52 protein-coding genes, 1 pseudogene and 1 CRISPR repeat array are annotated in these 42,567 nt (G+C 28.4%); of the genes and pseudogenes, 8 read left to right on the top strand and 45 right to left on the bottom strand.

Annotated features, from left to right (window positions below):
* Positions 1-9 precede the first annotated feature (9 nt).
* Positions 10-411, top strand: a complete 402-nt coding sequence (locus T514_RS26325) for a group II intron maturase-specific domain-containing protein (RefSeq protein ID WP_278246539.1) — start codon at positions 10-12, stop codon at positions 409-411.
* 94 nt (positions 412-505) lie between these two features.
* Positions 506-769 (top strand): annotated as a pseudogene (locus T514_RS25155) (transposase); the annotation flags it as partial.
* 137 nt (positions 770-906) lie between these two features.
* On the opposite strand, the gene T514_RS27070 reads toward T514_RS25155, so the two are convergent.
* The 6 genes from T514_RS27070 to T514_RS0119990 all read right to left on the bottom strand — a co-directional run bounded on the left by T514_RS27070 (position 907) and on the right by T514_RS0119990 (position 3,412).
* On the bottom strand, positions 907-1,083 hold the full coding sequence (locus tag T514_RS27070) for a hypothetical protein (protein ID WP_169735837.1): 177 nt from the start codon (positions 1,081-1,083) through the stop codon (positions 907-909).
* A 287-nt stretch (positions 1,084-1,370) separates the two neighbouring features.
* Complete coding sequence (locus T514_RS25150; RefSeq protein ID WP_051542204.1) at positions 1,371-1,727, bottom strand: hypothetical protein; 357 nt, start codon at positions 1,725-1,727, stop codon at positions 1,371-1,373.
* Positions 1,728-2,042: 315 nt separating this feature from the next.
* Positions 2,043-2,369, bottom strand: coding sequence for a hypothetical protein (locus T514_RS25145; protein WP_156940027.1), 327 nt, complete (start codon positions 2,367-2,369; stop codon positions 2,043-2,045).
* An 87-nt stretch (positions 2,370-2,456) separates the two neighbouring features.
* Positions 2,457-2,615 (bottom strand): hypothetical protein, encoded by a 159-nt coding sequence (locus T514_RS26805; RefSeq protein WP_156940026.1) that lies wholly within the window; start codon positions 2,613-2,615, stop codon positions 2,457-2,459.
* A 69-nt stretch (positions 2,616-2,684) separates the two neighbouring features.
* Positions 2,685-2,999, bottom strand: coding sequence for a CPBP family intramembrane glutamic endopeptidase (locus T514_RS0119995; RefSeq protein WP_027626352.1), 315 nt, complete (start codon positions 2,997-2,999; stop codon positions 2,685-2,687).
* 14 nt (positions 3,000-3,013) lie between these two features.
* Complete coding sequence (locus T514_RS0119990) at positions 3,014-3,412, bottom strand: hypothetical protein (RefSeq protein WP_027626351.1); 399 nt, start codon at positions 3,410-3,412, stop codon at positions 3,014-3,016.
* Between the two features lie 163 nt (positions 3,413-3,575).
* Here T514_RS0119990 and T514_RS0119985 point away from each other — a divergent pair, with 163 nt between their 5' ends.
* Positions 3,576-4,001, top strand: a complete 426-nt coding sequence (locus T514_RS0119985) for a hypothetical protein (protein WP_027626350.1) — start codon at positions 3,576-3,578, stop codon at positions 3,999-4,001.
* 398 nt (positions 4,002-4,399) lie between these two features.
* Here T514_RS0119985 and T514_RS0119980 read toward each other — a convergent pair whose 3' ends face one another.
* The 27 genes from T514_RS0119980 to T514_RS0119845 all read right to left on the bottom strand — a co-directional run bounded on the left by T514_RS0119980 (position 4,400) and on the right by T514_RS0119845 (position 28,251).
* On the bottom strand, positions 4,400-4,639 hold the full coding sequence (locus T514_RS0119980; RefSeq protein ID WP_027626349.1) for a hypothetical protein: 240 nt from the start codon (positions 4,637-4,639) through the stop codon (positions 4,400-4,402).
* Between the two features lie 76 nt (positions 4,640-4,715).
* Positions 4,716-5,057 (bottom strand): LUD domain-containing protein, encoded by a 342-nt coding sequence (locus tag T514_RS27720; RefSeq protein ID WP_084284770.1) that lies wholly within the window; start codon positions 5,055-5,057, stop codon positions 4,716-4,718.
* Between the two features lie 120 nt (positions 5,058-5,177).
* The gene (locus tag T514_RS26800) at positions 5,178-5,333 is read right to left on the bottom strand and encodes a hypothetical protein (RefSeq protein WP_156940024.1); all 156 of its coding nucleotides are present in this window, start codon (positions 5,331-5,333) and stop codon (positions 5,178-5,180) included.
* 939 nt (positions 5,334-6,272) lie between these two features.
* Positions 6,273-7,388 carry a class I SAM-dependent methyltransferase gene (locus T514_RS0119970; protein WP_027626348.1) on the bottom strand — a complete coding sequence of 372 codons (1,116 nt, stop codon included), beginning with the start codon at positions 7,386-7,388 and terminating at the stop codon, positions 6,273-6,275.
* A gap of 81 nt (positions 7,389-7,469) precedes the next feature.
* Complete coding sequence (locus T514_RS26795) at positions 7,470-7,616, bottom strand: hypothetical protein (RefSeq protein WP_156940022.1); 147 nt, start codon at positions 7,614-7,616, stop codon at positions 7,470-7,472.
* Between the two features lie 63 nt (positions 7,617-7,679).
* Positions 7,680-8,234 (bottom strand): GNAT family N-acetyltransferase, encoded by a 555-nt coding sequence (locus T514_RS0119960; RefSeq protein ID WP_027626347.1) that lies wholly within the window; start codon positions 8,232-8,234, stop codon positions 7,680-7,682.
* Between the two features lie 77 nt (positions 8,235-8,311).
* Positions 8,312-9,025, bottom strand: coding sequence for a hypothetical protein (locus T514_RS0119955; RefSeq protein ID WP_027626346.1), 714 nt, complete (start codon positions 9,023-9,025; stop codon positions 8,312-8,314).
* Positions 9,026-9,215: 190 nt separating this feature from the next.
* Positions 9,216-9,707, bottom strand: coding sequence for a GNAT family N-acetyltransferase (locus T514_RS0119950; protein WP_027626345.1), 492 nt, complete (start codon positions 9,705-9,707; stop codon positions 9,216-9,218).
* A gap of 191 nt (positions 9,708-9,898) precedes the next feature.
* Positions 9,899-10,462: a hypothetical protein gene (locus T514_RS0119945; protein WP_027626344.1), complete on the bottom strand. Its 564-nt coding sequence runs from the start codon at positions 10,460-10,462 to the stop codon at positions 9,899-9,901.
* 91 nt (positions 10,463-10,553) lie between these two features.
* Positions 10,554-11,120, bottom strand: coding sequence for a hypothetical protein (locus T514_RS0119940; RefSeq protein WP_027626343.1), 567 nt, complete (start codon positions 11,118-11,120; stop codon positions 10,554-10,556).
* Positions 11,121-11,371: 251 nt separating this feature from the next.
* Positions 11,372-11,779, bottom strand: coding sequence for a GNAT family N-acetyltransferase (locus T514_RS0119935; RefSeq protein WP_027626342.1), 408 nt, complete (start codon positions 11,777-11,779; stop codon positions 11,372-11,374).
* A 195-nt stretch (positions 11,780-11,974) separates the two neighbouring features.
* Positions 11,975-12,565: a hypothetical protein gene (locus T514_RS0119930; RefSeq protein WP_027626341.1), complete on the bottom strand. Its 591-nt coding sequence runs from the start codon at positions 12,563-12,565 to the stop codon at positions 11,975-11,977.
* 606 nt (positions 12,566-13,171) lie between these two features.
* On the bottom strand, positions 13,172-13,696 hold the full coding sequence (locus tag T514_RS0119925) for a 2'-5' RNA ligase family protein (protein ID WP_027626340.1): 525 nt from the start codon (positions 13,694-13,696) through the stop codon (positions 13,172-13,174).
* A gap of 169 nt (positions 13,697-13,865) precedes the next feature.
* Positions 13,866-14,822 carry a permease prefix domain 1-containing protein gene (locus tag T514_RS0119920; RefSeq protein ID WP_027626339.1) on the bottom strand — a complete coding sequence of 319 codons (957 nt, stop codon included), beginning with the start codon at positions 14,820-14,822 and terminating at the stop codon, positions 13,866-13,868.
* Positions 14,815-15,156 (bottom strand): PadR family transcriptional regulator, encoded by a 342-nt coding sequence (locus tag T514_RS0119915; protein WP_027626338.1) that lies wholly within the window; start codon positions 15,154-15,156, stop codon positions 14,815-14,817. Before T514_RS0119915 ends, T514_RS0119920 begins: the two co-directional genes overlap by 8 nt.
* A 186-nt stretch (positions 15,157-15,342) precedes the next feature.
* A complete protein-coding gene (locus T514_RS25140) occupies positions 15,343-15,891 on the bottom strand; it encodes an L-2-amino-thiazoline-4-carboxylic acid hydrolase (protein ID WP_051542202.1) in 549 nt (182 codons plus the stop codon).
* Positions 15,892-16,741: 850 nt separating this feature from the next.
* Complete coding sequence (locus T514_RS25915; protein WP_051542200.1) at positions 16,742-18,685, bottom strand: DUF5050 domain-containing protein; 1,944 nt, start codon at positions 18,683-18,685, stop codon at positions 16,742-16,744.
* A 296-nt stretch (positions 18,686-18,981) separates the two neighbouring features.
* Positions 18,982-19,113 (bottom strand): hypothetical protein, encoded by a 132-nt coding sequence (locus T514_RS27610; protein WP_034869769.1) that lies wholly within the window; start codon positions 19,111-19,113, stop codon positions 18,982-18,984.
* A 79-nt stretch (positions 19,114-19,192) separates the two neighbouring features.
* Positions 19,193-19,516, bottom strand: coding sequence for a hypothetical protein (locus T514_RS0119890; RefSeq protein ID WP_027626337.1), 324 nt, complete (start codon positions 19,514-19,516; stop codon positions 19,193-19,195).
* Positions 19,509-19,721 (bottom strand): helix-turn-helix transcriptional regulator, encoded by a 213-nt coding sequence (locus T514_RS0119885; RefSeq protein WP_027626336.1) that lies wholly within the window; start codon positions 19,719-19,721, stop codon positions 19,509-19,511. The genes T514_RS0119890 and T514_RS0119885 overlap by 8 nt, the downstream gene beginning before the upstream one ends.
* A gap of 200 nt (positions 19,722-19,921) precedes the next feature.
* Positions 19,922-22,165, bottom strand: coding sequence for an RNA polymerase recycling motor HelD (gene helD, locus T514_RS0119880; RefSeq protein WP_027626335.1), 2,244 nt, complete (start codon positions 22,163-22,165; stop codon positions 19,922-19,924).
* A gap of 262 nt (positions 22,166-22,427) precedes the next feature.
* A complete protein-coding gene (locus T514_RS27440) occupies positions 22,428-23,591 on the bottom strand; it encodes a DUF4179 domain-containing protein (protein WP_027626334.1) in 1,164 nt (387 codons plus the stop codon).
* A 4-nt stretch (positions 23,592-23,595) separates the two neighbouring features.
* Positions 23,596-24,111, bottom strand: a complete 516-nt coding sequence (locus tag T514_RS0119870; protein ID WP_027626333.1) for a sigma-70 family RNA polymerase sigma factor — start codon at positions 24,109-24,111, stop codon at positions 23,596-23,598.
* A 201-nt stretch (positions 24,112-24,312) separates the two neighbouring features.
* Positions 24,313-25,746 carry a HAMP domain-containing sensor histidine kinase gene (locus T514_RS0119865; RefSeq protein ID WP_027626332.1) on the bottom strand — a complete coding sequence of 478 codons (1,434 nt, stop codon included), beginning with the start codon at positions 25,744-25,746 and terminating at the stop codon, positions 24,313-24,315.
* Between the two features lie 5 nt (positions 25,747-25,751).
* Positions 25,752-26,435, bottom strand: a complete 684-nt coding sequence (locus T514_RS0119860) for a response regulator transcription factor (RefSeq protein ID WP_027626331.1) — start codon at positions 26,433-26,435, stop codon at positions 25,752-25,754.
* A gap of 104 nt (positions 26,436-26,539) precedes the next feature.
* On the bottom strand, positions 26,540-27,559 hold the full coding sequence (locus T514_RS0119855) for a tetratricopeptide repeat protein (RefSeq protein WP_027626330.1): 1,020 nt from the start codon (positions 27,557-27,559) through the stop codon (positions 26,540-26,542).
* Positions 27,560-28,005: 446 nt separating this feature from the next.
* Entirely contained in the window at positions 28,006-28,251 is a 246-nt protein-coding gene (locus T514_RS0119845; protein ID WP_027626329.1) for a hypothetical protein, read from the bottom strand.
* Positions 28,252-28,401: 150 nt separating this feature from the next.
* Between T514_RS0119845 and T514_RS26785 the strand changes: the two genes are divergently transcribed.
* On the top strand, positions 28,402-28,563 hold the full coding sequence (locus T514_RS26785; protein WP_169735836.1) for a hypothetical protein: 162 nt from the start codon (positions 28,402-28,404) through the stop codon (positions 28,561-28,563).
* A 51-nt stretch (positions 28,564-28,614) separates the two neighbouring features.
* Here the strand turns inward: T514_RS26785 and T514_RS0119835 are convergent, their stop codons facing one another.
* Entirely contained in the window at positions 28,615-29,265 is a 651-nt protein-coding gene (locus T514_RS0119835; protein WP_027626327.1) for a CatB-related O-acetyltransferase, read from the bottom strand.
* Positions 29,266-29,690: 425 nt separating this feature from the next.
* Here T514_RS0119835 and T514_RS0119830 point away from each other — a divergent pair, with 425 nt between their 5' ends.
* Both T514_RS0119830 and T514_RS0119825 read left to right on the top strand, forming a co-directional pair.
* Positions 29,691-30,260 carry a TetR/AcrR family transcriptional regulator gene (locus tag T514_RS0119830; protein ID WP_027626326.1) on the top strand — a complete coding sequence of 190 codons (570 nt, stop codon included), beginning with the start codon at positions 29,691-29,693 and terminating at the stop codon, positions 30,258-30,260.
* A gap of 39 nt (positions 30,261-30,299) precedes the next feature.
* A complete protein-coding gene (locus tag T514_RS0119825; protein ID WP_027626325.1) occupies positions 30,300-31,652 on the top strand; it encodes a Na+/H+ antiporter NhaC family protein in 1,353 nt (450 codons plus the stop codon).
* A gap of 155 nt (positions 31,653-31,807) precedes the next feature.
* On the opposite strand, the gene T514_RS0119820 is transcribed toward T514_RS0119825, so the two are convergent.
* Genes T514_RS0119820 through T514_RS0119810 form a run of 3 tightly spaced genes read right to left on the bottom strand, consistent with a single transcriptional unit; the run spans position 31,808 to position 32,747 of the window.
* Positions 31,808-32,050, bottom strand: a complete 243-nt coding sequence (locus tag T514_RS0119820) for a hypothetical protein (protein ID WP_027626324.1) — start codon at positions 32,048-32,050, stop codon at positions 31,808-31,810.
* Positions 32,051-32,052: 2 nt separating this feature from the next.
* Positions 32,053-32,532, bottom strand: a complete 480-nt coding sequence (locus T514_RS0119815; protein ID WP_027626323.1) for a DUF3990 domain-containing protein — start codon at positions 32,530-32,532, stop codon at positions 32,053-32,055.
* Positions 32,529-32,747: a DUF3791 domain-containing protein gene (locus tag T514_RS0119810; protein ID WP_027626322.1), complete on the bottom strand. Its 219-nt coding sequence runs from the start codon at positions 32,745-32,747 to the stop codon at positions 32,529-32,531. Before T514_RS0119810 ends, T514_RS0119815 begins: the two co-directional genes overlap by 4 nt.
* Positions 32,748-33,116: 369 nt before the next feature.
* On the opposite strand from T514_RS0119810, the gene proB reads away from it, so the two are divergent.
* Positions 33,117-33,938, top strand: coding sequence for a glutamate 5-kinase (gene proB, locus T514_RS0119805; RefSeq protein WP_027626321.1), 822 nt, complete (start codon positions 33,117-33,119; stop codon positions 33,936-33,938).
* A gap of 188 nt (positions 33,939-34,126) precedes the next feature.
* Positions 34,127-34,912, top strand: coding sequence for a Cof-type HAD-IIB family hydrolase (locus T514_RS0119800; RefSeq protein WP_027626320.1), 786 nt, complete (start codon positions 34,127-34,129; stop codon positions 34,910-34,912).
* Positions 34,913-35,098: 186 nt separating this feature from the next.
* On the opposite strand, the gene T514_RS25110 is transcribed toward T514_RS0119800, so the two are convergent.
* The 8 genes from T514_RS25110 to T514_RS26780 form a co-directional block, all read right to left on the bottom strand.
* A complete protein-coding gene (locus T514_RS25110) occupies positions 35,099-35,782 on the bottom strand; it encodes an SHOCT domain-containing protein (protein ID WP_242850638.1) in 684 nt (227 codons plus the stop codon).
* Between the two features lie 76 nt (positions 35,783-35,858).
* Positions 35,859-35,987: a hypothetical protein gene (locus tag T514_RS27605; RefSeq protein WP_278246543.1), complete on the bottom strand. Its 129-nt coding sequence runs from the start codon at positions 35,985-35,987 to the stop codon at positions 35,859-35,861.
* A gap of 120 nt (positions 35,988-36,107) precedes the next feature.
* Positions 36,108-37,142 carry a Cfr family 23S rRNA (adenine(2503)-C(8))-methyltransferase gene (locus T514_RS0119785; RefSeq protein ID WP_027626319.1) on the bottom strand — a complete coding sequence of 345 codons (1,035 nt, stop codon included), beginning with the start codon at positions 37,140-37,142 and terminating at the stop codon, positions 36,108-36,110.
* Positions 37,143-37,304: 162 nt separating this feature from the next.
* Positions 37,305-38,783, bottom strand: coding sequence for an Lsa family ABC-F type ribosomal protection protein (locus T514_RS0119780; protein ID WP_027626318.1), 1,479 nt, complete (start codon positions 38,781-38,783; stop codon positions 37,305-37,307).
* 653 nt (positions 38,784-39,436) lie between these two features.
* Complete coding sequence (locus T514_RS0119770) at positions 39,437-39,760, bottom strand: hypothetical protein (RefSeq protein WP_051542198.1); 324 nt, start codon at positions 39,758-39,760, stop codon at positions 39,437-39,439.
* Positions 39,761-39,765: 5 nt separating this feature from the next.
* Positions 39,766-40,134, bottom strand: coding sequence for an SHOCT-like domain-containing protein (locus T514_RS0119765; protein ID WP_027626316.1), 369 nt, complete (start codon positions 40,132-40,134; stop codon positions 39,766-39,768).
* Between the two features lie 20 nt (positions 40,135-40,154).
* Positions 40,155-40,517, bottom strand: coding sequence for a DUF2089 domain-containing protein (locus T514_RS0119760; RefSeq protein WP_027626315.1), 363 nt, complete (start codon positions 40,515-40,517; stop codon positions 40,155-40,157).
* Positions 40,518-40,970: 453 nt separating this feature from the next.
* Positions 40,971-41,135, bottom strand: a complete 165-nt coding sequence (locus tag T514_RS26780; RefSeq protein WP_156940020.1) for a hypothetical protein — start codon at positions 41,133-41,135, stop codon at positions 40,971-40,973.
* A gap of 698 nt (positions 41,136-41,833) precedes the next feature.
* Positions 41,834-42,124: a CRISPR direct-repeat array (repeat unit 30 nt; unit sequence ATTTAAATACATCTTATGTTAAGGTTTAAC).
* Positions 42,125-42,567: the final 443 nt, after the last annotated feature.

The following is a 42,567-nucleotide window of genomic DNA, read 5'->3' as shown; positions in this document are numbered from 1 at the left end:
AAAAGCCTAATCAAGAAATGCTCTACAATAATCTTAAGAGAGGGAAAAGCAAGTACCCAATCAGACTTGATACGGAGACTCAATCAAGTTATTAGAGGTTGGACAAATTATCACAAGCACGTCGTCGCAAGTAAGGTCTTTTCATACATTAATAACACTCTTTATCATTTATTACAGCAATGGGCAAAGCACAGGCATCCGAACAAAAACAAATGGTGGAGGCTAAATAAATACTGGCATGAAAAAAATGGGAAAAGATGGCTTTTCATGACAAATGATTACAGTCTCATAAATTTGAGACGGATAAAAATCGTCAGACACCCGAAACTACAGATTTCAAGAACACCTTTCTTAGACAAACATTACTTTGACTTAAGAAAGCTGAAACTGCATACACTTGTTGCCGCCTGAAAAGGTGAAGAAATGCTTGAGCCGTATGAGTTGGAAACTCTCACGTACGGTTCTTAGACGAGGGAAAGGGAGTAATCCCTTTTTCTTAGTCGATTATACATCTTATGGTTTTAAGCGTAAGCTAGATGAAGCTCAAATGACACAAAGCATGTCACGTGTGGGCAAATGTATTGACAATGGACCAATGGAGGCTTTTTGGGGTACTCTTAAATGTGAAAGGTACTATTTGCATAAATATCATACATATGAAGAACTGACTAATGCAATCAATGAATATATTATCTTCTATAATACTAAAAGACTTCAAAAAAGATTAAACGGCCTAAGCCCATTGGAATTTAGGGCTTTAGCCGCTTAAGTAGTTTTTATTATTTCCACTGTCTACTTGACAGGGTGCAGTTCACATTAATAATACGGTATTTTCATAATTTAATATTTATTTTATCTTTGTAGTATTTTAAAATTAGTTATTTAATCTACTCAATAAACTGGGATTTATCTTTTTCCAACTTTATCATCTCCGAGTGCAATAAAACCTGCTGTAACAGCAAGTGCAAACATTATATCATGTTCGCCAAGCGGATTTGTTACAATGGAATATACCAAAAATGCTGTACAAATTAACAATACAGCCAATATAATACCACGCAAAATTTTTCTGCTTTTAGACATCTTTATAACCTCCCCCAATTGTAATTTATCGTTTTGTTAAAAAGTACTAGCTCATATAATAATACAATTATGAGTTAATTGTAACATATTTTACAAATACCATACTATTCAATTTTCAAAGAACGAATTTTCTTAATTAGTTCGCAATAATTTCAGATTGTGAAATAAACAAGATATAAATGATTTTGATATGTGATATTTCATCCATGAAATATAAATAACCTCTACTACACTTTCTTGCTGTTCCATCAGAGTTTAAGAATAATAAAAATTGTCTATAAATACCTCTATAATCTAATTATTAATCCATTAATTTTTCGTATTCGATTAATTTCTTCATCATCATCTGTTAATATATAACTTCCATTTTCATGTGAGGTGTTAATTAACCAAGGTTTAGAATTTTTTATAAAAGACAAATCTTCTGGTAGATTTGGTTGAAGCCAATCATGTAATGAGTTTGATACTTGTTTTAATACCTCTTTCGCATGATTATCCGTATTGTAGTAATATACAAATACTGGTTGTTCACCTAAATATATTGTACCAGGCCATTCAGATTGTTGTTTTACTTCCTTTAAAGATGGTCTCAATGTTTCTAAAACATTATTAACATTATCTTTAGGGTTATTTTCTATAAACATAAAATTCCTCCAATAATTTCATAATATTTTACTATTGCGAATTAATTATAGCATATATTATAAAATTTGTTATAAATTATATTATTTACTATAAGATACAAATATAGATCTTGACCACAAGTAAAGATAGGAGTGATAAATTGATACTCCTATCTTTCACAATGTAAAAATAAAAGAAAAGATGCCCATACCTGAAATATTAGCATCTTTTCTTCTTTTTACTTCCACAATAGAAATTTATAGAATCACTTGAATAATAAGTAATTTTAAAAAATATTAGGTTTTTCTATATCCACTATTTTAAATGCTAAAGCTTCATTTTTGAGAAGATCCACCCATGGAAAAAACAAGTAGAATAGCAATGAAATTAATTAATGGTAATAAACTAAATATAAGTGCTTTTCTATACAATCTTGATTTAAGTAAAGATACTGAATTTATTACTGATGCTAAGATAACTACTGGAATTGAAAAAGCAGACAAGAAAAATATCCATGTATAAAGACTCTTATCTGAACCTGGCGAATCAAAAGCCATTGGAGAAACCATAGCTCCTATTACACTAAAAGGAAGTATCAAGCAAAATATAATATTAATAATCATTGTTATAATTTTAAAAACTTTATTCTCTTTTAAATCCATAATTAAATTCTTTACCACCTTGAATTATAATATATTTTTAACATCTTATCATTAGCAAACATATCCATTATATTAGCACCACATTATTCAATTGTCAAAAACAAAGGGTTTATCATATTTAAAATACATAGGTAAGTTAATTTGTAAAAAATTATATATAATAAATATTGCTATTAATACTCCATATATTATTAAAAGTTTGAATAAATTTTTATCAGTTTTTTTATCATAAATCTTGTTATTCATATTATCCTCCTATATCTTTAGAGTTTAAGAAGATTGTGAATTATCTTAAAATACTTTTCTCTTTATCAACTAAAGTTTATCGGTTACTTTTAATTTTTCTTCATTATTTCTGTTTGCAATAAATAAATAGCCTAAAACAACACCAGCAACGAGTAATCCTAGTATATTATATGAATAATCTAATAGTGCATGTATTAAAATTGGAACAAAAATACTGCCGCTTTTTTCTAAATATAAAATGAAGATAAAACCACTTACTAAACCTCCTCCTACTTGGTTAAACATATCCTTAATCATAATAAGTATATTAGATTCTGATATAATGCTCGGCTGTATTGAATGTATTATTCCAAATAATATTCCACTTATAAGTATTGCACTCATACGATTATGTTTTTTTAAATTATTATATATATATATCCTCTATATATAAGTTCTTCTGGTAATGCTACTATAAACAAATAAAAAAATGCTTGATAAATTCCTTTTACAGTATAATCGCTATGTAAAACAAAAAATACTACATATATTAAGAGCAACACTATGCTAAGTTTAGATTTATTAACTCCAATTTCATTTAATTTCTTACGATACATTCCAATTAAAAACAACGGGAATATTAGCATGACAGCACAATCATCAAATAACTTTATTCCTAGGTTTGAAATAGATACATTTTGCAATAAAATTAATCGACCATTTTTATATAGCAAAGTATTGAGAATATAAAAATATACCATATATACAATTGCAATTAATACTGGTACATAACGTTTGAATTCTTTCCTTATTCTCATAACATTCCCCCCTTTAGTTTTTATTCACTTATATTATATTGAAATATACTTAGTTTTAGATTATCTTGCTATTCTTTTAGAGTTTAAGAAGATTGGGAAATAAACATACTAATTACAAATAACTGTAGTTAGTTGTGGGAATGTTAATAACGAGGTGATTAATATGTTTAAAAAATTATTAATTATATTATTCCTTTTCTTTACATCCATAAATCCAATACATGTTAATGCTGAAGATTTTAAATATGTTCAAATTTTTGATCCAAAGCAAGATAAAGTTGTGAAAGTAGTCCAATCAAATCCACAAATTCAAAATATGATTACAAGCTGGATTACTAATATACAAGGAGGGTATAAAAACAACCCCATTACTGACGATGGATATGTAGTTAAAATTCCTTTAGATCCAGTTGTTAAAGTGAACTCTCCGCACTTGAATGCTCTTGTAAGTGAAGTCTATATATTAATTCCTGAAAACGAACCACCCTGTTATCTGATTTTTGAAAACGAAAATAGATTATTAAGCCTTGCATTCAATGGTGATATAGACATATTGTCAAAAGTTTTAGATTTTAAACTTAAGAAATAAATAAAATCACTATGTAATTAAATCAATATTTCATCACCTTTTGTTGATTTCTAATTAAAACTAACCCACTTTTAACATTTAAAATTGACCCACCAAAATTGATTTGTTTTAATTTACTATTACCAATTAACTATAGCATACATTAGGAAAATTATGTTAAATAGCCATATTTGCTATGAGATACAGATATAGAGCTTGATCACAAGTAAATATAAAAAAAGAGATGCCCATATCTAAAATATTAGCATCTTTTCTTCTTAACATATTTAGTTAAAAACCATAGCCTAAACAACTATTGTTTCTCTTTCTTTAAAATCTGTTATTCCTGTATAAGCATGGAAAGACTTTTCCTCTATAAAATATAAATAACTTCTACTGCACATTTTCTTAATGTTCCGTCACATTTTATTATGTTTTTTGCATCCTAATACAAATAAAATTACTCCAATAATAATAAAAGTTGGAACAAAAATATTAGTAAATAGACTTGGTAAATCAGGATATGTTGGAAAACTACCTGTATTTGCATTCATCTGACCAATCCATGCAAAATACGATATAAACCTTTCTAATGAATATAAAATTCCACTTGTAACAATAAATACTGTTCCTAAAATATAGTATAATTTTTTATCCATAATTATCCTCCCAAATGTAACTAATTTTAATTCGTTTTATTCTTACTGTTCCGTCAGAGTTTAAGAACATTGTGCATTAGTACCCACATTCTTCATTGACTATAAGCAATTTAATTCTGTTACTATCGGATTGACCTTCAATTATAGAAAGGCCATTACAACCCGTTTCATTTGATAAACAATCTACACATTTATTTAGTGCTACACATGGTGGATTAAATCCTGCTCGTCTTGCATTTAAAGGGCAAGATATATTTTTTACTCTTTTTATTGCTTCATCTACTGTATCTACAATCTTATTTCTTCCAACAACAATTATTACTCTATCTGTCTCAAAAGTAATTGCGGCTACTCTGTTACCACTATGGTCAACATTAACAATTCGACCATCAAGGGATATAGCATTTGATCCAGTAATGTATCAATCTGTAGTAAGTGCCTTTTTCTTTAATACTTTGCATTCCTCTTGATTTCTTGCGAGTTCTTTATCATATACTATATTGCCTCTTTCTAATAAAGAACTTGTAATATTTATCTTTTACAATGTAATTGAACGTCCAATTCCATTGCTACATTCAACTGGTATAATATTTAATATATAAGATTTAACATCTTCCAGGATCTCAAAATACTTTACTTCTATATTTCTTGATTTAAAGTTTTTCTTTAAGTCATTAATCCTTTTTATATCCACATCTATGCCTCCATTTCACTTATTTCACAATAATTTACTATCTTGAGTAATCATAGGCGTCACCGCCAATGTTCCTCTACAAAACCGTACGTGCCCTATTAAGGCATAAGGCTTTTCACATCATATTTTAATCATCTATAGACTAAGCTTACCCTTATTGTAGGCTCAAATAACGGAAAAGTTTTCAACAAACCATTATAAAATGTATCAACTGTATGACTTCTTTCTTAACCTTCTGTATTTTAATAGCTTACTAATGATAACAAAATTGCTTCCATTATCAAGAGGAAACATCACACATTTGCGTGCTGTTTCGCAGCTCACACTACCAATTAATTATAGCATGTATTAAGAAAATTATGGTAAACTATCATATTTACTATGAGATACAAATATATAGCTTGCCCACAAGTAAAGATAGGAGTAATAAATTGATACTCCTATCTTTTACAATATGAAAGTAAAAGAAAAAAGATGCCCATATCTAAAATATTAGCATCTTCTCTTCTTAATATATTTCGTTAAAAACCAATAGGCTAAACAGCTATTGTCTCCCTTTCTTTAAAATTTGTTATTCTTATATAAGTGTTTGCAGACTTTTTCCTTGGCAAATATAAATTCTTTGACTTCTTGTGCAACTTGACCTACTTGCAAACTTAAAGCATAGGAAACATCTCATGATTTCCTTGCTCTTAAAATAATTATCCTAAAAAGCAATTTACAGAAGAACTTTCACACTCCAAAATATCCCACTATACAAAACAGATTTTTTCTTTGCTTTTCATAATTTATCTTTAATGAGAGAGCCTATTGCAAGCACCAAACTCTTACTAAATCTAATCTCCTTTCTTTTTATACTATTTTATGCGTATAACATAATAGCTTTGTTGATAGTTGGTAAAATAAGATTATTTCGCACTACATAACCAACATTTATATTCATTTCCTCCCATAGGTAATTAATAAGCCCTGTACCTTTAAAAATGATTTTCTATTATCAGCACTACTAAAATAATCCTCTATTTTAGATTGCATTTTAATATATGCCCTTGCCATGGCTCTGTCAATTCCCCGATTCATGAACAATTCAATAGTATCTTCTTGATTTGAAAAGCTGGCGGGTTTGTCCCATCCATTAATCTCAATAAAATCTTGCACTTTTTCCCCGTAGTCAGGCATATCAGGATTTACATACATTACCTTATCATTCATACGAATATCAATATCATGCAATCCTAACTGCTGCATATAAAACGGTAGCCGCATTCCAACTGCATAATCTCTGCCTTCACATTCTAGTTCTTTTCTCCACATATTGTGAAAGTCAACAGTTGTGCAAAGATAATCATATCTAATGTCATCAATATATAACCCATCATTTTCAAATTCTCTATTAACATCTACACAAGCAACAAGACCACCTTTCTTTATAGATACCACCATTTTCTTCAGCACTTCCATTGGTTTGTTCATATGTCTTAGTCCAGCTTGACAAATAGCTATGTCATATTTTTTATCTGTTTCAAAAGAATAAATATCTGATATGATAAAATTGGCTTCAAGTTCAGTATTGCTAAAACTAACCTTAGCCTTATTAGTAAAATACTCATTATCAACACCTGTATATGTACTTCCCCTGGGTAAAAATTCAAGTAGCTTTCTTCCTAAATAACCTTCACCACATCTAAATTCAATAATGTCCACTGGTGAACTTATATTCCAAACATCTTTTACAAGAAATCTTAAATAGTCATCATTCCAAAAGTATTTTCTGTTTTTATAAAGCTTGTCAGTCTTTCCATTCCAGTTATTGCGATTATCTGTGTTCCTTGGTATGAATGCTTGCTTACGTAATGGTTTTAATCCCAATAATTCATCTACTGAAACATTGAAATATTCAGCAATGATTGGTAATAAAGTAATATCAGGCATTGTTGCTCCTGTCTCCCATTTACTAACCGATTGAAAAGATACATCTAATACATTGGCTAGTTCTTGTTGTCCTATCCCTTTATCTTTTCTCAACTCTGCTATTTTAAGTTTAACTGTTGTCATATGATAACCTCCTTTAATTTAATAATTTAATGCTAACACAGTTCCTCAGCCAAACCCATAACGCAACATTAGAGTTAATTCTCATATTAGTTGAAGAAGATTACCTATAGTTGATCTTAATTTACAATTACGGCTTAACTTAATAATTTTTAATTTATCTAATTGTTCTATTAGTCTTTTATTTTCATCTTTGATTTTTCCATTTAATACCTGTATCTCTATATACATGATTATTGTATATTATCCAAGCCACAATATAGAAAGATTCAGCAACATAAATTATAATCTTTTTTAATACTCATCTTTCAATATTGAATAATACTTACAGTCAACTAAAATACCACTACTATTTTTACTAATTTTTCTTAAAAGTCCTTCATATTTTAGTCCACACTTTTCCATAACTTTTCCTGATGCAGGATTACCTACATGATGACGTCCTGTAATACGTTGAAAACCCACTTGATTAAAAGCAAAATCAATGATACTAGAGAATGCTTCTGTTACAATTCCTTTATTCCAAAATGCTTTACCGATACAATATCCTATCTCACAGTTTTCAACATGATTATCAATGTTCATTAAACTAATGCTTCCAATCACTTGTCCATTTTCTTTTAATTCTATAGCCCATTGGTAACATTCCATATTTTTATAGTTATCTACCCACATGCCTATCACTTTGCTAGTTACTTCAACACTACTGTGAGTTGGCCAAGTTAGATATTTAGTTACTTCTGTATCAGATGCCCAATTATTATACATCTCTGTGGCATCTTTTTCTGAAAATTGTCTTAATATAAGTCTTCCAGTTTCTAAACTTGTAGTTCCTTTATGGTTCAACATACCTCTTTCCCCCTGTATACACTCATTTTTTCCTATTGGTTATTGTTGCACAATAAATCGCTATTACTTAATAATTCCTAGCTCCTTTTGCTTATAATTACATATTCAAGCTGATCACTAGCCTTCCCCTCAAAATATTCTCTATAGATAAAGCTTACTTTAATATTATTTTTCCTATCTACATAAATATATTGTTTTAATAATTGTTCACTATCATAAGTGACTTTAACATAATTATTTCCTAATCTAGATACTACATCATCTAAACTTTTTATAGCTTTATATCCATTAATACTTATATCAACCTGATCAGCATGTCCAAAAATTTTATTAATTTTATTATCCTTCTCAGATATCATAACTTCTTCATATATAAAGTTATAATTGTCATTACTATACCTATCTGTAAATGTATATTTTTTATTATTAAACTTTTCTAAGCTATCACCTACTTTTAAACCATCTATATAAACTTTACTTAAATCAGTAGATTTTACAGTATACTCCCCAACAGTTTTTATAAAGCCTGTATAATTAAATCCTAATGTTATTACTAATAACAAAGTTGAAACTATAGGATATATTCTAATATGCTTCTTAGATTTAACTAATTTTACACTTTCTATTACCATAATTATACATGATATAAACAAAACTACATATTTAAGATACATAGGTAAGTTAATTTCTAAAAAATCATATATAATAAATATTGCTATTAATACTCCATATATTATTAAAAGTTTCAATAAATTTTTATCAGTTTTTTTATCATAAATCTTATTATTCATATTATCCTCCTACATCTTTAGAGTTTTCTTAAAAAACCTTTAAAATCCTATCATCACTAAGAATAGCACAAATATTAACATCAGATTATGCTCATTTTATTTCATTCAATCGCTCATTCCTCCATGAAATATAAATAACCTTTACTGCACATTTTCTTGCTGTTCCGTCAGAGTTTAAGAAAATTACGAATTAGACAGCATCCTTTGATATGCTAAATATGTATTGTTCAGCTCCGAATCTTGAAACTATTTGTTCCAAACTCATGCCAACCTTTTTAAGAAGTTTGCATGAAGCCTTATTCGCAGATTGTGTTTCAGCAACAATCTTTTTTATAATTAGCTCATCAAAAGCATAGTCGATAATTCTTCTAACAACTTCTTCTGCATAACCATAACCCCAATACTGAGGCATAAATTGATAGGATACCTCCATGCTTAAACCATCGTGATGTTTATCAAGGGATGCTAATCCAATAACGTCGTTATTATCCTTGAGTCTTACAACCCAATAGAAAGAATTATCATCACAACTAAGCATATCATTAAAACTACTATTGAATTTTTCATTACTAACAATTCCACCAAGAAATTTTCTTACTTTTTCGTCAGTGTACAGTTCTTTTATTTTTTCATAATCACTATCTTGTACTTTCCACATCTTACATCTATCTGTTTTTATCACTATAATCCCCCCATTACACTTCGTATAAAGCTACTATTACCAATTAATTATAGCATACATTAGGAAAATTATGTTAAATAGTCATATTTGCTATGAGATACATATATAGAGCTTGACCACAAGTAAATATAAAAGTAAAAAAAGATGCCCATACCTGAAATATTAGCATCTTTTCGTCTTAATATATTTAGTTAAAAACCATAGCCTATAATTAACTGTACTTCTTGTTCTAAATCACTTTTTTCTAACTCTACTTCAGTGTCATTCAATTCTTTTAAAGTTGGGTATGTTATTTGGTGATTTAAATAATATTTGAGCTTTAGAAAACTACTTATAGGAAAGTCCTGCCTACACCAAGTATTTTTATATCCTACAAAACCATGTTTTTTTAATAAGTGTTCTAACGATCCAATAACTTCATCTAAAAAGTCTAAAAGATTACATGTTGCATTAAATCCTATTTTTCCCTTAATAGAGGATTCATCTTCAAATTCTTCAATAACAATCTTCAATTTTAAATCATCTATTAACTCCAAAGTCACCTTATCAACTGCTGGTTCTTGATACAATTTAAATGAGATCATAGATTTCAATTCATCTTCAGGAACACAACCTGGTATTATGCTCAATAAACCTTCAAGCAAACCTATTAATGGCTGTGATAAATAACTTGGAAAAGAAAAATATTTTCTTCCATCAACTTCGATCTCTATCTCTGCCCAACCTACTCCTGTCAATTTATAATCGAATTTCATGATTACCTCCTCATGTACATTAATTTACAATTACGTACAAAAAATATCGCAAATTCACTTTGAATAATGCGATATTCTAATTTGCTATAAATTATTTCTTTATATAATCAGATGCTTTTTTATGTTCGGATACATTGATATGCTTTGAGTTATATATTTCCACAGCTCTTTTTATACCATGAACCGACATATCTGGGATATATGCTTCAATATACCCCCAATTCCCTGTTTTTTGTATAATTTCTATAGCTTTTGAATCTATTTCATTTTTTGAAAAGTCAGGCTTTACATCTACGTTCTTGAGGCTATTCTGACCGTTCATAGTTAAATACACAGAGCTATCTTTGCTATTCAATTCAACTTTAAACTGCATATATTCTAGCAATTCGCTCATAGGCATATATAACTGAGCTTCAGAACTATCATTTTTTACAATTGTAACTAAAGGATTTTTTAACTTTATTTCATTTCCATTAAAATATACTTTACCGTTATTAATAGCTGCTGATTTTATTTCCCCTGCTGCAGGAGCAGCAATAACCTTTTTCTGACTAATAGTTGCTGGTTTTATTTCTGGTTTTGAAAAAATAGCAATATACACTCCTACTATACCAATCACTAGACCTACAACCATACTTTTAAGATCAATTTTTTTCATTTTTGTTCTCCCTTTATTTGTAGTAATTAATTATATCAATGGATACATTCAATGAAAAGCAAATTTTCCATCATATATGTATATACCATATATCGTACAAAAATCCATATTATCATGTAGTAATTTTACATTATTATCCAATAATGCAATTACACCTTATTATATCATATTTTCTAAATATGGTATTATTCAATTTTTTAAAGAACATTTTAGTTTAAAGTTTAAGAAAAGTATCAATTAACAATTTATAGTTATATACTTTTGGTAAAAATTATTTCTAAGGGTTCATCATCTAATAGTAAACTACCAGCATCTTTATATCCCAATTTTCTATAAAAATGCTGTGCTTGTTCATTAGATAATGTAGATGTCATAACCAATTCATAACCTTTACTTTTCATTTTGGTTTCCCAAAATTCAACTATTCTTTTTCCTATTCCCTTATTTCTATAGTTTTCATTTAGATAAAGCATATTCATGAATGGAGTGTTGTCCCAAAAATAACTATATCTTAACCAACCAATAATTTTGTTATCTTGGTCTTTTGCTATTATAATTTCTTTTTCTTTGAGCTTATTTTTTATTAATTGTTTTGATACATGTCTATCATTATCAAGTATAAATTGAAAGTCCAATTCACTTGCATATTCTATTTTCAATATTAATACTCTCACTTTCTATATTTAAGTTTATAAATTCAACAATACTTTGTTATACCTTTGAAATGCGACGGAAAAACACCGCAGAATTCAATTTATGAATAATGCGGTGTCCATGTAAATTATTCGTTTTTTCAGTTGTTGCGTTAAATAATAAGATTCTAAATCTATTGAAATCTTTTTATTATGTTTTTACTATATTTTGGATTTCATTCTTAACCATTCTTGAAACTGATATGGCGTCCGCACATTATCATATAGTACTGCTGTGTAGATGTCATAACTCCTCACCGTTTTGCCATATTCATCCTTCGTAACCCAGATACTTTTAATTGTTAGGATTGATTCTCGCAATTCTGGAGTGAGCTGTTCAGGTATAACCTTAATATGCATAAGGTCGGGTTGTTTTTCTGGTCTATCAACGAACCAGATGTCTAATTTCCAATCCGTTCCTTTTAGAGATTTATACTTAAGCCCAAGGTACAGTCCATCGGGGTAATCAGAGCTATTGTTGAAAATGCCAGAATCATTGATAAATTTAACCTCACGCATACCTTTGTAAGTAATTAATTTAGATGCTATTTGAGCTATAGCATTAATATTGAGCTTGGAACATACCACTGTGATGTCTATGTCCCTCCAAACCATTAATCCGAGAGCTGAGCTACCAACTTGAACTGGTTCCCCAACTGGCGATAGCAGGTCATTGAGTTTCAATTCGGTTAATATATCTTTAACCTCAACCTGAAGCTTTTGTTGCTGTTTTAATAGTTCGCTACAAATCATTTCTCATACTCCCTCATTTACTTAACTTTTGATATATTATCATTATTAACACTGGATAGTACATACTCAACCTGTATTTACTTATAAGACTATATAAAATATCTCATTTTAAATGAATCACTTATGTTCTCATACTAATAAATATTTAGTTCATATTTTTCTACTATTTTTACTTAATTAATGATAATTATATCATAGTTATATGATTTTAGCTGGTTATTTCTGCAATAAACATAAACCTCTTTTGATTTTTATACTGCATTATTCGATTTTCAAAGAACATTGTTTGTATTTTCATTTTCAAAAGTTACTTCGCCTTATTTTCAGATTGTGAAATAAACAAGATATAAATGAATAATTTACTATAAGATACAAATATATAGCTTAACCACAATATAAAAACAAAAGAAAATATGCCCATACCTGAAATATTAGCCTACTTTCTTTTTATACTATTTTATGGCTTCATCTCATAATTTTTAATTTACCTAATTCTTCTCTTAGTCCTTTATTTTCATCTTTGATTTTTCCATTTAATACCTACATCTCTAATATACATAACTATACTGTAACATCCAAGTAACAATAAATTATAATTAAAAATATTTATTTTAAAGGAATATTAAGTTCAATAATCGAATCTTCATTTTCATCAATGATTTCTACACTTATTTCATTAACAATAGTTTTAAAAGAATCAGTAATATTTCTTGTATCTTTAATTGCAATTTGAAACTTTTCTTCATTATCAAAATTTCCAATAGTCATATGTGGTAGAAACGTTTTACCCTTTAGCCAGTCTGGACAATAGTTTTCTAAAATACCTGTATATAATCTTTTATGTATTTCAATGATTTCTTCACTACCCTTTTGAATATTAAGAAATAAATATTTCCCAAAATTATTTGTTGGTGTTATTCCATTAAGAAAAATTTCAAATGGAGTTATATCAGATAATACAGTTGATATATGTTCCTTAAGTTCAGTAGTTTTTATATCACTATCAAAAGGAAATACAAGAGTTATATGTGGCCTTACATGATTGGCAAGAGGATCATATTGCTCTCTAATTTTATCAATTATATGTCCATTATTGAATTTAGGAAATATCATAATACATCTTTTTAACATTTTTAGCCCACCTTTTTATTTACATTCATTTGCTGTTCCGTCAGAGTTTAAGAAAATTTCGTAATAACATTAATTAAATTTTATCGTATTTTATAATTTCAAACGCCACAAAATTGCCAATATAATACATAAGCAATTATACTAAAAGCAAGCAACTGTATTCTCTTGCTTAAAATATTAGTTGATATATTCTTTGCAATTTATATGGTTCATTTAGTAGATGAAACACTGCTAATAAAATTCCTATAAGAAAAAATGAACCAACATATATTAAATTATTTCTTTTATTATGAGAAATATTATTGGGATTAAAGTACATTGAGAATATAAAGTATCCTATAATTCCTGTTAGAATTAATAGTATACACCAGTTAATATTTAATTTTCTGCACCTATAAACATTTATTATTGACCATATTATCCATAGTACCCAGCACACCGCAAACACTAAAACTGCTAATCCACTATATAAACTACTCATATCCGTATTTGCAGAAGTTTTTACTCCTGTTTCTAAAAAGTATTTAGTATTATTTACTACTACTTCATGACCAAACCTATTTCTATAGTATTCATTTTTTATTTTCTTAGGATAACTGTATTTTATTTCTCCTGGAAACACTTCATGTTCTTTTAAATTATCAAAATCATGGGGTAACTCTTTTATTGCAACATAAGTTAGTTGATTGTTTTCCTCATATTTAAAACTCTCTTTTAAATATGTATCAACACTTGTAATTCCCTCACTAACTAATATCTTCTCTACTATTCTAAGTTGAGAGTTCATAGTTTTTAACCTTTTAACGGAGCCTTGATGTACCATTATTGATGTTATAACTAATATTGCAGATATGGCTAATAAAATAAATGATGCTATCAATGTTTTTTTAGCAAACAGTTTTTCAAATCTTAATACTTGATTTAGTTCATTTCTTATTTGAAACTCTTCCCCAAATCTTTGTATGGCAATCCTAACACTTTCCTCTTCAGTAATTCCATTTTGCTGAAGTTCCTTCACAGTTTGTATTAAGTGGTATTTCATTTCTTGTTTTAAATCTTCAGTTCCTTCAGAAGAACTCTCAATATCCCTATATATAGAATTTAAGTATTTATCTATCCTATCCATTTTTTCTCCCCCCAAAAAACTTATCTAATATTCCTTTAAAAAACTGCCATTCTTTTTGTGAGTTCTCTAAATATTCTTTACCCTTATCAGTAATATGATGATATCTTCGTCTTCCACCGCCACTTATTGAATCATCCCAATATGATTCTACAAGTCCATTGTTTTCAAGCCTTTTTAATACCACATACATTGTCCCCTCTTTGATTTCAAAAGTATCTTGGCTGATATTCCTTATCTTTTTTGAGATATCGTATCCGTACAAGTCTTCATCCACTAGAAGACTCAATATGATACTTTCAATATATCCTTTTATCATCTCTTTATTTATTTCCAAATATTATCACCTCCAATAACATAATAGCATAAACTACTCTATAGTATAAAGTAGTTTATGCTATTATGCTAAAAATAAAAACATATTTACTTCGTCATATTTTTGAAATGCGACGCAAAAACACTGCAGAATTCAAAATTGAATAATGCAGTGTTCTAGCAAATTGTTCGTTTTTTAGTTATGACATTAAATTTCATTATTTATAAATTTGAAATCACAATACTTTCCACCCATGCCTAAAGTTTGAGTTCTTTTAAAAGTTATTTTTTTCATAGAACTATAGCATACATTATCGCCTTGGCAAAACATCTCACACATTTCTGGACAATTATTCTTCACACAAGTATCATGCCATAAACATTTTTTCATAGTAAATATCATAGCTTTATTGTCACATTGTATAATTGTACTTTCCCAATTATCACCTTTTAAGTCTTTACTAAATGCCATACAAAAATTTTTATAGAAGCATTGACTTTCCTCCATTTTGCGAAGATTCTTTACTACTTCTTGCAAATCCTGTAGAAAACCTTTCTTTACAATTTGTAAAGCTAGCTCCTTACTCAATGGGAGTTCCTGCAAAGCTTGGTAAAGTGCTATTCGAGGAAGAATACTATTTTTTAAAGTTTTTAGCTGACTCTCACTTTTTCCTGTACTCTGTTTAACAAGTGCATAAAACCTTTCTTGTTGTTGTTGATATATTTTTTCTCCTTGCTCTTTTCCAAATTCATTCATTAAAAAGTTCTTCGTACTTACCACCCCATTAAATCATGTAAATAATCTTGTTTTTATAATATCTTGCCATTTGTAATTATAACATTTTTATTTAGATATGACACACTTTTGTAAAATACAGGTAACATACTTGTTTTTATACACCGCATTATTCAACTTTCAAAGATCATCATTCGTATTTTCAATTTAAGTAGTTACATCACATTTATTTCAGATTATGAAGTAAACAAGATATAAATGAATAATTTACTATAAGATACAGATATAGATCTTGACCATAAGTAAAGATAAAAAGAAAAGATACCCATACCTGAAATATTAGCATCTTTTCTTATTAATATATTTCGTTAAAAATCAATATCCTAAAACAACTATTGTCTCTCTTTCTTTAAAATCTGTTATTCTTGTATAAGTGTGGACAGACTTTCACCTTAATTTTTATGTTGGAAAGTTAAGTAGTTTTTAAGAATTTGCTAAAAGTCCAATTGAACAAATAATGAGTAATAGAAAAATCCAGCTTAGCCAACTATATTTTGCATTTTTTGAAATATATAAAAAGACAGATCCTATTAGACACAAAGGAATACCTATGAAAACTACGTTACCAAAATTATGAATATAAATACTTTGAATTACTATTAAAATAAAACCTATAAGGCAAAGTATACTTAGTATAAGAAAAATTTTTTCTTTACTTTTCATAATTTATCTTTAATGACAAATACTATTTCAAGCACCAAACTGTCACTAAATATAGCCTCCTTTCTTTTTATACTATTTTATGTGTATGACATAATAACTTTTCTTATAATTAGCAAAATAGAAATTATTTTATTTTTTTAATAAATATTCAATTTACAATCTGTTCTCCTGTACCGTCAGTTTTAATCTTATATAAATTATCGTTATCTGAAGCATCAATGTAATATATCCAATCACCAATAATATATAATGAATAAGTATAATTTATTATATTATCACTTAGTTTAATATTATTAGAACCATCTATTTTCATTTTATAAAGTTTACCATCTACTTTGTTTCTATAATAAATCCATTCACCTATTATATTAATATTGCTTAATGGTTGATTACTTACTTTTGTTCTCTGCGTACCGTCAGTTTTAATCTTATATAAACTACCATTATCTGAAATATTACTGTAATATATCCATTCACCAACTACATTTATACTATTCGCATCATCATCACTTAATTTAGTTTTTTGAGTACCATCTATTTTTATCTTATAAAGCTCTCTTTTTCCACTAATATATTGTCTTTCATAATAAATCCAACCACCTACTACTATTTTATAAAGTGCATTATCCGAAGATATCATCGTTCTTTGTGTACCATCAGTTCTTATTTTATAAAGGTGACCAGTATCTCCCCCTTGACCATGAAAATAAATCCCATTATTAACTACAACAGGGCTACATTCATAACCATTTATACCATTTACCAGTGCTTTTCCTGTACCATCTGTTTTAACTTTATAAATATGTCCTTTAGCTACGTAATATATCCAATCTCCTAAAATATTAATATTATAGCAATCGGTATCATCACTTATTTTAGTTCTTCCTGTGCCATCTAACTTCATCTTATAAAGTTTTCGAACACCGTTATCCATACTATTATAATAAATCCATCCATCTTTTTGTGCCCAAAAACCATAAGCTGTATCTCCAATTTGACCATCTATTCCAGGTACAGCTACATTTAAAATCAGCTTAACTTTATTACTATACCCTTGAGCTGTTCCTTGAAAAGTAAAAGTACCTACTTTACTTGTATCTACTACATTGCTGTCCCAAACTACACTAACACTTTTACTACTTGTATCACTCATAATAGCTGTTACTGTAGTTGGTAATGTATAATTATCATTTTGATTTACATCAATAGATATATTATTTATTTTAGTTATAGTAGCTGAAGTATTTTTCAATATATAATTATAATTTAAATAAAGATTTTGCAAATTAGTTAATCCTTTTAGTGCACTTATATCACTCATTGAATTACCTTCCAGATTAAGTTCTTGCAAATTGGTTAAGTTCTTTAATTCACTTATATCATTAATCCTATTGTTACATAAATTAAGACGTTGTAAATTAGTTAATCCTTTTAGTGGACTTATATCACTGATTTTATTCTCACCTAAACCAAGACGTTGCAAATTAGTTAATTCTTTTAGTGGACTTATATCACTGATTTCATTAATATGTAAAGAAAGTATTTGTAAATTAATTAAATTTTCAATTCCACTAATATCTTGTATTCCTTTAGTTTCTACTATTAGTTCAGTTATTTTCTCAACATCACTTTTATAAATATCTCCTATAGGTTTGTTTATTGCATTTCTTACTGTTTGTTCTAATTCCTTATCCTTAAAAGTTACTATATCATTATTAATAGTATCATTTTTAATACTAAAGTGTACTTTATATTCATTTTCTAATGCTTTACCTTTGTTAGAATGTATTTTAGTCCCAACATTCAATATGTAACTTTCTCCTGCTATATATCCACCTTTTGGAGCTGTTACTGTAACTGTTTTGCTATCTTGTCCTAATTGTATACCTACATTTACTGGATTACACTTGCTATCTGTAACTACAATTCCTTGTTTAGTTAAATCATCAAATCCAACATTGTCAGTAAAAGTAACTGTCCAAGTCTTATTTGAATCTACTGTTTGATTATCAGTAAAATTTGCTGCTTGTACATTAGTTGAAAACAACAAAAACACACTGAAAAAAGTTGCTATTAGAAATTTATTTTTCAATTTATTTTCCCCCTTATTATATTTATTATGCTTATCCTATTATATCTATATCAATATAATAATTCCATATATTCTAATATGTATATCGAAATGTTTATTCGCATTAATTTACTATTACCAATTAATTATAGCATATATCAGGAAACTTATGGCAAATTATCATATTTACTATGAGATACAAATATATAGCTTGACCACAAGTAAAGATAGGAGTAATAAATTGGAATTTTATCTTTATGTTTAAAGAGTTTTAGTAAAATAATAGCGTTTTCCTGTGACAGGATAGTTTTGCCTGTTTAATCTTGTAAATAAACACCTAAATCCTTTAGGTGTTTATCTTCAATTCTTGCTAAATTATATTCTAATAAACCTTGAAAAATAATATCTTCATCTTGTTTTTTAATTTCATCAGTAATCTCAATTTTCATTTTAATTCTATACCTCCGTTGTTAACATCCAAACATAGATAAATTACTATTTATTGTTAATTAGTTAATACTAATATGTTTACATTCGCTTATCGAAATATTTTAATGCAAACAATTCTATCGCATTGCGCAAACCGATGAATAATACGCCATAAATTAAAACGCGATTCAAAGTAAGGGTTATTTGAATATTAAAAAATAGCAATACCACTTCTCCAACAGCTAAAAATACTATCAATATATAGTTTGAATAATTTGCCGTATTATTAGCTTTGTTCTGGATAAATTGCCAACGTTCATCCTTTTTATAATCAATCTCCTTTTTAGCTTTCCATAGATAAAGGAAAAGAGTAATGATAGTACCAACAATAAGGAAAAATAAAATAGTAGTTTGTTCATTCATTGTTTTCACCCTCCTTGTGTTCAAAAACTTCATTGATTGAAACATTAAAAGCTTCTGCAATTTTGAAAGCTAATTCTAATGAGGGAGTATATTTATACTTCTCAATTGATATAACTGCTTGGCGGGAAATACCTACCTTTTCAGCTAAATCAGCTTGTGTCCAATCACGTTCTGCTCTCAAAACCTTAATTCGATTCCGTATCAAGGTAATACCTCCTTAACAAAATGTAATCATTTGTTTACATTTCCATTGTAATCTACTAATTACATTTTGTCAACAGAAGAATACTTTTCTGGTATGATTTTCCCTGCCACCTTTTAGTTAAATGTGGGCTACTGATATTACTTATCCATTTTGAAGAGAGGTGGTGCATATGAGTAACGATACCTTAATGTTACTATTTATTAATTTCCTTTAAGCAATGGTGTTTCCTTGCCTGAATAGTATATGCATAAAACATGAAGCGCTCTGGTACAAGCAGTATAAAGCAGAAGCCTTTCTTCCTCGCAAATATAATTTTCATCTCCTGCATTATAGATAAGCACCACATCAAATTCCAATCCTTTAGCAAGGTAAGCTGGGATCACCAAGGTATCACTGACATATTCGTCATCATCCTTTATTATTACTTTAACTGGAACCCTATCTTCCAAGAAACTGTATACCTCCTGTGCTTCCTTTGCAGTCCTTGTTATGATTCCAATAGATTGGTAGCCTTTGTCCTTATATATTTTTACATCCTCAATAAGTCTTGCTTTTATAGCTTCTTCATCTGAAAAGCCAAGAAGTAAAGGCTCATCTCCACTTCTTTCTACACATTCATCAGTAATATTCTTATTAAGCAACCTTCTTGAAAACTTAGTGATTTCCATTGTGGATCTGTAGCTTTTGGTTAAATTCATTATGCAGGTGTTATCTTTGGGGAATATATGAGAGATATTATTATAATCTCCTACATTCATAAATGGATTGATAGATTGATTAAGATCACCCAGTATAGTTATATCGGCATGATTAAAAAGCTGATAAAAAATTTCATACTGCAGCGGTGTATAGTCCTGAGCCTCATCAATAATAACGTATTTAATTTCTGAGGTTTTGGGAAGATCCCCCAGTGCGCCTTTTAGATATAGAAGGGGTGGTTGATCCTCATAATTAAGCTTTCCAGCCTTTAGGTTTTCTAATGTATAGCTTTTTATTTCACCAATTTTCTTTCCATCATATTCGGTATTTGAACTACTTAAAAAAAGCTCCAAATTCTCAAATAACTTTTTATAAATATCCAATAAATCAAACTTTGTCATTCTATTGGCTTCATAATAAATATCTTTCAGCTCATCCTTTACCCTAGCTGTACTAAGTTCCTTAATTTCTTCTTCATCTATATAATGGCCTGAATCCCTAAGTTCATCAGCAGTTTCTTCTATATGATGTTTTTCATAAGGCTCTAAAAGGAACAAAATTCTTTCTCTTATCTTTTGAAGTCTTCTCTTCATTGGAAGCTGCGCATAATCTTTAAAAAATAATTCTTCTAACTCCTTTGAGGATATTATTAAATTATCCCTAAAAATTATATCTACAAAATTTCTATTCAATTTTTCAACATAAGCTACATATTTTTTTAATATATCCATAAACTCCATGGAAGACTTGAATTTTATATTTTTCATTCTCTTTTTATATGAAAATTTATTCCTTGAATCAAGGATATATTCCATCATGTCGCAGTAACTTTCCTTCTTAAGCTCACTTCCTAATGCCTTATGCATATATTCCTTAACCGTAGTCTGATACATATTGCCTTCTCCAAGCTGCGGTAATACATTAGAAATATAATCATTGAAAATATCGTTTGGAGAAAATATTATTATATTCTCAGGTGTTATCTTATCTCTATGCTTATATAAGAGATAAGCAATTCTATGAAGAGCAACAGAAGTTTTTCCGCTTCCAGCAGGCCCTTGAACAATTAAATTTTTGTACTCCTCATTACGAATTGCTTTATTCTGCTCTCTTTGAATAGTTGTTACTATTGCCTTCATCTTGCTATCAGCACTCTTACTTAAGATATCTTGTAGTACTTCATCATCTATCTTAAGATTACTGTCAAACATATACTCCATTTTGCCATTATTAATTTTGTATTGTCTTTTCAATGTAAGTTCCCCATTTATGGTTCCTTCAGGGCATTTATAATTTGCTTCTCCAATTTCATAATCATAAAACATGCTGGAAATTGGCGCTCTCCAGTCATATACGAGGAAATCAAAATTATCATCAATAAGATTGGAGATCCCTATATAATATTTTTCAGCCTTTTCATTCCCTTTTTCAACAAAATCCATTCTTGCAAAATAGGGGGACAAAAGCATTCTTTCATATTTTTCCTCAAGCTTTCTAGTAAACTCATGGCTTCTCTTTTGTATTTTCATGGTATTGATAAATTCCATAAAGTCCACAATCTGCTCCAATCCATTAGTTACGGAAACAGAACCTACATCCTGCCACAGCTGTCTTTGTGTCTTTATAGCATCCTTTTTGAACTTTTCCTTAAAATCATGTTTTTCATCAAACTGCTTTTTAACTTCTTTAAGCACCTCCAGCAGCCATTCATTTTCAATTTTCCATTCAAAATCCTTATTTTCCATAATAAACCCCCTTAATAATAAATAATTTGGTAAGATTATTTCTAAAACCTATTGACATTGCTTTTCTAAAGATGTATAATATAATTGAGAAGATATGATATGAATTACATAAAAAGATGATACTTGATTTATAGTATCATTTTTATTTTGTTATGTCAATATTAAAGCCATTTGTTATTAAACAAATGGCTTTTTGTAATGTTGTTTTCCCAAGTTAATTCTAGATAAAATTATGTCATACCTGAAATATTAACATCTTTTCTTATTTCTGTTTTAATTCTATTTTAATTTTTTTATCCATACCATCAACCTTATAAGTAAATCCTAAATATAATTTTTTTATTTTATTAAAATATGGGCTTTGAAAGTCTGCTGTTACATTTTGAACTTCTCCATCATCACCCCATCCGAATCCTCTACATTCATATATATTACCCTTATCATCTTCAAGATAAGGATTCTTTACTGTCCAGTCTTTTGGTACAAAAAAAGTACTATCTACACTCATAGGATATACATTTACATCAGTTATTTTTACTAAATGATTTTCATCTGTGTTATTTGCTTTAACATATTTAATTTCCTTAGCGTTTCTAAATTTATCATCAATCTCCACATTTATCTCCCAATTGCCCTTAATAACCTTAGGAGTCTTATGAAAAACTCTATAGAAATATCCTTTTTTATAATAATGATTTACATCCATAATACTAATATCTGAACATTCCGTGAACTTAATATTAATGTTTTTAGGAATTGCATTTAATTTTGATGTTCCACTAGATGAAAATCTAATTACTTGTTGCCTTATTCTAGAATCTTTAAAGCTTTCTTCATTTATATCCCTTTTGCTAAAACTATTGTAATAAACTATTTCCTGATACATTTTATTCTTATTCTTTTCATCTCTCATAATATCATCAAAATCTCTTCCATCATATAAAACCCTTCCAGTATCATCTGTGATCTCAAGTATTTCTTGATTAAAGTTATCCCATGTGCAACTACTATCAACTTTTGAAGTATATCCTATAATAAGTGAATTTTTATCTATAGAAAGTTGATCAATAGTTACTGTAACACCTTTATCAGAAACTGAATTACGTGATATATTTTTATCTTTAAAAGACCCTTGAACAAAGCCATTTTTTACAGCTGTATTTATTTGTTTGTCATTAAATTTACTAAATAAATTTTCCATTGCTATAGATGCATTGTTTATATATTTGGCAAAGGTAGGTGAAGTATTATTTAATACTACAATTACAGCTAAACTTGCAGCTAACATTCCAGTAGTTTTTAAAATTAATTTTTTATGTCTATTTTTAGCTCTCTTTATTGCTTTTTCTATAATTAGATCTGTTTCAGTTGGCACCTCTATTTCATCAAATTTATTTCCCATTAAAAATTTGTCATCATAATTCAATTTACTATACCCCCATTTCAATTTTCAATTTTTTTACCGCTTTATGAATATGTGTTTTAACTGTACCAATAGGACATTCAAGTATATTTGCTATTTGTAAAACGGTTAAATCGTTAAAATATCTAAGTATTATTACTATCTTTAGTTTTTCTTCTAATTTATCAATAGCCTTGTATAAATCTAATTTGTCTTCTAAATCAGTAGTATCCTTATCCTTTTTACCTAATGTATCAAGATTGATACCAAAGAAAGAAAGCCTTTTTTTATGATTTAAATAATTAATACAATTGTTTATGAGTATTCTCATAAGCCATGTATTAAAATACTTATCTTCTTTAATATTTTTAATTGATATATATGCTTTATAAACAGTTTGATCCAATATTTCTAATGAATCATGCTTATTTTTTGTATAAACATAAGCAGTTTTATACAAAGTATCTTTGTTTACTTTCATGAGTTCACAAAAAGCATTATCATCACCACTTTTTGCACTCTTGACTAATTCCTCAATGCTCATTTACAACCTCCAAATAATTTATAATGTTATAACCGGTAATAACTTTTCATCTATTAGACAGTGAAGTATATGATTTCGTTTTACTTTTTTAAAATTTTTTTAAAAAGCAAAAGATTTCCCGAGAAATATGTCAAAATAAAAGCTTCAGATGAACTAATATTACACCTGAAGCTTTTTCATTACTATTGATTTTTTCACATATTACTCTTTACTTAAATTCAAAGAAATTTTCACCTTTATTATAGATCCATTTTCCATGGTTATTTCCCCTTCATGTTCTTTAATTATCTCACTACATAAATATAACCCAAGTCCCCTGCTATCTTTGGTTACACCATTACTAGATTTTATAAAGGGTTCAAATATATTATTAAATATTTCCTTTGGAATTGGATCACTATTATTCATTACCTCAATATGATATTTATTATCCAACACATAAGAATTAACCTGTATTTCACTTTCTTCAGAGGAATACTTTATTGAATTATCAATTACATTAATCATTACTTGTTTAATTTTATCCTCTTGTACCAGAACTGTTCCTTCACTTATATTTTGTAGTATTTTTAAAGAATACTTATTAGCCTTTATACTCATATCATTACAAATTTGAGTAATAAGTTTTTTCATGTCTACTTCTTTAAATTCTTCCTTTACAACATACATACCCTTTGACACCTCTATAAGTTGCAATACTAACTTATGAAGTCTATCACTTTCTGAATATATTCTTTCAATAGCCCTTTTATCAAATTCTTTATCATTAATCATTCCGCTAATCAATAGTTCAGCATATCCTGATATAGCTGTTAACGGTGTTTTTAATTCATGGGTTACACTATTAAAAAATTCCCTTCTCCCTTTTTCTAGCTTATATACTTTTTCTTTTTCTGATTCAATGGTTTCTATTTGTTCTTTTATCTTATCCCTCATATTTATAAACTCTTTTGCTAATATTGCCACTTCATCTTTTCCATGTTCATCAATTGAAATACTATACTCACCATTTCCTAGCCTTTTTATGGCATCAGTTAATTTACTAATTGGATCAGTAATTTTGGTAGTTCTTAAAAACAAGAATATAAATATAACTATAAATATACCAACTTCTATAATATTTATAATGTTGATAGTTTTTTTGTACATACCATATTCTGAATCATAGCTTTTCACTATACTTATAATTCCTATATACTTATTATCAACATATATAGGATAAGTTAGCATGGCAGTTACTCCATTGTCTTTATACTTTAAATCTACTACTGCCTTACCCTGCATGGCCATTTTACTACTACTTTTTATTATACTTCTAAATTCCTCTTCAACATTTCCTTCTATTAATTTATAATTTATATCTGTTATGTCACATTTACATTGATAATTTAAAGATATATATTTTATTATATAATTTCCTTCTTCCACTAATGATTCTTTCTTATCTTTAGAACTATTAGCTGAAAGCTTGTATCTTATATACTCATGAGTACTGTTCATTACTTGTTTTAAAGAATTATTTATTCCTTTTTCCATATTTGAATTTAAAACATTTGTTATTGCCACATTCATAACTATCAACGAAACTATCAATATAAATGTCAATCCAATTATGAATTTATCCCTTATTTTCATAAAAGCTACCTCATTACGTATCCTATTCCAAACACAGTATCTATAATAGATGCTGCATTCTCCTTATCCAGCTTGCCTCTTAACCTTCTAACATGAACATCCACTGTTCTAAAATCCCCATCATAATCCATTCCCCAAACTTCATCTAAAATCTGTTCTCTTGAAAAAACCTTATTTCTGTTTGTAATAAAAAATTCAAGCAGTTCATATTCCTGAGGTTTAAGTTTAACTTCTTCATTATCCTTAAATACCATTCTTGCTTCTACATTGACTTTAACAAATTTATTTATCTCTATAAATGATTCCTCTGGCTTTTCTTTATACTTATTAACTCTTCTAATGGCCACCTTTACTCTAGTCAGTACCTCTTTTATATTAAATGGTTTAGTAATATAATCGTCAGCTCCTAGTTCTAGTCCTAAAACCTTATCTACAATGTCATTACGTGCTGTTAGCATAATTATTGGAATAGTAAATTTACTATTTATATACCTACATAATTCAAAACCACTTTCATCTGGTAGATTTATATCTAACAATACTAAATCCGGGTTAAAAGTATCTATTATATCCTTTGCATCCTTTGCTAAGAATACACCCTTAACTATATAGCCGTCCGCTCTTAAAGCAGAAACCAAAATATCATTTATAGATACTTCATCTTCAACTACTAAAACCTTAAATTCCATTAAAAATTCTCCTTATCACAACATTAGTCCTTAATTTATATTCTAATGATAATCACTAATTAGTGCAAATTACTCTAACTTAGTTAGTATTGTAGATAGATTTTTCAAGGAATAAATTGTTGCTCTATTTTAACCACCACATTATTTTCTAGATATATATAACACAAAACCCCTCTATATCTAGGTCTATCACCCATATCTACAGTTTTAAACTTTTCATAACTTATCTTCTGTTGGTTTATAGTATCTAAATTAATGATATACCCACAAACAGATATATCTGCATTTGGAGATATTTCATAGGTTTTTAAACTCTTATCTTTGTTTCTAATATAGTAACCATCATGTAATCGTCCATTTACATTCGCCTCATCAAAAAGAGCAGGGTCTGCCCCATCTTTTCTAGCTTCTTTTTCAGCAGTGTCATCATTAGGCCCTTTGTCCATGAAAAATTCTATCTCATCAAAGCTTAAATATCTTTTACCATTGTTCTCATATACTTTACTTATACCCCCTATTTTTTTTGCTTTTTCAACCTTTGTTACTTTTAAATTTAGTTCAGCAATTCTATCATACTGCTCTATTTTACCTTCATATTTTATATTCCCTACTTTGCTTGTATCCACAGTATTTTTATTCCAAACAACATTGACTTCTTTGTCTTCATTATTTATCTTTGCTTTGATTTTATTTGGCAGCTTATATTCATCATTTAAAGATACAGATGCAGATAATTTAGTAACTTCAAATTTTGATTTTATATCCTTTAATAGCTCTTCCATATTTTCAGTATCAACACTGTTACTTATAGCTAATTTTATAATATAATAAGCATCATCTATCCTTTGTTTCTCCATATATCTATTTTTTATTTCTATATATGCTCCCTTATTAGATTTATCCATAGAAATTGCTTTTTCAAAACTACTTTTAGCATCATCATATTTTCCTTTATTTAAGAAATCGATCCCATCCTCAATTAATTTTTTTGTTTCATTTTCTTGCATAGTTACTTCTTTCTTTACATCATCTGTTAATACACTCTTTTTCTCCTTATTCCCACAGGCTGAAGCACTTAACATAACTGTTAATGTTAATAATAAAAGTATTACTTTCTTTCTCATGTCTTACCACTCCTTATATTTAGTATACCTAAATATTACCACTATGATTTTGCCAAAATTAACGAACTTATTGCCATCTTGTTAACAAACACAAATTTTTTCAAAAACACACTTACTTATGATGTTGTTGGCTATACTATCTTCAAGTAAGGTTTTTCTCCATAACAAAATTTCTTAACATTTGTCCTTTTCTTTTGCATTAACTGAATGAACTGTATTATAAAACAATTCAATGATTTCCTCACAATCTTCTGATCTATACATTCTTATATTAATTTTAATCCCCTCCAACGTTTTGTAATTCATTAATATTTTTATTTTTTAACTTAAATTTTCCCATATAACTATTAAAATTATAACTTATTTATAACAAGGTTTGCCTATTCATAATTATAGTACAACATCCAAAAGAAAAAGATGCTACATCACTTAAAGATTAGCACCTTTTATACACTCCTTCTTATACCTACATGCTTTACTAACTGTATTATTAATTCTTCATTCTTAGTATTGTATACTAATTGACCTGGTTTACAATTTATAAATTCTTTTCTTGCTTCTTTTCCATCAGAAATTACTTTAATAACTGCAACATCATTTACATATTCTTTATTTCCTTTTATATGAGATTCTAATATTTGAAATTTTACAAATTGATTAGGATACAATTCTCTTACTTCTTTCCATTTCATACCTCTATCTCCAATATACATAATTATGATATAATATCCAAGTTACAATATAGAAATTCCGTAGTAGGATGGCTACGGGGGTTTTGAACGTTTTATCCTCCTGGGCTATTGGTGAATTACTTCACTTATAGTCAGGGAGTGGTATTGGATATGCTAGAATTGATTATAAAAAGTTTTACTACTATTTATATTATTAGATTAGTTTTAGAACATAATCTTTTTATTTCTAAGTTAATTATCAAGATTAAATTTCTTGGTATTCATATAGAACTTAATGGCAAAGAGAAAAAGCATCCATCCGACCAAGAATAGTGCTTTAATCTCTTAAATTCATATAATATACTTTAATAAAGTAGATATATATTATTTTATATTGATTTCATAGTATTTATACAATTCACTTATATCTGAACTAGACAATATATCTACGCATTTTTTAATATGTTTTTCTTCCCAATCCCACCATTTTATTTTAAGTAACATATCTATCTTTTCTTTATCAAATCTTTCTTTTATATGTTTTGCAGGACTTCCTCCTACAACAGTATACGGTTCTACATTTTTTGTAACTACTGACCTAGCTGCAATTATTGCCCCATCTCCAATTGTAATTCCTGGCATAATCATTGCTTCTGTACCAATCCATACGTCATTGCCTATAATTGTATCTCCTTTAGGCTTATATGAATCTAGCAACTTATCTTTAAATGGATATACAGTTATCCAGTTAGGATTATGATTGTGATTTCCTCCCATCATAAATACTACTCCGCTAGCAATACAACAATATTTACCTATTTTTATTCTATCTAAAGTCCATCCATAATCTTCTATGGGGTTATACATTTCTTTTGATTTTTCATCTCCCCATATATATCTCACACAAATATCTTCAAAATCTCCACCTGCATAATATCCTGAATAATATGTGTATTCTCCTACTTCAATTAAGGGATTTTTTATTGAGTCCTTTAAATATTTTATTTCTGTCCAATGATTAAATTTATTATTCATCTTGTCCTCCTAAGTTTTTGTTTTTAAATATCCCTTAACTTAGGTCACACTGCTACATTCTTAAACTTTTTAATTCTTTTTGCCACTCTAAGATACTTCCTTTATTTTTTTATATTTCTTTAAGATTATAAAACAAATCCTTTCCTAATTATAGCATACTTCTCAATATATAATATTATAAATTTCAATGATTGGAACAAAACATATTTTACTACTACATTTCAAAAATAGTAAAAACCTCATTTTCTTATGATACGATTCACATATACATAATTATAGTACAATATGCAAATAAAAATATGTTTCCCAAAAGAAAAAGATGCTCAACGTCCTTATTTGATTATATTTACAAATTAACTAAAACTTGACTTTTGCAAACAATCACTATACAATAAACTTACGAACGATCGTAAGGAGATGTTTGGATGACTATTACACAAATAAAAAAAGCTGCATTATTAAACTTCACCGAGAAAGGGTACGATGGCACTTCACTTTCTGATATTGCTGAAGAAGTTGGGATTAAAAAACAATCAATTTATTCTCATTTCAAAAATAAAGATGAATTGTTTCTTACAGTGATGGATGAAGTTATTAGTGAGGAAATGAATTTTTTACACAATTTTTTTGCTCATTACAAACCTGACTTAAAGAGCTATTTAGAAGATTTTATTTTAGAATTCAAAGAACGATATGTAAACAATGAGGAATATAATATGAAATTTGTGTTGCGTATGTCTTATATGCCTCCATTTCATTTGAAAGAAAAAGTTATTAAAAATTTTAAGTTGTATTTTTTAGAACTTGAAAACTTACTAAATGAATTATTTTTAAGCACAAAAGTTTCTTCAGATAAGGTGAGCAAAGCTACTCTTTCTTTTATGACCTTGTTAGATGGTCTATTAGTAGCATTAATATACGGTGGCATTGAAAGATTTAATGAAAAATTTCAAGCTTCTTGGGAAATATATTGGAATGGTTTATTAAATGACTAAATTATTAGAAATTTAATTTATTAAAATATAGGAGGGTATATGAGAGAAAATAAAATTTCTGAAAAATATACTTATATTATTTTAATATTTACACTTATTTCAATTATCACCTGTGTTATATTTGGAACATTTCTATTTTACAGTTTCCTTTCAAGTATAGTTGTTGCTTCATTCTTATTTATAAAAAGTGGATTTTCCATAACTGAAATTTTTAATATGATAAAGAAAGGTTTTTATGAATATAAATCACTGTTCATTTTAATGGCGTTAATTGGTGCTATGATTTCTATATGGATGGCTTCAGGAGTTGTACCAACTATGTTATACTATGGACTTAAATATATGCAGGGAACGAACTTTCTATTTGCAGCTTTTGTTCTCACCTCCATAGTTTCAGTATTTATGGGCACAGCATTTGGAACTATTAGCAGTATAGGAATCGCATTATTAGGATTGTCAAAAATATTTGGAATTCCCAACCATATTCTTTTAGGTGCTATAGTTTCAGGAGCCTTTATTGCAGATAAGATTTCCCCAATATCAAGTCTTTTTAATCTTACACTCCAAACTGTAAAAATAAGTTACAAAGAAGCTTTCATGTCCCTACTAAAAACTTTACTTCCAGCTTATTTTGTATCAGCATTACTATATTATTTTATAGGAAAAAAATATAGTATAGTTGTCGTAAATTCTAATATAGATAACCTTATCTCAGCTATTAATGGAAACTTTATTGTTTCACCATTATTATTACTTTTACCTTTAAGCATTATAATTATGTGCCTTTTAGGAATGAATATGGTGAAATCAGTATCTTTAGCATTAATTTTCGGAATAATTATTTCAATTGGTTTACAGAAAACAAATTTTAATGATATTATTATTGCCATATTTACTGGTTACAAAGTAAACACCAATTCTGTTGACTTAAACACAATACTAGTTAGTGGTGGTATGATATCTATGATATCCGTATTGCTTATAATAGCAGGTGCAATCAGCCTAAGTAGCATGTTTCAAGAAACAGGACTTATAATACCCATAATTGAAAAAATAACAGTAAAAATTAAGTCAAAGGAAGAACTTATTTTAAAAACTGGATTCATAAGTGGTGTATTAACAGCTATCAGTGATCAAAGTGTTGGTATAATACTGCCTGGAAAGCTTTTAAAGGACAAGTATAAAGAATTAGGAATTGAAAATACCACTTTGGCTAGAGCTATAACAGATACTGGAATAATTATTGCTCCTCTTATTCCATGGAATGTAAATTCATTATTTATTTTTATAACAACTGGTATTCCAACTTCAGCATATGCACCTTTTGCAGTGTTATGCTATCTGTTACCCATAATTACATTTATTTTGCCTTATCTGCATAAAAACTTATGAATTTAATCCTTTCTTTATCTTACTGATGTTGTTTCCTAGAAAATATATCAAAATAAAAGCTTCAGTGGGAGTAAAAACTTCCCTGAAGCCAAAAACTCTATTTATTTTTTACTTATTATTCTTACAACACTTTTCATGAATATAATTCTTATATCCTAGTGAATAAAATCCTTGGGATAACTCTTATGTTCCATTATTCCATATTCCAACATTAGCTCCTGCGCTAAATATTTAACTCCCCTACAATGCAAATCTCCTACACCCTCACTAATTAATTCATAGGTTTCAGAGGTATAAAATAAATCCATACTTTCTTCTAATCCCTTACCAGTTTCTTTTGAAAATTCAAGTATTATATTTTTATATAAAGACTGTAGTAATATTTTATTCGCTTTCATATCTACACTTCCTTACATTCTTCATATTTTAAATAATTATTAATTATCTCTTGATTAATAATGCAAATTTGATGGTTTGGCTTATAGTATTGTAATCTTTTAAGAGCTTCATCTTTCCCAATTAAATTATCTTTATACAACTCTATTGTATTATATACTCTATCATCAGCTATTCCACCTATAATCATATCATATTTCAAATAAATATTACTTCCTTCTCTGCACTGTAATATAAAATCTAACCATTCTATATCATAACTTAAAAATTCTTTCACTGTATAATCTTCTTTAACTTTATCTATTAATAAAATGTAACTATTTAAATAGCCTTTTTTCCCTCTTTTCTTAAACTTACTTGTCCAATTAATTGCCTGTTCCTCAATACCAGTTACATAAAAACCTTTACCAAAATCTAAAGCATCCCTTGAAAAAGACACATTAGGAGTATCAACTAAACAATAAGAACCATGGTATACTATCATTTTAATGCTCCTCTCTCTTTCAATACCTCTATCAAATCCTCTACTATATAATGCTTACTTTGTGAATGTAATGGTTCGTAACAAGGGATAATATAACTTTTCAAAATATCTGTATCTATATTAATTAATTTATATATTTCCTTTGCACTCATTCCCAATTGTTCTGCTAAACTTTCGATACAAAAGATAGTAAATTCTAATATCTTTTCATCCATAATAACCACCTCATCCAATATTCATATTAATATTATACCCTATGATTTAATTATGTTACATAATATAATACTAATATTCTAAAATATTGCCCATATATGGGTTATTTTCAATATGTTCACAAACCCTGGTAAAGCGTGGCTGAGCCTGCTAATAACTTGCAATTTAAATTTTAACATTATATTGTTTTAAGGTTAGTTTTTTATATGAATTCTTTAACTAAACTTGACAAATTTACTGGAATTATATTAAAATAAAGTGACAACTTACTTAATAGTTGTAAGTTGTCAGATGTACTTAAGATAATATTTTAGAAATAAAAAATTTTTATATGCGTTTTTAAGGCGTCTTTAAAGGGAGTGAAAATAGTAATGGAAAATTTGCAAACCATACAATTTAACAGAAGAGACTATTTAAAAAATGTAAAAAATATAGTTGTAAAGGTTGGTTCTTCTACATTAACTCATGAAAATGGACTTTTAAATATGTTTAATATTGAACGTTTGGTACGCCAGCTATCAGATCTACATAACAGAGGATATAATATAATTTTAGTGTCTTCCGGTGCTATAGGAGTAGGTATGGGTAAACTTGGGTTATCAGAAAAACCTGAGGATATCGCCAAAAGACATGCTGCCGCTGCTATAGGACAAGGTACACTTATGTATATATATAGAAAAATATTTGGTGAGCATGGGAAAACTGTTGGGCAAATACTTTTAACTAAAGAGGATATAGAAAATGAAGTTAGAAGGTATAATGCTGCAAACACTTTAAAGGAGCTTTTAAATAAAAGAGTTATACCTATAGTAAATGAACATGATGCTATAGTAATGGAAGAAACTAAAGTTGGTGATAATGATACTGTTTCAGCTTTTGTATCTGAATTAGTAAAAGCTGATTTGTTAATTTTAATGTCTGATATTGAAGGGCTATATAATTGTGATCCAAGAAATAATGATAACGCTAAATTAATAGATTTTGTTGAAGAAATAACAGAAGATATTGTATCTTGTGCTGGTGGAGCAGGGTCTAGTCTTGGAACTGGTGGCATGGCTACAAAAATAAAGGCAGCAAAAATGGTTACTTCAGCCGGAATACCAATGTTAATAGTAAATGGACAAGAAAATGAAGTTTTACAAAAGATAGTACAAGGCGAAACAGTGGGTACATGGTTTAATATAGCTCAATAATTTTAAGGGATACCATCCATTGTTAATAGATACAAAAAGCTTCAGATAAAACATTTTGTCATCCAAAGTTTTTATCTCTCACTTATCCTTTTTTCAACATTCTCCATTCATTGTTGCAAATAGTAACTAAACTTGCTAATATAAAAAATGAATTATAAAAGTTTAATTTTAGTAAACGGGAGAGAAACATGAAAAAGAAAGCAGTATTTTTCGATATTGATGGTACTTTATATAATAATAATATAGGCATTCCAGAAAGTACAATACAAGGAATTATAGAATTGAAAAAGAATGGTCATCTTGCTTTTATAGCAACCGGAAGAGCAAGGGCTATGATTCCACAAAAATTATTAGATTTAGGATTTGATGGAGTACTTGCTGCATGTGGCACCTATGTAGAATATAAGAATACCTTGATTTATAATATTAATTTATCAAAAGCTATCTCAAATAAGGCAATAAACACCTTAAAAAAATATGATATTTTCTGCATTTTAGAAGGGCCAGATTATCTATATATGGATGAAGGGGAAGATTTTAAAGGAGATAAATTTTCGGTACAAGCCTTTAAAAATCAATTTGGTAATAAAATAAAGCCTATTACAGGAATAGATCATTATTTTAATAAAATTACTTGTAAAATAAAAGAAACAAACAATTTTGAAGCTGCATATAAAATCATTGAAAAAGATTTTGATTGTATTTATCACAGTTCAAATTTTATTGAATTAGTGCCAAAGGGATTTTCTAAAGTAAAAGGAATAGAAGCCATAATGAAACATTTATCTATAGATATTAATGATACATATGCATTTGGTGATAGTTTAAATGATATTGATATGCTTAGCTATGTTAAATATGGAATCGCCATGGGAAATAGCAATTTAGAAGTCCTTAAAACAGCAAATTATAAGACAGATTCTATTGAAAATGATGGTATCTATAAAGGATTAAAACATTTTAACTTAATATAAAAATATTCTATATTCGCCTGATATTATATTTAAGCCCTTCAATTCATTATTTATAAATATCTGAAACTGTCTATACAATATAGATATCCATCTGACAAATTCTTAGTAAATATTAGTGCCATTGGCCCTCTAGGGGCGTTCCATAATATAATAAAATTGAGCACCTACATAAGTAAGTGCTCAATTTTATTTATTTAATATCTTATTTTTCTCATTAATAAATTCTTCTTGTGTTAATATTCCCTCATCTAATAAACCTTTTAGTTTTATTAATTCGTCTGCTACGGATATTTTATTGTTTTGGTTTTCATCTCTAGACTTTTGGGTAATTATAGATAACATTGAAAGTATCTCTTGAGCCAAAGAATAAGATTCTTTATACCTAAATGAATCAGACTTTGCTGCCGTATCCATTAAGTTTATATAAACAATTGGATTATCAGTTTGATTAACAGTTATTTTAATTCTTAAGCTATTAATTACTGATTTAGTTATAACTCTACCACTTACTCTGTCAATTCTTGTTACATTATTACCATCTTCTAAAAGTTGATATTCTACAATATCATCAAAACTATATATCTTAGGCTCAACTTTATTTAATATAGGTCCATCTGGTATAAGCCATAATCTTTTTTGCTCATCAAATTCTATATATTTTCCTATTTTCTTAGTAGTTGTAAAATTAGCAAGTAAATTTTTATAATTTTTATTGTTTTCTATTTCAATTAATATTTCTTCCCTTGTTGTATGTTTATTTATTTTCACTTGAAATCTAATGCTACATAAATGTAAACACTCCTTACAAACAAATCCATTAGCTATCTTTTTTTTTTCCACCCTCACTATCACATATACAACAAATTTCATTCCTAAAGAAAAGCCCCATATGCCCACCTCCATCAAGCTACTCCAATTATAGCAAACAATGTATTTTATTGCAATATTACCCCCTTATTTTACTTTTATCCATAGACTTCTTTTCACCTTCCATATGCAAATCTATAGAAGTATAAATAAATCTAATTGCACAAACATCTTTAGTCTTGCATAAAAGTTCACCCATCTTAATCAAAAAGTCCCTCAAATATAAAATCTGAGGGACATACAATACTCTTCAATATTTAATTAAAAATCTTCAAGACCTTTAAAATTAGACTATTTCTTTACTCAAACGGATATTTTTGAACTAACATCATAATTCATTTTCATAACACAACTGTCCGCAAGCAGCACTAATTTCAGAACCAAATTGTGTTCTAACAGTTACACTAATACCAGCTTTCTTTAATGTACTGCAAAATTGCTTAATAGTACTTGAAGATTGAAATTTAAAAGTTGTTTTGTCCGTAGAATTATACGGTATCAAATCAATGTGATATAAATGATCCCATGAACCACGATTTTTCAATAACCCTATAACTGCCTCTGCATGTTCTTTGGAATCATTAATTCCTTTAAGCATAATATAAGCAATAAATACTCGTCGTCCCGTATGAATGATATGTTCATCTAATGTCTTCATTACCTCATTCAATGGAAATCTTTTATTTATAGGCATTAAGTCACTTCGTTGACTTTCAAATGGTGAATGAAGTGAAAAAGCCAGATTCACTTGTGGAAATTCTTTGGTCAATCTTTGAATTCCTGGTATAATGCCAATTGTTGAAATAGTAATTTTTCGTTGACTTAGCCCAAATAAATTTTCATCAGTTAAAATTTTTACTGCATCAAATAACTCCGGATTTGCAAAAGCCTCACCCATTCCCATAAATGAAATGCTATTCAATCTATGGTCATTAAAATAGAAATAAAGTAATTGATCAGTTATCTCATCAGCAGTAAGATTACGTTTAAATCCAGCACTTCCCGTTGCACAAAAACGACATCCAAAACCACAACCACATTGGGAAGAAATACAAAACGATTCCCACCCCTGTTTATACTTTAGTCTAACAGCTTCTATTCTTTCTCCATCAGTCAATTCAAATAATAATTTTTGAGCTTGTTTAGAATCTTGTGAAAAAACAGGTATTACACTAAATACATTCTTTCCAAACTCATTTACTAAAGCTACCCTTAACGCTTTTGGTAGTATATGCATATCATCAAAATTATCTATTCTTTGATGAAAAATAGCTTTTGTAAGCTGCTCGTATCTATAATCAGGTAATTTTAGGTTTGATATTATCTGTTTTATTCTTCCATATTTCGTTTTAATTTGTTTCATGTCGGCTTCCTCCTCACTATTAATAGTTAGGAAGCAAAGCCAGTATAATTAGCGACTTATATTACTCCATGCAAGCGTCGCTCAAAACATCTGGCTTTGCATGGAGCCTATTGTGTGTTACTTTTATATTCTCATTAAACATATTAATTGCCATTTCTACCTTTATAATTTTATTATTTTTGTTGCAACATTTTCACAAAATGCACTATCATGCTCAACAAACAAAATTGTAAGCTCATGTTCAATTAACAATTTCTCAATCTGCATACGAGAAATGACATCAATAAAATTCAATGGTTCATCCCAAATATACAAATGTGCCCGTTCACACAAACTTTTGGCAAGCAATACCTTTTTCTTCTGTCCTCCACTAAAATCCTCGATATTCTTTTCAAACTGTTCCCTTGAAAAATCAAGTTTTCTAAGCATGGATTTAAATAAACTCTCGTCAATACAGTGTTTATCTGCATACTCAGATAAGTTACCATGTAAATCTGAAGTATCTTGTGAAACATAGGAAATTATTAACTTATTATTCTTTCTTACAATTCCACTATGGGGGATGTCTTCTCCATAAATTAATTTCAATATACTTGATTTTCCGCTGCCATTCTTTCCTTGAATAGCAATTCTTTCACCTTGCTCTATAATGAAGTTTACTCCTTTACAGATAGCTCTATCACCATACTCAATTGCAACATCTGTAAGTTCTACAAGCTTTTTATCATGGAAAGTAAGTGATACTATTTTTAAACTTTCATTAGATTCAATATTTTTAAGAAGCTTTGATTTTTCCTCAATCATGCTTTGCTGTCTAGCTTCTATATTTTTAGCACGCTTCATCATTTTTGCAGCTTTATGTCCAACATATCCTTTATCTAATTTGCTCCCAGAATTAGTAGTTCCATGCTTGCTGCTTTCAACACTATCTGACCATGTAGATGTACGTTTTGCCGAGCTGGAAAGTCTGCTAATATCCTTTTTCAATTTTTCGTTTTCTGCTAGCTCAAAACCATCTTGTAATTCTTTGTTTCTCCACCATGAAGAAAAATCACCTTTTTGTATTTCAATATTAGTTTTATTAATAGATAAGATATGGTCAACACAATTATCCAAAAAAGACCTATCATGTGAAATCAGAATAAATCCTTTCTTTTTTTTCAAGTAATTACTTAGTTTCTGCCTAGCTTCAGCATCCAAATGATTGGTAGGCTCATCAATAAGTAAGAAGGAGTTCTCCTTCAAAAACATAGCAGCCAACAATGCTTTGGTCTGCTCTCCTTTAGATAGTGTGTAAAACTGTCTATATAAAGCATCGTAGTCCATATCTAACAAAGATAATTCTTTTATTATTTCCCAATCCATTGAATTTGGACTAATCTCCCTTATGACATCTAGGGTAAAATTGCTTTGTTCCTGCACCTCATAAGGAAAATATTCAAAAGTCACATCAGCTGAAATGTTTCCATTATATTCGTATTTCCCAAGCAAAAGATTTAGAAAAGTAGTTTTTCCTCTTCCATTTCTTCCAGTAAAGCCTAATTTCCAATCCGTATCAATTTGAAAACTTACATTTTCAAAAATATTATCATAGCTACCTTCATAAGCAAAGGTTAAGTTCGTAACATTTATTAAAGACATATTTTTGTCCTCCTCTGTATTTAATAGTAAAAATAACAAAGTCGGAACAATAGGCGATCTTGTTATTACTCCATATAAGTGTCGCCTGCAGTATCCAACTCTATATGGAGATTATCATGTGTTAGCAAAGTATCTTTATTTATCATAATATTATTTATCCTCCTTATTCCAATTATTTATAAAAAAATAAGAGCCGCAAGAATTAATTATTCTTACAGCTCATAGATATACGTAGTTAAGCTAATCATTAGCATAATACAAGTGTATATATTAAGAGAAAAAAGAATAACTTTCTTGCATAAGTACAACAAAACAAACAGAACGCACCTGTTTATCTTTGTATTAAATGTACTTTAAAAATTAGCAAGAAAAATTAATCATTTTTTCACCTCAAATTTCAAATTTTTTTATCATTATACTATTATGCGTAGAAAAAGTCAATAAGGAGTAAATCAAGAAAGTCTATTTCTTCTCTATCTTCACAACACACTCTACATGTAATGTTGATTGAACCGCTGAACGTAGTTGTTAGTTTCACAAGACGCACAAATTGCGGTTGGAGTAGTGCCTAAAATTAAGGATTTCTATATAATTTTTCGTTTTAGCAATACGCAAATCTCCACATAGGTTTTGGTAAAAAGATAATACTTTGTTTACAAAGTTATGGTTACTTCATTGCCATCCGCTGATGTGACTTCCACCAATTTTAGACCTCTGTAACCCTTCAGATATTTTATGCTCTTAGCAAGCTCATTAAAATCTATGCAGTCAATTATGTCCCTTTGCTGCTGATTAAGATTCTTTCCAGATTTCTTTATAGCATAGGAAGCTATTCGACATCCTAAACTTGCAATACTTAAAGGTAGGGGAATAAAAAATTTCTTACCATTTTTTTCTCTTATATAAATTCTCATTGCAATGATTCCCTTCCACATTCCTTTTCTGCACAGAAGAATTATTACTACTTGTGCCTTCAATTCTGTTATTCAACAATAATCTCAACGTTGTCCCCTTTTTCACTTTTCACATCTACAATCTTACCGTCCAGTCCGTCACTTACAGCCTGAAGAATAGCCTGAATGTCTATATCCTCCATGCCCTCTATCCCTTCTACCTTAGGTATTCTCTTAATGGCACCCCCTATGGTTCTTATAAACTTAACGGGTATATTTATATTTACGTTGTCTCCATTTTGTGAATTAACTCTAATCTTTAGCATTTTATCTGAATTAGTTACTGTAGGAACATTATTTTTAGAAGCATTTAACACCTCTATAAGTTCTCCCGCTTTCTGCGCATCAATTTTTCCCTCTTCTAGCATGTTTAATACTTTCATAATCTCGTCATTCATTTAATACAACTCCTTTAAACCTATTTTTTTAATAAATTTAATGCTTGTTCTGCTGTAATTTCTCCTTTTTCAAGTTTATCAATTACTTCAGAACTATTATCTGCTTTCTCCCTAATAGGTGCATACCCCAATGAAACAACTAAATCTTCAATTTTGCTTCGAACCGTAGGATAAGATATTCCAAGTTCCTTTTCAACGTCTTTAATATTGCCTCTACATTTTATGAAAACTTCTGCAAAGTTTAGTTGCTCCATAGTGAGGTAAGAAAACTTAGAAAGTTCAAAGTCATTTTCAATAACAGTATTACATTTTTTGCATTTTAATTTTGTAACTGTAAGCTTGGAATTACATACAGGACATTGAGTTAATATTCTATAAGCCATACGAATCACTCTCCATAATTGTATTATACTACTAATATTTATATTTTCAATACTTTAATTAATTTATTTTATATCTTTTTATTTATTAATTAATTATTTTAATTTATATATTAATTATTTCAATCCACTTATTGATTTTTTTATTTATCTATTGTTGATTATAATTAAAAATAAAAATACCCTCAAATAGTTTGAGGGAACATAAAACACAAAAAAGGCTAGATTTCTCTAACCCTTTGATTTCAGCCTATTTCTTCTCTATTAATGCTACACACTCCACATGCCCCATGTTGGAAAATATATTGAATCACTCATCATTTATAAAGAACAAATTAAAGCACATGCATCTCCCCCTAACTTACAGGATCAGACACATGTGCTTTTTATTATTTCATTGACTGGATAATTCTATCATACAGGGAATCCATTGAATGTTAGAAATCTGTTTATCTCTTACTTATTCTTTTTAAAACATTTTTTATGAATATAGTTTTCATATCCTTCAGCTCTACAAATTTCCTCTCTCGCATATATTAACTCTTTGCAGAAGTCACAGATATTATTAAATACTACAGTTTTTAATGAATTTGGAGCAGCTTTAGGTTTTCTATTCTCCATATCCTAATATGCTATCTACTAACCTTCAATGTATTTTAAATTTATTTAAATACATCCTATGTTAAGGTTTAACGAATTAAAGACAAGAGTATTGATATGGTATTTTGATTTAAATACATCCTATGTTAAGGTTTAACCACTGTAAAATCAACATTCCTTAAAATTAACAATAGCACATAACCATTGGAAACTCAAGTTTTGTTTGAAAATTTACCAGGTGACTTTATAAAATACAATTTCTCATAGAAAACACTATACAAACCACTGGCATCATTAACTTTAAGCTACTTTTATTTTGCAATTGACTTGGTAAAATTAATAATCTGCCATTTATCCGATGACTACGCGCTCTAATACTCCCATCGCACTCTGTGAAAGCGATTCACACCAAATCAAAGATTTGGGTTCTCTGCTTTTCTTTAAAGTGGGAGTAAAGAGTGGCTACGTCCCTGGATAACGATTTCTCCTAAAGGATAACGACTTCTAAGGAGTAAAACTCCTAAGAATCCTGTTAATAAAGCTTCAGTGGGAATAAAAACTCCTTCTGAAGCCAAGAACTCTGTTTATAAAAAGTAGCAGACTTCTTAATAAAATCTTTATTCACTCTCAACTCTTCATTCTCAACTTTCAATTGCTTCAAAATACATCCCATGTTAAAGTTTCACATGGTTTCAAAACCACATCTAACTACTTTATAATATTTAAATACATCCTATGTTAAGGTTTAACTCACTTACACGTGGCATAAATTTAAACTTCATCTTTATTTAAATACATCTTATGTTAAGGTTTAACAATTAAGGCTGTTTTATTTAATACTAAAGCAGATCAATTTAAATACATCTTATGTTAAGGTTTAACTTTTTTAAAATTGTTTCCTATAGTTTCAAGCCTTATTTAAATACATCTTATGTTAAGGTTTAACTAATTAAAATTAAAAAGGGAAGATTTAAAGGTGCATTTAAATACATCTTATGTTAAGGTTTAACCACCGTAAAATCAACATTCCTCAAAATTAACAATATCATATAACATTGCAAACTCAAGGTTTGTCAAAATATTTACCAGATGATTTTATAAAATACAATTTTTCATAGAAAACCCTATGCAAACCACTGGTATCATTAACTGTAATCCACTTTCACTTTGCAATTCACTTGGAAAAATCAAAGTACAATACTTAACAAATAAGACATAACAAGTAAGCCTTTTCCTATGAAAAAGCTGAAATCTTCATTCACTCTCAATTCTCAATTTTCAACTCTCAATTGCTTAAAAATACATCTCATGTTATTGTTAAACAAACTTATTATCCAGAGTATAACACATTTATTTACAGATTTAAATACATCTCATGTTATTGTTAAACTAAGCTCCTGAAGTTAAATGAGTCCCTACCATATGTATTTAAATACATCTCATGTTATTGTTA

Origin of the sequence: Clostridium lundense DSM 17049, assembly GCF_000619945.1 — a bacterium.
GTDB lineage: Bacteria > Bacillota > Clostridia > Clostridiales > Clostridiaceae > Clostridium_AO > Clostridium_AO lundense.
The sequence above is the reverse complement of the archived record's forward strand: the minus strand, read 5'-3'. Positions and strand labels throughout refer to the sequence as shown.

Bases quoted from the DNA above. Each gene is read 5' to 3' on its own strand.
- T514_RS0119830 (WP_027626326.1), top strand. From the start codon at position 29,691: ATGACTATTACACAAATAAAAAAAGCTGCATTATTAAACTTCACCGAG.
- T514_RS0119970 (WP_027626348.1), bottom strand. From the start codon at position 7,388: ATGACAACAGTTAAACTTAAAATAGCAGAGTTGAGAAAAGATAAAGGG.
- T514_RS0119835 (WP_027626327.1), bottom strand. From the start codon at position 29,265: ATGAATAATAAATTTAATCATTGGACAGAAATAAAATATTTAAAGGAC.
- T514_RS27070 (WP_169735837.1), bottom strand. From the start codon at position 1,083: ATGTCTAAAAGCAGAAAAATTTTGCGTGGTATTATATTGGCTGTATTG.
- T514_RS26785 (WP_169735836.1), top strand. From the start codon at position 28,402: ATGCTAGAATTGATTATAAAAAGTTTTACTACTATTTATATTATTAGA.
- helD (WP_027626335.1), bottom strand. From the start codon at position 22,165: ATGGAAAATAAGGATTTTGAATGGAAAATTGAAAATGAATGGCTGCTG.
- T514_RS25110 (WP_242850638.1), bottom strand. From the start codon at position 35,782: ATGAAATTTGTTGTATATGTGATAGTGAGGGTGGAAAAAAAAAAGATA.
- T514_RS25140 (WP_051542202.1), bottom strand. From the start codon at position 15,891: ATGAATGAATTTGGAAAAGAGCAAGGAGAAAAAATATATCAACAACAA.
- T514_RS26805 (WP_156940026.1), bottom strand. From the start codon at position 2,615: ATGAATAACAAGATTTATGATAAAAAAACTGATAAAAATTTATTCAAA.
- T514_RS0119855 (WP_027626330.1), bottom strand. From the start codon at position 27,559: ATGAGAAAGAAAGTAATACTTTTATTATTAACATTAACAGTTATGTTA.
- T514_RS0119995 (WP_027626352.1), bottom strand. From the start codon at position 2,999: ATGAGTGCAATACTTATAAGTGGAATATTATTTGGAATAATACATTCA.
- T514_RS0119955 (WP_027626346.1), bottom strand. From the start codon at position 9,025: ATGAATAATAAGATTTATGATAAAAAAACTGATAAAAATTTATTGAAA.
- T514_RS0119990 (WP_027626351.1), bottom strand. From the start codon at position 3,412: ATGAGAATAAGGAAAGAATTCAAACGTTATGTACCAGTATTAATTGCA.
- T514_RS0119930 (WP_027626341.1), bottom strand. From the start codon at position 12,565: ATGATTTGTAGCGAACTATTAAAACAGCAACAAAAGCTTCAGGTTGAG.
- T514_RS0119945 (WP_027626344.1), bottom strand. From the start codon at position 10,462: ATGAAATTCGATTATAAATTGACAGGAGTAGGTTGGGCAGAGATAGAG.
- T514_RS27610 (WP_034869769.1), bottom strand. From the start codon at position 19,113: ATGAAAATTGAGATTACTGATGAAATTAAAAAACAAGATGAAGATATT.
- T514_RS25150 (WP_051542204.1), bottom strand. From the start codon at position 1,727: ATGTTTATAGAAAATAACCCTAAAGATAATGTTAATAATGTTTTAGAA.
- T514_RS0119860 (WP_027626331.1), bottom strand. From the start codon at position 26,435: ATGGAATTTAAGGTTTTAGTAGTTGAAGATGAAGTATCTATAAATGAT.
- T514_RS0119765 (WP_027626316.1), bottom strand. From the start codon at position 40,134: ATGAATGACGAGATTATGAAAGTATTAAACATGCTAGAAGAGGGAAAA.
- T514_RS0119865 (WP_027626332.1), bottom strand. From the start codon at position 25,746: ATGAAAATAAGGGATAAATTCATAATTGGATTGACATTTATATTGATA.
- T514_RS0119920 (WP_027626339.1), bottom strand. From the start codon at position 14,822: ATGGATAGGATAGATAAATACTTAAATTCTATATATAGGGATATTGAG.
- proB (WP_027626321.1), top strand. From the start codon at position 33,117: ATGGAAAATTTGCAAACCATACAATTTAACAGAAGAGACTATTTAAAA.
- T514_RS0119785 (WP_027626319.1), bottom strand. From the start codon at position 37,142: ATGAAACAAATTAAAACGAAATATGGAAGAATAAAACAGATAATATCA.
- T514_RS26780 (WP_156940020.1), bottom strand. From the start codon at position 41,135: ATGGAGAATAGAAAACCTAAAGCTGCTCCAAATTCATTAAAAACTGTA.
- T514_RS25145 (WP_156940027.1), bottom strand. From the start codon at position 2,369: ATGGATTTAAAAGAGAATAAAGTTTTTAAAATTATAACAATGATTATT.
- T514_RS0119820 (WP_027626324.1), bottom strand. From the start codon at position 32,050: ATGAAAGCGAATAAAATATTACTACAGTCTTTATATAAAAATATAATA.
- T514_RS0119890 (WP_027626337.1), bottom strand. From the start codon at position 19,516: ATGAATGAACAAACTACTATTTTATTTTTCCTTATTGTTGGTACTATC.
- T514_RS0119780 (WP_027626318.1), bottom strand. From the start codon at position 38,783: ATGTCTTTAATAAATGTTACGAACTTAACCTTTGCTTATGAAGGTAGC.
- T514_RS0119925 (WP_027626340.1), bottom strand. From the start codon at position 13,696: ATGTTAAAAAGATGTATTATGATATTTCCTAAATTCAATAATGGACAT.
- T514_RS0119960 (WP_027626347.1), bottom strand. From the start codon at position 8,234: ATGTTGAACCATAAAGGAACTACAAGTTTAGAAACTGGAAGACTTATA.
- T514_RS0119985 (WP_027626350.1), top strand. From the start codon at position 3,576: ATGTTTAAAAAATTATTAATTATATTATTCCTTTTCTTTACATCCATA.
- T514_RS0119940 (WP_027626343.1), bottom strand. From the start codon at position 11,120: ATGAAAAAAATTGATCTTAAAAGTATGGTTGTAGGTCTAGTGATTGGT.
- T514_RS0119870 (WP_027626333.1), bottom strand. From the start codon at position 24,111: ATGAGCATTGAGGAATTAGTCAAGAGTGCAAAAAGTGGTGATGATAAT.
- T514_RS0119815 (WP_027626323.1), bottom strand. From the start codon at position 32,532: ATGATAGTATACCATGGTTCTTATTGTTTAGTTGATACTCCTAATGTG.
- T514_RS0119810 (WP_027626322.1), bottom strand. From the start codon at position 32,747: ATGGATGAAAAGATATTAGAATTTACTATCTTTTGTATCGAAAGTTTA.
- T514_RS0119760 (WP_027626315.1), bottom strand. From the start codon at position 40,517: ATGGCTTATAGAATATTAACTCAATGTCCTGTATGTAATTCCAAGCTT.
- T514_RS0119845 (WP_027626329.1), bottom strand. From the start codon at position 28,251: ATGAAATGGAAAGAAGTAAGAGAATTGTATCCTAATCAATTTGTAAAA.
- T514_RS0119980 (WP_027626349.1), bottom strand. From the start codon at position 4,639: ATGGATAAAAAATTATACTATATTTTAGGAACAGTATTTATTGTTACA.
- T514_RS26795 (WP_156940022.1), bottom strand. From the start codon at position 7,616: ATGTATATAGAGATACAGGTATTAAATGGAAAAATCAAAGATGAAAAT.
- T514_RS0119800 (WP_027626320.1), top strand. From the start codon at position 34,127: ATGAAAAAGAAAGCAGTATTTTTCGATATTGATGGTACTTTATATAAT.
- T514_RS0119825 (WP_027626325.1), top strand. From the start codon at position 30,300: ATGAGAGAAAATAAAATTTCTGAAAAATATACTTATATTATTTTAATA.